At 64.8% G+C, this 56486-nt stretch carries 53 protein-coding genes and 7 pseudogenes (1 of these 60 running past the window's edge); 32 read left to right on the top strand and 28 right to left on the bottom strand.

Annotated features, from left to right (window positions below; all coding sequences use genetic code 11):
* The 3 genes in view from AC1DRP_RS05495 to AC1DRP_RS05485 are tightly spaced (at most 18 nt apart) and all read left to right on the top strand, a layout consistent with a single transcriptional unit that may run on beyond the window.
* Positions 1–246, top strand: partial view of a hydrogenase 4 subunit F gene (locus AC1DRP_RS05495; protein WP_476768006.1) — the final stretch only. The gene continues 1203 nt to the left of window position 1, outside the view; only the last 246 of its 1449 coding nucleotides appear in the window; its start codon lies off the left edge, out of view; the stop codon is at positions 244–246.
* An 18-nt stretch (positions 247–264) separates the two neighbouring features.
* Positions 265–1782 (top strand): hydrogenase large subunit, encoded by a 1518-nt coding sequence (locus AC1DRP_RS05490; RefSeq protein WP_476768005.1) that lies wholly within the window; start codon positions 265–267, stop codon positions 1780–1782.
* Positions 1783–1791: 9 nt separating this feature from the next.
* Complete coding sequence (locus AC1DRP_RS05485) at positions 1792–2322, top strand: NADH-quinone oxidoreductase subunit B family protein (RefSeq protein WP_476768004.1); 531 nt, start codon at positions 1792–1794, stop codon at positions 2320–2322.
* 66 nt (positions 2323–2388) lie between these two features.
* Here AC1DRP_RS05485 and AC1DRP_RS05480 read toward each other — a convergent pair whose 3' ends face one another.
* On the bottom strand, positions 2389–3123 hold the full coding sequence (locus AC1DRP_RS05480; protein WP_476768003.1) for a spermidine synthase: 735 nt from the start codon (positions 3121–3123) through the stop codon (positions 2389–2391).
* 240 nt (positions 3124–3363) lie between these two features.
* Positions 3364–4131 (bottom strand): annotated as a pseudogene (locus AC1DRP_RS05475) (YoaK family protein); the annotation flags it as partial.
* Positions 4132–4343: 212 nt separating this feature from the next.
* Between AC1DRP_RS05475 and AC1DRP_RS05470 the strand changes: the two are divergent.
* The 5 genes and pseudogenes from AC1DRP_RS05470 to AC1DRP_RS05450 all read left to right on the top strand — a co-directional run.
* Entirely contained in the window at positions 4344–4499 is a 156-nt protein-coding gene (locus AC1DRP_RS05470; protein ID WP_476768002.1) for a universal stress protein, read from the top strand.
* A gap of 167 nt (positions 4500–4666) precedes the next feature.
* Positions 4667–4783, top strand: a complete 117-nt coding sequence (locus AC1DRP_RS05465; RefSeq protein WP_476768001.1) for a universal stress protein — start codon at positions 4667–4669, stop codon at positions 4781–4783.
* 104 nt (positions 4784–4887) lie between these two features.
* Positions 4888–5062: pseudogene (locus AC1DRP_RS05460) on the top strand (IS3 family transposase); the annotation flags it as partial.
* Between the two features lie 333 nt (positions 5063–5395).
* Complete coding sequence (locus AC1DRP_RS05455; RefSeq protein WP_476768000.1) at positions 5396–6289, top strand: tyrosine-type recombinase/integrase; 894 nt, start codon at positions 5396–5398, stop codon at positions 6287–6289.
* Positions 6253–6441, top strand: a pseudogene (locus AC1DRP_RS05450) (transposase zinc-binding domain-containing protein); the annotation flags it as partial. The gene AC1DRP_RS05455 and the pseudogene AC1DRP_RS05450, both read left to right, overlap by 37 nt.
* A gap of 325 nt (positions 6442–6766) precedes the next feature.
* Here the strand turns inward: AC1DRP_RS05450 and AC1DRP_RS05445 are convergent.
* A pseudogene (locus AC1DRP_RS05445) lies at positions 6767–7929 on the bottom strand (IS110 family RNA-guided transposase).
* 68 nt (positions 7930–7997) lie between these two features.
* Here AC1DRP_RS05445 and AC1DRP_RS05440 point away from each other — a divergent pair.
* A pseudogene (locus tag AC1DRP_RS05440) lies at positions 7998–9025 on the top strand (IS91 family transposase); the annotation flags it as partial.
* Positions 9026–9695: 670 nt separating this feature from the next.
* On the opposite strand, the gene AC1DRP_RS05435 reads toward AC1DRP_RS05440, so the two are convergent.
* Entirely contained in the window at positions 9696–10205 is a 510-nt protein-coding gene (locus tag AC1DRP_RS05435) for a transposase (protein WP_476768015.1), read from the bottom strand.
* A 21-nt stretch (positions 10206–10226) separates the two neighbouring features.
* Positions 10227–10385 (bottom strand): annotated as a pseudogene (locus AC1DRP_RS05430) (transposase); the annotation flags it as partial.
* Positions 10386–10695: 310 nt separating this feature from the next.
* Between AC1DRP_RS05430 and AC1DRP_RS05425 the strand changes: the two are divergent.
* Positions 10696–10929 carry a hypothetical protein gene (locus AC1DRP_RS05425; RefSeq protein ID WP_476767999.1) on the top strand — a complete coding sequence of 78 codons (234 nt, stop codon included), beginning with the start codon at positions 10696–10698 and terminating at the stop codon, positions 10927–10929.
* A gap of 180 nt (positions 10930–11109) precedes the next feature.
* On the opposite strand, the gene AC1DRP_RS05420 is transcribed toward AC1DRP_RS05425, so the two are convergent.
* From AC1DRP_RS05420 to AC1DRP_RS05405, 4 genes are all read right to left on the bottom strand, one after another.
* A complete protein-coding gene (locus AC1DRP_RS05420) occupies positions 11110–11559 on the bottom strand; it encodes a lipocalin family protein (RefSeq protein WP_476767998.1) in 450 nt (149 codons plus the stop codon).
* Positions 11560–11803: 244 nt separating this feature from the next.
* Entirely contained in the window at positions 11804–13039 is a 1236-nt protein-coding gene (locus AC1DRP_RS05415; RefSeq protein ID WP_476767997.1) for a class I SAM-dependent methyltransferase, read from the bottom strand.
* Entirely contained in the window at positions 13036–13839 is an 804-nt protein-coding gene (locus AC1DRP_RS05410) for a DUF1365 domain-containing protein (protein ID WP_476767996.1), read from the bottom strand. The genes AC1DRP_RS05415 and AC1DRP_RS05410 overlap by 4 nt, the downstream gene beginning before the upstream one ends.
* Entirely contained in the window at positions 13836–15194 is a 1359-nt protein-coding gene (locus AC1DRP_RS05405) for an NAD(P)/FAD-dependent oxidoreductase (RefSeq protein WP_476767995.1), read from the bottom strand. The genes AC1DRP_RS05410 and AC1DRP_RS05405 overlap by 4 nt, the downstream gene beginning before the upstream one ends.
* Before the next feature lie 134 nt (positions 15195–15328).
* Between AC1DRP_RS05405 and AC1DRP_RS05400 the strand changes: the two genes are divergently transcribed.
* The 6 genes from AC1DRP_RS05400 (at position 15329) to AC1DRP_RS05375 (ending at position 19437) form a co-directional block, all read left to right on the top strand.
* Positions 15329–15895, top strand: a complete 567-nt coding sequence (locus AC1DRP_RS05400) for a hypothetical protein (protein WP_476767994.1) — start codon at positions 15329–15331, stop codon at positions 15893–15895.
* A gap of 55 nt (positions 15896–15950) precedes the next feature.
* Positions 15951–16319 carry a DUF2147 domain-containing protein gene (locus AC1DRP_RS05395; RefSeq protein WP_476767993.1) on the top strand — a complete coding sequence of 123 codons (369 nt, stop codon included), beginning with the start codon at positions 15951–15953 and terminating at the stop codon, positions 16317–16319.
* A gap of 88 nt (positions 16320–16407) precedes the next feature.
* The gene (locus tag AC1DRP_RS05390; protein WP_476768014.1) at positions 16408–16995 is read left to right on the top strand and encodes a sigma-70 family RNA polymerase sigma factor; all 588 of its coding nucleotides are present in this window, start codon (positions 16408–16410) and stop codon (positions 16993–16995) included.
* Positions 16992–17618, top strand: coding sequence for a ChrR family anti-sigma-E factor (locus AC1DRP_RS05385; protein WP_476767992.1), 627 nt, complete (start codon positions 16992–16994; stop codon positions 17616–17618). The genes AC1DRP_RS05390 and AC1DRP_RS05385 overlap by 4 nt, the downstream gene beginning before the upstream one ends.
* On the top strand, positions 17579–18415 hold the full coding sequence (locus AC1DRP_RS05380; RefSeq protein WP_476767991.1) for a DUF1295 domain-containing protein: 837 nt from the start codon (positions 17579–17581) through the stop codon (positions 18413–18415). Before AC1DRP_RS05385 ends, AC1DRP_RS05380 begins: the two co-directional genes overlap by 40 nt.
* Positions 18415–19437, top strand: coding sequence for an SAM-dependent methyltransferase (locus AC1DRP_RS05375; RefSeq protein WP_476767990.1), 1023 nt, complete (start codon positions 18415–18417; stop codon positions 19435–19437). Before AC1DRP_RS05380 ends, AC1DRP_RS05375 begins: the two co-directional genes overlap by 1 nt.
* Positions 19438–19456: 19 nt before the next feature.
* Here AC1DRP_RS05375 and AC1DRP_RS05370 read toward each other — a convergent pair whose 3' ends face one another.
* Complete coding sequence (locus AC1DRP_RS05370) at positions 19457–19870, bottom strand: DUF2177 family protein (protein WP_476767989.1); 414 nt, start codon at positions 19868–19870, stop codon at positions 19457–19459.
* A 290-nt stretch (positions 19871–20160) separates the two neighbouring features.
* Here AC1DRP_RS05370 and AC1DRP_RS05365 point away from each other — a divergent pair, with 290 nt between their 5' ends.
* On the top strand, positions 20161–20868 hold the full coding sequence (locus AC1DRP_RS05365) for an alpha/beta hydrolase (RefSeq protein ID WP_476767988.1): 708 nt from the start codon (positions 20161–20163) through the stop codon (positions 20866–20868).
* 734 nt (positions 20869–21602) lie between these two features.
* Here AC1DRP_RS05365 and AC1DRP_RS05360 read toward each other — a convergent pair.
* The gene (locus AC1DRP_RS05360; protein ID WP_476767987.1) at positions 21603–22379 is read right to left on the bottom strand and encodes an IclR family transcriptional regulator; all 777 of its coding nucleotides are present in this window, start codon (positions 22377–22379) and stop codon (positions 21603–21605) included.
* A 189-nt stretch (positions 22380–22568) separates the two neighbouring features.
* On the opposite strand from AC1DRP_RS05360, the gene AC1DRP_RS05355 reads away from it, so the two are divergent.
* The 9 genes from AC1DRP_RS05355 (at position 22569) to AC1DRP_RS05315 (ending at position 33269) form a co-directional block, all read left to right on the top strand.
* Complete coding sequence (locus AC1DRP_RS05355) at positions 22569–23510, top strand: ABC transporter permease (RefSeq protein ID WP_476767986.1); 942 nt, start codon at positions 22569–22571, stop codon at positions 23508–23510.
* The gene (locus tag AC1DRP_RS05350) at positions 23507–24388 is read left to right on the top strand and encodes an ABC transporter permease (RefSeq protein ID WP_476767985.1); all 882 of its coding nucleotides are present in this window, start codon (positions 23507–23509) and stop codon (positions 24386–24388) included. Before AC1DRP_RS05355 ends, AC1DRP_RS05350 begins: the two co-directional genes overlap by 4 nt.
* Positions 24388–26160 carry an ABC transporter ATP-binding protein gene (locus tag AC1DRP_RS05345; RefSeq protein WP_476767984.1) on the top strand — a complete coding sequence of 591 codons (1773 nt, stop codon included), beginning with the start codon at positions 24388–24390 and terminating at the stop codon, positions 26158–26160. The genes AC1DRP_RS05350 and AC1DRP_RS05345 overlap by 1 nt, the downstream gene beginning before the upstream one ends.
* A gap of 19 nt (positions 26161–26179) precedes the next feature.
* Positions 26180–27523, top strand: a complete 1344-nt coding sequence (locus tag AC1DRP_RS05340; RefSeq protein ID WP_476767983.1) for an MmgE/PrpD family protein — start codon at positions 26180–26182, stop codon at positions 27521–27523.
* A 23-nt stretch (positions 27524–27546) separates the two neighbouring features.
* Positions 27547–29100, top strand: coding sequence for an ABC transporter substrate-binding protein (locus AC1DRP_RS05335; protein ID WP_476767982.1), 1554 nt, complete (start codon positions 27547–27549; stop codon positions 29098–29100).
* A 57-nt stretch (positions 29101–29157) separates the two neighbouring features.
* Positions 29158–30453: an NAD(P)/FAD-dependent oxidoreductase gene (locus AC1DRP_RS05330; RefSeq protein WP_476767981.1), complete on the top strand. Its 1296-nt coding sequence runs from the start codon at positions 29158–29160 to the stop codon at positions 30451–30453.
* Between the two features lie 150 nt (positions 30454–30603).
* Positions 30604–30975 (top strand): RidA family protein, encoded by a 372-nt coding sequence (locus AC1DRP_RS05325; RefSeq protein WP_476767980.1) that lies wholly within the window; start codon positions 30604–30606, stop codon positions 30973–30975.
* A gap of 169 nt (positions 30976–31144) precedes the next feature.
* Positions 31145–32932, top strand: a complete 1788-nt coding sequence (locus AC1DRP_RS05320) for an amidohydrolase family protein (RefSeq protein WP_476767979.1) — start codon at positions 31145–31147, stop codon at positions 32930–32932.
* 157 nt (positions 32933–33089) lie between these two features.
* Positions 33090–33269 carry a transposase domain-containing protein gene (locus tag AC1DRP_RS05315; protein WP_476767978.1) on the top strand — a complete coding sequence of 60 codons (180 nt, stop codon included), beginning with the start codon at positions 33090–33092 and terminating at the stop codon, positions 33267–33269.
* Between the two features lie 328 nt (positions 33270–33597).
* Here the strand turns inward: AC1DRP_RS05315 and AC1DRP_RS05310 are convergent, their stop codons facing one another.
* From AC1DRP_RS05310 to AC1DRP_RS05290, 5 genes are all read right to left on the bottom strand, one after another.
* Positions 33598–34602 (bottom strand): dipeptide ABC transporter ATP-binding protein, encoded by a 1005-nt coding sequence (locus AC1DRP_RS05310; protein ID WP_476767977.1) that lies wholly within the window; start codon positions 34600–34602, stop codon positions 33598–33600.
* The gene (locus tag AC1DRP_RS05305) at positions 34599–35570 is read right to left on the bottom strand and encodes an ABC transporter ATP-binding protein (RefSeq protein ID WP_476767976.1); all 972 of its coding nucleotides are present in this window, start codon (positions 35568–35570) and stop codon (positions 34599–34601) included. The genes AC1DRP_RS05310 and AC1DRP_RS05305 overlap by 4 nt, the downstream gene beginning before the upstream one ends.
* A gap of 8 nt (positions 35571–35578) precedes the next feature.
* On the bottom strand, positions 35579–36487 hold the full coding sequence (locus tag AC1DRP_RS05300; RefSeq protein ID WP_476767975.1) for an ABC transporter permease subunit: 909 nt from the start codon (positions 36485–36487) through the stop codon (positions 35579–35581).
* Positions 36488–36489: 2 nt separating this feature from the next.
* Complete coding sequence (locus tag AC1DRP_RS05295) at positions 36490–37500, bottom strand: ABC transporter permease subunit (protein ID WP_476767974.1); 1011 nt, start codon at positions 37498–37500, stop codon at positions 36490–36492.
* A gap of 64 nt (positions 37501–37564) precedes the next feature.
* Positions 37565–39160, bottom strand: coding sequence for an ABC transporter substrate-binding protein (locus tag AC1DRP_RS05290; RefSeq protein ID WP_476767973.1), 1596 nt, complete (start codon positions 39158–39160; stop codon positions 37565–37567).
* Positions 39161–39496: 336 nt separating this feature from the next.
* Between AC1DRP_RS05290 and gcvA the strand changes: the two genes are divergently transcribed.
* Positions 39497–40471, top strand: coding sequence for a transcriptional regulator GcvA (gene gcvA, locus AC1DRP_RS05285; RefSeq protein ID WP_476767972.1), 975 nt, complete (start codon positions 39497–39499; stop codon positions 40469–40471).
* On the opposite strand, the gene AC1DRP_RS05280 is transcribed toward gcvA, so the two are convergent.
* The 6 genes from AC1DRP_RS05280 to AC1DRP_RS05255 all read right to left on the bottom strand — a co-directional run bounded on the left by AC1DRP_RS05280 (position 40472) and on the right by AC1DRP_RS05255 (position 47621).
* Positions 40472–41077 carry a helix-turn-helix domain-containing protein gene (locus AC1DRP_RS05280; RefSeq protein ID WP_476767971.1) on the bottom strand — a complete coding sequence of 202 codons (606 nt, stop codon included), beginning with the start codon at positions 41075–41077 and terminating at the stop codon, positions 40472–40474.
* A gap of 3 nt (positions 41078–41080) precedes the next feature.
* Positions 41081–42745 (bottom strand): ABC transporter ATP-binding protein, encoded by a 1665-nt coding sequence (locus AC1DRP_RS05275; protein WP_476767970.1) that lies wholly within the window; start codon positions 42743–42745, stop codon positions 41081–41083.
* Complete coding sequence (locus AC1DRP_RS05270; protein WP_476767969.1) at positions 42742–43581, bottom strand: ABC transporter permease; 840 nt, start codon at positions 43579–43581, stop codon at positions 42742–42744. The genes AC1DRP_RS05275 and AC1DRP_RS05270 overlap by 4 nt, the downstream gene beginning before the upstream one ends.
* A complete protein-coding gene (locus AC1DRP_RS05265) occupies positions 43578–44555 on the bottom strand; it encodes an ABC transporter permease (RefSeq protein ID WP_476767968.1) in 978 nt (325 codons plus the stop codon). The genes AC1DRP_RS05270 and AC1DRP_RS05265 overlap by 4 nt, the downstream gene beginning before the upstream one ends.
* A 69-nt stretch (positions 44556–44624) precedes the next feature.
* Positions 44625–46229: an ABC transporter substrate-binding protein gene (locus tag AC1DRP_RS05260; protein WP_476767967.1), complete on the bottom strand. Its 1605-nt coding sequence runs from the start codon at positions 46227–46229 to the stop codon at positions 44625–44627.
* A gap of 69 nt (positions 46230–46298) precedes the next feature.
* Positions 46299–47621 (bottom strand): aspartate aminotransferase family protein, encoded by a 1323-nt coding sequence (locus tag AC1DRP_RS05255; RefSeq protein ID WP_476767966.1) that lies wholly within the window; start codon positions 47619–47621, stop codon positions 46299–46301.
* Between the two features lie 146 nt (positions 47622–47767).
* On the opposite strand from AC1DRP_RS05255, the gene AC1DRP_RS05250 reads away from it, so the two are divergent.
* Entirely contained in the window at positions 47768–48784 is a 1017-nt protein-coding gene (locus AC1DRP_RS05250; RefSeq protein ID WP_476767965.1) for a histone deacetylase family protein, read from the top strand.
* 2 nt (positions 48785–48786) lie between these two features.
* Entirely contained in the window at positions 48787–49875 is a 1089-nt protein-coding gene (locus AC1DRP_RS05245) for a hypothetical protein (protein WP_476767964.1), read from the top strand.
* An 83-nt stretch (positions 49876–49958) separates the two neighbouring features.
* On the opposite strand, the gene AC1DRP_RS05240 is transcribed toward AC1DRP_RS05245, so the two are convergent.
* The 3 genes from AC1DRP_RS05240 to AC1DRP_RS05230 all read right to left on the bottom strand — a co-directional run bounded on the left by AC1DRP_RS05240 (position 49959) and on the right by AC1DRP_RS05230 (position 53151).
* Complete coding sequence (locus AC1DRP_RS05240; protein WP_476767963.1) at positions 49959–51365, bottom strand: NAD(P)/FAD-dependent oxidoreductase; 1407 nt, start codon at positions 51363–51365, stop codon at positions 49959–49961.
* A 130-nt stretch (positions 51366–51495) separates the two neighbouring features.
* Positions 51496–51846 carry a cupin domain-containing protein gene (locus AC1DRP_RS05235; RefSeq protein WP_476768013.1) on the bottom strand — a complete coding sequence of 117 codons (351 nt, stop codon included), beginning with the start codon at positions 51844–51846 and terminating at the stop codon, positions 51496–51498.
* Between the two features lie 78 nt (positions 51847–51924).
* Positions 51925–53151 carry a pyridoxal-phosphate-dependent aminotransferase family protein gene (locus tag AC1DRP_RS05230; RefSeq protein ID WP_476767962.1) on the bottom strand — a complete coding sequence of 409 codons (1227 nt, stop codon included), beginning with the start codon at positions 53149–53151 and terminating at the stop codon, positions 51925–51927.
* A gap of 914 nt (positions 53152–54065) precedes the next feature.
* Here AC1DRP_RS05230 and AC1DRP_RS05225 point away from each other — a divergent pair.
* From AC1DRP_RS05225 to AC1DRP_RS05215, 3 genes and pseudogenes are all read left to right on the top strand, one after another.
* Positions 54066–54313, top strand: a pseudogene (locus AC1DRP_RS05225) (IS66 family transposase); the annotation flags it as partial.
* A gap of 409 nt (positions 54314–54722) precedes the next feature.
* Positions 54723–54812, top strand: coding sequence for a DUF4113 domain-containing protein (locus AC1DRP_RS05220; RefSeq protein ID WP_476767961.1), 90 nt, complete (start codon positions 54723–54725; stop codon positions 54810–54812).
* Positions 54812–55105 (top strand): hypothetical protein, encoded by a 294-nt coding sequence (locus AC1DRP_RS05215; RefSeq protein ID WP_476767960.1) that lies wholly within the window; start codon positions 54812–54814, stop codon positions 55103–55105. Before AC1DRP_RS05220 ends, AC1DRP_RS05215 begins: the two co-directional genes overlap by 1 nt.
* A gap of 13 nt (positions 55106–55118) precedes the next feature.
* Here AC1DRP_RS05215 and AC1DRP_RS05210 read toward each other — a convergent pair whose 3' ends face one another.
* The 3 genes from AC1DRP_RS05210 to AC1DRP_RS05200 all read right to left on the bottom strand — a co-directional run.
* Complete coding sequence (locus AC1DRP_RS05210; RefSeq protein WP_476767959.1) at positions 55119–55295, bottom strand: hypothetical protein; 177 nt, start codon at positions 55293–55295, stop codon at positions 55119–55121.
* Positions 55292–56098, bottom strand: coding sequence for a metallophosphoesterase (locus tag AC1DRP_RS05205; protein WP_476767958.1), 807 nt, complete (start codon positions 56096–56098; stop codon positions 55292–55294). Before AC1DRP_RS05205 ends, AC1DRP_RS05210 begins: the two co-directional genes overlap by 4 nt.
* Positions 56083–56486, bottom strand: a 404-nt coding sequence (locus AC1DRP_RS05200) for an HAD family hydrolase (protein WP_476767957.1), incomplete at its 5' end; no start/stop codon positions are given. The genes AC1DRP_RS05200 and AC1DRP_RS05205, both read right to left, overlap by 16 nt.

Here is a 56486-nt window from a genome sequence, read left to right as displayed (position 1 = left end):
AGCTCGACCTTCGCCCGCGAGCCCTTGCTTGCGTTGCCGCTGGTCGTGGGATTGCTCGTCGCTTTCGGCGCCCTTCTGCTGCGGGTGCATGGGCTGGCATTCGGCGAGCCCACTGGCAGCAGCGAGCCGGTGCAGGCATCCTATCTGCCGATGATAGGACATCTCGGCCTCGTCCTGATGGCGGGCATCTACCTGCCGCCACCGCTCGTCGCTTGGTTCCGGCACGTCGCAAGCTTGCTCGGATAGGATGGGAGGACTGAGCGGATGCCGACGCTGCTCGACATGGTCGCGACCGGCCGCCTGATCGAAGCGCATCGACCATGCCCGCGGGTCGTGGTGAGCCAATCCCTCTGGCAGACCGTGATGTTGTGGCTTGCCCAAGGGCATTGCACCTTGCTCGGGCTTTGGGGGGAGGCCGAAGCGGTTCACATGGCCCTCCTCGACGAGGACGGAGGAAGCGTCGTTGTTGTCACGATGCCGCTGACCGAGGGACCGGTCCCCTCGGTCAGCCAGGTCCATCCTCCGGCCCTCCGCCTGGAGCGCACGCTCCGGGATCTGTTCGGGATCGAGCCGGCGGGGCTGCCGGATGCACGGCCCTGGCTCGATCATGGTCGGTGGGAGCTGCGCAAGCCATTGGCTCACCATACCGAAGCAGCCGGAGAGCCGGCAGCCTATCCATTCCTCGGCGCGGAAGGCGAAGGCTTGCATCAGATTCCGGTCGGCCCGGTGCACGCAGGCATCATCGAGCCGGGCCATTTTCGCTTCACCGCCAATGGCGAGACGGTGGTGCGGCTCGAGGAGCGGCTGGGTTACACCCACAAGGGCATCGAGTCGCTGATGGCGGGCGCCTCCATCGAACAGGCCGCGCGCCTCGCCGGCCGCACCTCGGGCGACAGCACGGTCGCCTATGCGTTCGCATTCGCCCGGGCCGTCGAAACGGCGCTTGGCGTCGACGTGCCGCCGCGCGCCGTCTGGCTGCGGGCCCTGATGGCCGAGCTCGAGCGTCTCGCCAATCATTTCGGAGATATCGGCGCGATCTGCAACGACGCCGCCTTCGCGCTCCTGCATGCCCATACCAGCGTCCTGCGCGAGCGCGTGCTGCGGACCGCGGCTGCCTGCTTCGGGCACCGCCTGATGATGGACTGCATCGTGCCCGGCGGCAGCGCTGCAGATCTCACTGCGGAGGGCGCCGGGCAAATCCGCGAATTGGCCGGTATCGCCGGGAAGGCCTTTCCGGCGCTGGTCGAGCTCTATGACAATACCGCCTCGCTTCAGGACAGGACGGTCGGAACCGGGTTTCTCAGCCCGACGCTGGCCCGGCACTATGGTTGCGGAGGCTATGTCGGTCGGGCATCCGGGCGGAACTTCGATGCCCGCCGCGACCTCGCCTATGCGCCCTATGACAGTTTGCGCTTCGATGTTCCCGTGCGCGGCGATGGCGATGTCAATGCACGGGTCTGGATCCGCATCCAGGAGGTCCTGCAGAGCCTCGCACTGATCGAGCAGATTCTCGACGCCTTACCGGCGGGCGGCGAGCTGCGCGCGCCTTTGGGAGCGACGGGCAAGCCTGCCGAGGGTCTGGCGCTGGTCGAAGGGTTCCGTGGCGATGTTCTCGCCTGGCTGCGCCTGCGGGCCGACGGGAGCGTCGACCGCTGCCATTTGCGCGATCCGTCCTGGTTCCAGTGGCCTGTGCTGGAGGCGGCGATCGAGGGCAACATCGTCGCCGATTTCCCCCTCTGCAACAAATCGTTCAACTGCTCCTATTCCGGGCACGACCTCTAGGTAGGCGCCATGCGGAAGATCCTGTTCGAAAGCCTCGTCAAGGCCCCGCTCACCGAACCCATCCGCAGCGAGGCCGACGCCGAGATCGCCGCGCTCGCAGCCCAGCTCGACCACGCCACCCGAACCAGGCTCGGCCACAGCCTGTCCATCCGGCAGGTCGATGCCGGCTCGTGCAATGGCTGCGAACTTGAGATCCATGCCCTCGGCAACGCCTTCTACGATCTGGAGCGTTTTGGATTGAGGTTCGTCGCCTCGCCGCGGCATGCCGACGTCCTGCTCGTGACCGGGCCCGTCACCAGGAACATGAGCGAAGCTCTGCTGAGGACCTACCAAGCGACTCCCGCGCCCAAATGGGTCGTGGCCGCCGGAGCCTGCGCTTGCGATGGCGGCGTCTTCGCCAGCGGCTATGCCTGCCTCGGCGGCGTCTCGGCGGTCGTTCCGGTCGACCTGCGCATTCCCGGCTGCCCGCCGACCCCGGTCGCATTGCTCAAGGGGCTGCTTGCACTCATGGTGTACGGTAAGGCAGGCGCCTCGCTGTGACGCTCGCGGCCCGCCGCCAGAGCATGCTCTAAGCTATGAGAGTCGATCACGCTGCGTTTGGACGATTTAGTCCGAACGCAGCGTGATCGAGCGTAGCCGCGGGCGCCGGATGGACCAGCTCTGGAATTCCGCGGCGATGACCGCGGGAAAGGAGTCCTCATCCAGCTCGAGCCGACGCTCCGGCGCACACATGATGACGGCGTTGCGTTCCGGTTCTCCAACGGCTTCGTCGATGATCCAGCCATTCAGATCCGGTCCTGTCAGGTCGGCCGTGATCTGATCGGGCAGCGGATTCAGGTCGTGATCGACCAGGAGATTCATCGCAATTCGCCCGGAATGCGTCAGAGCACGGCGCAACGCCTGGCAGGTCTGGCGATCGAACGCGTCCCCGAACCGAAAGTCCATGCCGCCGACATCGATCGCGATGCCGTCGAAGCAGCCAGTCGTTCCGCCGAGAAAGTCCTTGAAATCGGCTACGACGCAGCGAACCCCGGGCGGCATCCAGAAATACTCCTGCGCGAGCCTGAAGCTGAGCGGATTATGGTCGACGGTCGTGACCGTCTTTCCCTGCCGGTGCAGCATCGTCGCGAGCGTGCCGCCGGCGCATCCGAGCAACAGCACATTCGTCGCCGGCCGAAGAAAATTGCTCATCAGGTGAACATAGGTGAAACAGCTTTCGCCGCTCGGCAGGGCATGGCTTTGGAATGCGTTGCCTTCGTAGTAGCGGCGGGCCCCGGTCGCCTTGTCCTCTATGATGCAAATCGTACCATGCGCCCCGTCGAAATAGCCCAACGTCCGCATTGCCCAGTCCCGTTGCGAGGGCTCCCATTCGGATGCCCGCGAACTGCACCCGGCATCAATAGTGATGCCTCGAACATCACAAATCACCATCAGGATAGCGATCCTGATGGTGGAATGCCAATCCAGATCATTGCCAACGATGCGGCTCGGACATGTCCAGGGCCAGCGGATCGGAGGCTGCGGCCGAGATCACCMACGAGGATCGTCGGCCTTGGACGTCACGCGTCGCCTGCCGATGAAATCCGCTAGCATCGGCACTCCCGCCAGCAGCAGGAGCAGGATCGCCAACGGAATCGTCGTGACGAAACCAAGGTGATTGAAGCCGAGGGCGCCCACAACGCCACCGACGAAGAACGAACCGAGCAACGAACCGAGCAAGCGTAGCTTCGCGCGATCGGCCAGGACGCGGCCGTCAGCAGGGCCGGATGTCCTGTTCCAATAAAACAGCTTCCCCAACTCGATGCCGATATCCGTGACCACGCCCGTCATGTGCGTCGTACGCATGCGGGCGCGCGAGATCTTGGTGATGATCGCGTTCTGCAGCCCCATGATGAAGCAAAGGAGCGGCACGGCGACAAACAGGAAAAACGGCACATGGTCGCGGACACTGCCGATGAGGCCGAAGCTCAGAAGCAGCCCCGCCTCGAACAGGAGCGGGAAGGCATATTGGCCGCCGGCATGATGCCGCCGGCCCCAGTTGATCAAAACCGCCGAGCAGGCCGCGCCGATGACGAACGACAGGAAGGCGCCGATGCCGCCAAGCACGAGACCGACGCCACCCAGGGCAAGATTATCTGCCATGGACGAGATCATGCCGGACATATGAGAGGTGTACTGGCCCACGGCGAGAAAGCCGCCCGCATTCACGGCGCCAGCGACGAAACACAGCGCCAGTCCAAGCTGGGCGTCTGTTGTGTCATTGCGTTCGGAACCGACCACATCTCGCAAATGCTCGATCAATCGCGATGCCGAAGGGCGTCTTGAATCCGCTTTCAAATGAACATTCATCGACGAGCCGACGGCCCCTGCGCTCATGGAGAAAATTGGAATAAGCATATTGTGGGCCACTTCGCCAAGAAACGCGTGCCACCACTTTGTTGCGGAGCGCCCTTATTTTGGGCCCCTGCCACACCGATATGCTGTTCATTGGGAGCAGCCTCGTGCGGCACGCGTGACGCCCACGCCTCTACTCGCGCTTTGCTGCCGCGGGGGAGGATGCAATGTACCAACACATTCTGGTTCCCACAGACGGTTCGCCCTTGTCGGCCGAAGCTGTCGATCGGGCCATACAACTCGCCAAATCCCTTAAGGCTCGACTGACGTTCCTGACTGTCACGCAGCCCTTTCACGTATTCGCTGCTGCACCCGGCATGTGACCGCAACGCTGGCAGAATATCGGGAGAGCACCAAAGCGCGAGCGCAGCAATATCTCGCAGCGGCCGGCCCAGGACAAGGCCGCGACCGCGGATGTGCCCAGCGATGCTCTCCAGGTGGAGAACGAGCACCCTTATCAGGCGATTATCGACACCGCGGCCAAGCGAGGTTGCGACCTGATCGCCATGCCTCGCACGGCCGTCGCGGCATCGCCGCGATCGTGCTCGGCAGCGAGACGGTGAAGGTCCTGACCCATTCCAAGATCCCGGTGCTCGTCTATCGCTGAGGCCCGGCCTCAGCTCAAGTGTCCGCCGTCCGCGCCCTTGAGACCATTTAGGGGTTTTCGGGCAGGGAGGATTTCTGGATCATCGCAGCCATTTTGGAGCGAAGATGAGACAGAAATCCGGGCCGAAGAAAGCGCCGGCAGAGCAGGGCGTGAAGGACATTCGGCGCGCGACGTGCCGACAGTTCTCGGCCGAAGAGAAGATCGGTATCGTGCTGGAAGGCTGCGCTGGAGAGCATTGCCGAGCCGTGCCGGTGCGAGGGGATCGCCTCGTCGATGTATTGCTGGCAAGCGGCGCCAGGCGGCTTGTCGAGGACGGCCGCCCGGTTGATCGGCGCAACCGGTTGTTCCAGGTGGAAGCGGTGGCAGAGTCAGGTTTCCGGCAGCAATCCAACTTCCGCATATGGCGCACGGCCGACGGGTAGCCGAAGTGCGAGCGCAACGGCCGGGTCGGGTGGATAGCCGAAGTTCGCCAGTGCCGCGCCCCAGGACCGGATGCGCCATAGGACTAACCCGCTCTCGCGGGAGGGCGCTGCAGCGTAGTCCGCGGCGAGATTTCGCATGCGCTGCATCCGAGGATTTCGGGGTCGTTCCCCCTGATCCTTGGAGGCCTCCATGACCGATCCCGTCACCGTCAGCCCGCTGCGCCAGCGGATGATCGAGGACATGACGATCCGCCAGTTCGGCGAGCACACGCAGCGCGACTATGTCCGGCAGGTCCGCGCGTTCACGGCCTTCCTCGGCTGCTCGCCCGACCGGGCCGAGCCAGAAGATCTGCGTCGCTACCAGCTGCACCTGGCGTCGTTGGACGCGAGCTATGCCCGGATGAATCAGGCCTGCATGGCGCTGCGATTCTTTTTCCACGTCACGCTCGGCCGGGCCGGCTTCGGTGACCGCATCGCGCGGATCCCGACGCCGGAGCGGCTGCCGGTGGTGCTGAGCACCGAGGAGGTCGCGCTTCTGCTGGCCCACGCGCGCAGCCTGAAGGACCAGGCGGCGCTCAGCATCGCCTATGGCTGCGGCCTGCGCGCCTCCGAGATCGCCCACCTCAAGGTCGCCGACATCGACAGCGCCCGCATGCTGATCCGGGTCGAGCAGGGCAAGGGCCGCAAGGACCGCTATGTCATGCTGGCGCCCGACCTGCTCGATCTGCTGCGGCAATGGTGGCGGATGAAGCGGCCGCGCGGCTGGCTCTTCCCCGGTCAGCAGCCGGGCCAGCCGGTCACGACGCGCCAGCTCAACCGGGCCTGCCATGCCGCGGCCGAGGCGGCGAAGCTCGACAAGCGCGTGTCCATGCACACGCTGCGGCACAGCTTCGCGACGCATCTGCTGGAACGGAAGACCGATATCCGGGTGATCCAGGTCCTGCTCGGCCCCAGGAAGCTCGACACCACCGCTCAGGACGCTGCGCGAGGTCGAAAGCCCGCTCGCCCTGCTGGCGCCGCCGCCACCGCCGTAACGGTCCGCGCCTCATGGCGCGGCCCCCATTGGAGGTCGCGGATATCCTGAACCGGCATGGCGACGCCTTCCTCGCGCGCCATCGTCTCAGCCGCGGCCAGCTCAAGGTGATCGGGGTGATCCGGGCCTGCCGGACGGCTGCGCTCGGCGGCCATGTCATGCGCTGCGGCGCCTGCGATCACGCGACGATCGCCTACAACTCCTTGTATGGGGATTTTTCTGTCAAGCTTTCCGCATGCCTTTCTAACCTCCAGACTGTCTGGGCCTCGACCGGGCGTACTGCGAACAATTCGAGGGGAGCCTGCCATCAGGCGCAAAGCATTGCGCCGCGACCTTGTATTCGGTTGGATCCGCAACGGGTCCGGACCATGAAGCAGTCAATGGCTTCGGCAGCAAGGCTCCGAGGCGGCGGGCCCATTCTGCCGACGGCATTGGAGCCATGGAGTTGTTCGGGTCACCGCCACCTCGAATCGCTACACCTGGTTCGGCGCGACAGTCGACCTGTCACGCGAGGACCAAGCCGTGTGTTTAGGGCGTTTGTCGCAACACGACGCCCGCTGGGACTTCACCGATGGTGACCATGCGCCACAGTGCAATGAGAAGTTTGCGAGCAAGTGCCACGATCATTGTTGTTTTACGCGCGCCCTTCGGGCCATCGGTCCGCGCCCGGTACCATTGCGCAAGCGCGCTTTCCTTCTGGAATCTCAACAACCGCCACGCGAGTTGGATCAAGCCGCGGCGCACGCGGGCATTGCCCGCTTTGGCCAATCCCTTCTCCCGTCGTCGCTTGCCACTCTCGTCGGGCGAGCCCGTAAGGCCAACGTAACGGGCCACGGCCCGTCGGTCTCGAAGGTTTCGAGACAAGACCTCCTGAACCAACATGTCCGCCGTTTCCAGGCCGACGCCGACGACGCGGGCCAACAGGCGCACCATGGCGTGTGGCCCCGCTGCCGGTGCTTGTTCCAGGCGCACGAGGCGGGCCTGTTCGATCACATCGATTTGTTCTCGCACCACCGCGAGCCGGACCATGTCGCGTCGGATCTCGTCGCGCGTGTTCGGTGGGATCGGCACGCCCTCCGGCGTGCGTAAAGCGTCGAGCCGTTGCGGCGCCTTTCGCAATGTCGGCTTGAATCCGCGGATGCCGAGCCGGGCTAGGGCCGCCTTCATCCGGTTGACGATCCGTGTGCGCTCACCGACCAGGCTTTCCCGTTCGCGGCTAGGACGCTTGGCATCCTCTTGCTCGAGGGTTGGGATCGCTACCATCCGGCAGTGCCCGCGCTCGCCGCGTAGCCATCCCAGGAACACACGCATGAGCATTGCCGTGTCCAGCCGATCGGTCTTCGCTCGGCGATGCTCGCGTGACACGGCGACGCTGGTCGAATGAACAACGTGCACCTCGATGTCGCGAGCCTGCAGCCATCGCGCCAGCCAAAACCCGTCGCGTCCCGCCTCAAAGGCGACGGTAATCTGCCAATCGTCCTGCCTGCCCGCACAGCCTCTACCCGCCAACGCTCCAGCAGCCGCAGGAGTGCGATCGGATCGGGCTCCTGCTTCTTCAGGGGTTCGCGCTCAACACCAGGAATCAAGCCAGCCACGAGCCAGCTGGCCTCGCTCAGCTCAATGACCGCTGTCAGAGTGGTATTCTGATCAAAAGGAGCAAGGGAACGGCTCAGATCACTTATTGGGGTCATGGGCACATCCATTCGTTTCTGGCAACGACGGTGGCACCATTTCACGCCTTCGCCGCTCTCCCCATAGCTTCTGCCGCAACCGCCGCTGCCCGCGCTGCCAGGGCGCGGCGGCGAAGGACTGGCTCGCGCACCGGCAGGCCGATCTGCTGCCCGTGCCCTACTACCATCTCGTCTTCACCCTGCCGGCGCCGATCGCCGCCATCGCCTTCCAGAACAAGGCCACCGTCTATGGCCTGCTGTTCAGGGCCGCGGCCGAGACGCTCACCAGCATCGCCGCTGCCCCGAAGCATCTCGGCGCCCGCATCGGCTTCACCTCAGTGCTGCACACCTGGGGATCGGCGATGACCCACCATCCCCAGCTCCACATCATCGCGCCCGGCGGCGGCCTCAGCGCCGACGGCGCGGGCTGGATCGCTTGCAGGCCCGGCTTCTTTCTGCCGTGCGCGTGCTCTCGCGGCTGTTCCGACGGCTCTTCCTCGAAGGGCTCGTTGACCTGCACGCAGCCGGGCGGCTCGCCTGCCATGGCGAGCTCGTCCCCTTTGCTGAAGCCAATGCCTTCGCCGCTCTGCTGGCGCCGCTGCGCCGCGCCGACTGGGTCGTCTACGCCAAGCGTCCCTTTGGCGGTCCCGATGCCGTCCTGGCCTATCTCGCCCGCTACACCCACCGCGTCGCCATCGCCAACAGCCGCCTCGTCGCCATGGATTGGCGCGGGGTCAGGTTCCGCTGGAAGGACTATCGCGCCCGCTCGTCCGGCAAGGCCTGGATCAGGACCATGACGCTGGCGGCGCACGAGTTCATCCGCCGCTTCCTGCTCCATGTCCTGCCCGACGGCTTCCACCGCATCCGCCACTACGGCCTGCTCGCATCCAGCCGGCGGGCCCCCACGATCGCCCACGTCCGGCAGATCATCGCGGCGCAGGCGCCGATCAGCCCCGTTGAAGCCGACAATGCAGAGGCTCGCGCCGAGCAGAACGATCCCCGCGGTGAAGACCCTCCGCCGTGCCCATGCTGCAGCGGCCGCATGATCCTCGTCGAGCGCTTCGCTCCGGGTTCTGCCCCGCACACCATCCTCGCCGTCAGGATCGACACATCATGACGACGGCTCGGGGGCTCCATCTCGACAGAACAGGGCCGGTCTCGGGCAGAGAGCGGGCGACCCTGCGCGGCCCGACGGCGCAGACAGAGCTCGCGTCCGTCCCGGATCGACCCTGCGCCCAGAAAAAAACCGGCTCCCCGCGCCCCGACCGGCGCGTCCCATGCCAGCCGGCTCCCGCGCGCAAGCCCTCAATCCAGGCCGCGCGGCGAAATCCCCATAGCACCGGCCGACGCGGGCTCCGTCGCCTTTTGCTGGGCAGCCAGACCTCCGAGGCAGTTCGGTACCCGTTCTAGTGGTCATGTAGTGCAGATGCGGCGAAGGCAGCAGGGAGCGATTGATCGTATCGGCTGAATGTCCAAACGCATTTGCACTACGCCGCGCTGCATTTCAGGTCGGGGGCCGGGAAACGTCCGCAGCCCACCCGACAAAGGCATTCGCTGTGACCGATTATCGTTTGCGCAGCGTCATGCCGATATGACGCGAGCCTGGTCCGGTCCGACGATCGCGAGACTGATCGATCCGTCTCGCGATCGGACGAAATTAGTGGATGAACTGTTCGCGCGCTCTGCGCAGCGTCTCGCCACCGACCCAAGAAAGCACGAGCCTACATGGCCGTCGCACTTCTTGCCAAGGCGCCTTGATTTTCCGATGTCGGCGCGGCCTCGGAGGCTTACCAAAGCCTAGCCTCGTCTTGTCGGCAGCATCCGATCTGTTGCTGGAGATCGTCGAACAGGCTCAATTCGAGCTGCTGCTCCACGGTTGACGCGAAGTGTGACGGGACCGTTCGCGAAGAGTGCGACAACAAGCGCCGAAGAGCCTGAAAGAAAACCGCATCGCTGCACGGTGCAGCAAGATTGTCGAGAGCGGCGAGGAAACGCTCGTAGCGTGCCCGATAGATCGCGTGCCCTGGTTTCGGCGGTAACGAGCATTCTGGCAGAGGGACCCGGATTTCGAAATGTGGCAAGGCCGCCGGAGGCGGAGTATCGGGATGGCTTTTCTCCGCCGCGAGCCCTACGGCGATTTTGTCCTTCAGATGACGGACCGTCCGGACGGAGATGCCGAGAATTCGCCCGAGCTTTTGCAAACTCAGGCGTTGGCCGCTCGACATCAGCAGGTAAAGCCCCTGCAACCAGACATGGAGCGGGACGTGGCTGTTGTGAAAGATCGTGCCGTGCTTCACCGAGAAAGGCTTTCGGCAATGATAGCATTTCCACGTGCCAATTGAACTGCTTGGCCCGCTGAGGCGTCCGAGGCGGGACCTTTCCCCACAATGCGGRCAAACCGGTCCATCGCGCCAGTTCAAGACCTCCAGAGCGCGAAAGGCGGCCCGTTCGTCGTGCAAGCGGATAGCGTCCGGCATGGCGAGCCTCTGGAGCGCGGCAGGATGTCCCTGGCTCGCCTGAGYCGAGCGGCGAACGCCGGCTCAGGCAGGCTTCATGACAGGGCCAGGCCGCAGCTTTCTGGGTACCCGTCCAGCCCGACACACACCGGGCGCCGCCCCCGGTGCAGGCATCCATGCTCTTGCAGGCGAGCGTCGACAGGCCGGGGCCGATGAGGGATTCAAACACCCATCGCGGTTGGTCACTTTGAGTTAAATCAAAATGCGCTGACTTTTGGGAGGAAGCTGAGGAGGTTGGCTGGCACCGGCTGCTCCTGATGAAGAAACCATCGTGATCGAACTTTCGAAGCAGCGCGTGGTCGCTAACAACCAGTTCTTGAAGATCCAAACCCGAGCGAGTTCCCACGCCAGGATTGTCTCCGAAACGGAGAGGCTGATCCAGCAGCGTGCAGACAACATGCTCAGGCATCACGGACTGCGGATGGCCAAGCAGGCTTCTGACAGGCAGGGAGCGCTCGCGGCGCAGGTCAGCATGAAAGGACGCCCGAGGCCCGGCTTCAAGTAGCACCGGACTACATTTGCCATCCACAACCGTAACGAGAGCCCAAGGCTGATTTTAGGCACCTTGCACCAGATCGTTTTGCTAGGTCGCGCCGCACCACCCTGCAGGCTGATATACGAAAGCCTGCCGGATCGCACGGACGAACCCGACTGGGCGCGCCGACGGTCAAACTCCGGCACTTGGCTATTGCTGCGTTCGCCTCAGTAACGCGGCGTCGTAACCGAGCATCTTTGCTCTGCCCACGAGAGCAGAATATTGCTGCGGAGTGACAACGGGGCTTCGCGTCAAGATCCAGAGATAGCGCCCAGACGGTTCGCCAACGATCGACCAGGAATAATCTGGCGCCCTGTCGAGAACCCAATAGTCGCCTTCGAATGGCCAGAAGAATGTGACCTTCAGCTTCGCACCGTTGGATCCCTCGACCACGCGGGCGGATGCTTCCGCTGTTTTCAGACCACCAGATGGATTGCCCTGCCGGCAGGAGTTGATGACAGAAACCGCCCCGTCCGCCTTGAGCGCGTATTGGGCTGAAACGGCTTCGCAGCCCTCCTGAAAACTTGCTTCATAGCGCGCCTGTTCATACCACTTGCCTAGATAGCGGGTCAGTTCGACCCGCTTGCTCGGCTGGGGCACGTTTGCGTTCCCAACTGGCCGGTTTTCCAGGGGAAGGCACGCCCCAGAGAGTGTTCCGATTCCAACGGCAAGCAGGAGCGAGAGCGGTTTCATTGCTAGTCCTCATAGGAGGGCGCTGGCCCAACGCCGGACGGATCTGGCTGTTCCGCTCCTTACCTGCTAGCAGAACGGCTTCCGGATACGCACCGTCGCCTTACCACGAAGGCCGAATGTGCCGGTCGGCACAGCACCTTCGGAGCCGCCATCAGGCTCGGCGCAGGGCCACCAAGTTCACGTCGATCCTTTGTGCGCGGAAGCCTGCCTCGCAATAGCAGAGGTAGAATTCCCACAGGCGCCGGAAAGCTTCGTCGAAGCCGAGATGAGCGATCTCGCTCCAGCGCTCCTGAAAGCGCCGGCACCACTCCTTCAGGGTCAAGGCGTAGCTTTCGCCGAAATCGAGCTGCTCGACCACGGCGAGAGCGGCAGCCTCGGCACTATTCTTCAGCACCGGGACCGACGGCAGGCTGCCTCCGGGGAAGATGTAGCGCTGGATGAAATCGGTGCCCTGCTGGTAGCTTTCGAACAACGCATCGTCGATCGTGATCGCCTGCAGGACGACGCGACCGCCGGGTTTCAATGAGCGGTTCAGGGTATCGAAGTAAGACGGCCAATAGGCGCGGCCGACTGCCTCGATCATCTCGATCGAAACGATGCGGTCGAACTGCCCGGCGATGTCGCGATAGTCCCTGAGATCGATGGTAACGCGCTCGGACAGGCCTGCATCGGCCATGCGCTTTCGTGCGGCTTCGAGCTGTGCCGGCGACAGGGTGATGGCCGTCACGCGGCAGCCCTCGCGGGCCAGCCGCTCCGCCAGCGCACCCCAGCCGCAACCGATTTCGAGGACATGCTCGCCGCCCGAGAGGTCGAGCATGGCGACGATCCGATCGAGCCGGCGCTGCTGGGCGGCCTCGAGCGTCTCGGCCGGCGTCTCGTAGAGCGCCGAGGAATACATCATGCTGGCGTCGAGCCAGCGGGCGTAGAAGTCATTGCCGAGATCGTAATGCGCCGTGATGTTGCGGCGGCTGCCGCGGCGGGTATTGGCGTTGAGCACATGCCCCAGGCGGTTGAGCAGCCGCGCCGGCCAGGTGCCCGAGACGAGCCCCCCCAATGTCGCGTCGTTGCGCGCGCCGAGCTCGATCAAGRCCGTGAGGTCCGGCGTGTGAAGGTCGCCGTCGCGATAGGCTTCGGCCAGGCCGATATCGCCGTCGAGCAGAAGGCGGCGTATCGAGCGCCAGTTGTTCAGGATCATCGTCGCCTGCGGCCCGGGCAGACCAGGCGCGCTGCAGAGCCGTTCGCCCTCCGGCGTGAAGACCGTCAGGTGGCCGATGGCGATCCGGGRGAGCACGCGGCGCAGGAACCAGCGCGACAGGCCGATACGACCTGGCAGGGCGAGCGCCTCTTCGGGCATGCGAAAATGCTGTTCCGCGTCGGGCCGGCTCATGGCTTCATCGGTCCTTTCGCATGGGTAGTCACGGCTCTGCCGAGAGTGAAGGAGTGCTCGGGCGCCTCCGGATGGGGCCGCCAGGAAATCCGCTTCGCCAGCAGGCGCAGTGCGTGCCAGTGGATGGCCGCGGTGACCTTCAGCGTGAGCAGCGGATGGGTTGCGAGCAACCGCAGCAGGGCCGCGTCGCTCAGTTCCGTTCGCTTGCCGCTCAACACGGCGGTGATCAGGCGTCCCTCGGCGTCGCTCCCCTCGATGGCGACGGAGACGCGCTCTACCGGCGAGGTGACCGTAAAGGCGTAGCGCATGTCGAGATTCATGAACGGCGAGACGTGGAAGACTTTGTCGGCCTCCTGCCTGAGCGCGCCTTCCGAGATCTCGGCAGGCGCCACATAGCTATGGATCTCGCCGAAGGTGTTGTGCACCTCGTAGACGGTCGCGCAGAGGCTGCCGTCGCGGCGGTAGCAGAAATAGGTGCTGAGCGGATTGAACGCGTAGCCGAGGATGCGCGGCATGGTCAGCAGGCGGATCGGGCCGCCGTCATGCGCGATCCCGGCTTTGGTCAGGGTTTCCTCGATCTGGGGCCGCAGAGGCCGCCCGCTGCGATCCCCGTAATCCGCGTCGCGAAAGGCATAGAGATTGAAGCGGTTGCGCGAGAAGAAGCTGAGCTTCGCCGACAGCCGATCGATCTCGTCGAGATCGAGCAGCATCCAGAACACGCGATTGGCCAGCGCATGCGGGCGCGGCCGGAACCGATGATGCCTGACACGGCCGACATAGAGGGCGGATTGCAAGGTCATGCGGCCTGCTCCAACCGCGGCAGGATCGGAATGCGGCCGGATTCGTTGCGGACGCTCCATGGCCGGCGGACGCCGCCGAGCGCCTCGGCGACGGCAAGCCCCGCCTGCAGACCATCCTCGTGGAAGCCCGATCCGAAATAGGCGCCGCAGAACCAGCTTCGGCGCATGCCTTGCAAAGACCAGAGCCGTTCCTGCGCGTCGAGCGCCGCCGCGTCGAACAGCGGGTGTTCGTAGCTCTCCTCGTGGAGGATGGTCTCTTCGCGCAGCGTATCCGGCGGATTGAGCGTGACGAAGAAGGGCTGAACCTCCGGCAGGCGCTGGAGCCTGTTCATCCAGTAGGTGACCGCGCAGGCAGAATCCGGCTGCGCGCGATGACCGATATGGTTCCAGCTTGCCCAGGCGCGGCGGCGCTTCGGCATCAGTGTTTCATCACCATGCAGCACGGCGCGGTTGCGGCTGTAGCGGAAGGCGCCCAGCGCCTTGGCTTCAGTCGGGCTGGGATCGGCGAGCATGGCGAGCGTCTGATCGGCATGACAGGCAAAGACGACATGGTCGAAGGTTTCTGCCCACCCTTCGCCCGTCAGGACGACATCGTTGGCTTGGCGCAGGACCTGCCTGACCGGCGATCCGGCCCGGACTTCGCCCGAAAAGGCTGCCCGCAGTTTCTGCACATAGACGCTGCTGCCGCCTGTGATGGTGCGCCAGACCGGCCGGTCGCTGAGTTGGAGCAGCCCGTGATTGTGATGGAAGCGCAGGAAGGCGGCGGCCGGATAGGACAGGATCTCCCAGCAGGGAGCCGACCAGATCGCCGCCGCCATCGGCAGGAGATGATCGTCCCGGAAAGCGGCGCTGTACCCACCGGCTGCAAGATAGTCGCCGAGCGAGATATCAGCCGCGCGCCCCGCCAGCGCGTCCCTCGATGCGTTCCGGTAGAAGCGGGTAATGTCCTGCAGCATGGCCCAGAAGCGCGGGCGCACGAGATTGCTGCGCTGGGCGAACAGTCCTGCGACGCTGGTGCCACTATATTCAAGCCGCCCACCATCGAGCGACACGGCGAAGGACATCTCGGTCGGCTGCGTGGCGACGCGCAAATGGTCCATCAGCGCGATGAAGTTCGGATAGGTCGCCTCGTTGTAGACGATGAAACCGGTATCGACCGCCGTCTTGCCGCCGGCACCCGCAACGCGAACCGTGTTGGCGTGGCCGCCAAGGCGAGGCGCGGCCTCGAACAACACCACGTCATGCGCCTGCCCCAGCAGCCAGGCCGCCGAGAGACCGGAGATGCCGGCACCGATCACGGCGATCCGCATCGCCTTGCCCTGTGCCCGTTCCATCGTCGCTGCTTCATTGCTCATGACGGGTATACGCGGCACGGGCCGGACTGGATTTGCCGCCGCGCGCGCAAAAACGCGCCGGCCGAGTGACCCGTCAACGCACCTCCTGCGTAATCGAAGAAAGACCGAGACTTTCCGCGAGGGCGACGATGCTAATGAGCCGAATGAAGCGGGTGGTTACTTCGATCAGCGCCTACGCAGCGCATCCCGATCCGCGGGCCGCGATCGCCAATACCGTCGCGCTCGTGATCGTCTCCAACCAGCCATTCTATCCGCTCTATCTGGATTGGGCTGTCTCACCGGTCATTGCGCCTTCCTATGCCACCTTCCTCTCGACGCCCTTCTTCGTGGCGGTGCCAGCTGCCATGCGGCGCAGTGCCTTGCTCGGGCGATCGCTGCTTCTCGCCGCCGGCATCGGCAATACGTTGCTCTGCCGGGCCGCCTTTGGTCCGGGCTCAGGGGTCGAGGTCATCCTGTTTCCTTGCCTCATGCTGTCGCTGATGCTGTTTCGCCGCGCGGAGCGCCTCTTCGCTCTCGGCTTCGCGGGGCTGGCCTTCGTCGCCTATTTGCTGCCGGCCGCCTTCCTGGGGGCGCCGACACATCTGTACGGGCCCGACGAATACGCAGCCTTGCAGCGCCTGAATTTTCTGAGCGCTGCATCCCTGACCGCCCTGATCGGATGGCTGTTCGTCGGGCGTCTCGACAAATTCGCGCGCCGATGAAACCAGCGACACCCACGGAGCGTAGACGAGACGCATTCGCCGAAAGAACCTCATCATGACGCGCCTTCCGCTTGTCCTCGCCCTCGTCGCTTTTTCTGCCCACAGCGTTGCCGCAAGCGATCTCGACGGGACATGGTTGCGCGACGACGGCAATGCACGCGTGCGGATCGCGCCCTGCGGCGACAAGATCTGCGCCACCAATCTCTGGATCGGCGACCCCAGCAAGGGCGAGGCGGCCGGCGACAAGCTCGTCATGACGCTGGCCCGCCAGCCCGACGGGACCTTCTCCGGCAACGCCTACGACCCCAAGCGCGACTGGACCTACTCGATGACAATCACGGCGACACCGAGTGCGCTGACCACGCGCGGCTGCATCGTCGGGCGCCTGATCTGCCGTGACGTGAACTGGAAGGCCGTGGAGTGATGACGCCCGATCTCGTCCCGGTGATCCAGTGCGGAGCCGGCCGCGTATCTCGTATATGGTTCCCGCACTCGCCCTGACCGTCGACGGCATGCGCAACGCGGGAGCTGTCGCGCAAGGAGGTCGGTTTATCGTCTTGTTCGACCCCAACAGTCTGATTGCCGCCATTGCTCGCTCGGGCGACCGGGCGGCCTTTTCTGCGCTGTTCGACCATTTCGCGCCACGCGTGAAGGGATTGCTGATGCGCGGCGGCGCCCCTGCCGAGCTAGCAGAGGAGGTCGCGCAGGAAACGCTCTTGGCCGTCTGGCGCAAGGCAGCCCTGTTCGATCCGGCGAAGGCCAGCGCCTCGACCTGGATCGCAACGATCGCGCGCAACCTGCGCATCGACATCGCCCGCCGTGAGACCCGTTCGCGGCTGTCGCAAGTTTACGAGATCTTGGATGAAGAAGCCCCAGAACAACCCGATGCGATGCTCTCCGGCGCCGAACGCGATGCGCGCGTGCGGGCCGCGATGACCCAGCTTTCACCCGACCAGTACCGCGTCGTCGAACTCGCCTTCATAGAAGGCTTCAGTCATCAGGATGTCGCCAATCGCCTCGCCATCCCGCTGGGCACGGTGAAATCCCGCTTGCGCCTGGCACTGTCGCACCTGCGCGGCCGGCTGGAGGATCTGCGATGAGCATCTTGCATCGCCCGTCCGACGAGACGCTTGCCGCCTTCGCAGCGGGACAGCTCGACGAAGGCCTGGCGGTCGTCGTCGCCTGCCATATCGAGGCAAACCAGGAGAGCCGGCGGCGCCTGCGCGAGATCCAGGCCGTACAAGGCGCGCTGCTGGATGCAGTCGAGCCAGTCGCAATGGGTTCCGGCCCAAGTCCTGCGGCCATTGCGGCACGACCCGAGGCAGCGTCGGTTGCGGCCGCCCCGATGTCCGAAGCCGGGATGCCCAAGGTGCTGCGTCCCTATGGCCTCGGTCCCTGGCGCCCGATCGGCATCCGCATCGCCATGCGACGCGTCKAGGTTCCCGGAGCAGAAGCGCGCGTCTTCATGCTGCGCGCCGGGCCCGGAATCTCCCTGCCGCACCACAAGCATACCGGGTTCGAATGGACCACGATTCTCGCTGGCGCCTATGAGCATGAATATGGGCGCTACGCAGCCGGCGATTTCGACKAGGCCGATGCCGAGCATGACCATACGCCGCGGGTCGATCCCGTCGAGGGCTGCACCTGCATCGTCGCGATGACCGGGAGCGTGCAGTTGCAGGGATGGCTCGGCCAGCTGCTGCAACCGCTGGTGCGGTTTTGACGATCGCGTCCTTCGCAGCAGCTCTGGTCTTCGTGGCCGTGGCCATGTCGGCCTTCATGGCCTTGGCTACACTGGTCGAGCGCCGCACCGGCAATTCCGGCTGGATTGACGTGGTCTGGACTTTCGGGCTGGGCCTGACGGGTATCGCCGGCGCTTTGCTGCCTTTCGGGGCGGGGCCAATGTCACGACGCTGCGCCGTGGGGGGGCTCGCATTGGCCTGGGCGCTTCGGCTCGGCCTGCACATCGCGCGACGGACGGCCGGCATCACCGAAGATCCCCGCTATGCCAAGCTGAAGCGGGACTGGGGCAGCGCCGCACCACAACAACTGGCCCGGCTGCTGCAGATGCAGGCGCTGGTCAGCATTCCCCTGGGATTGGGGATCCTCCTCGCGGCACATAGCCCCGCGCCAGCGCTGGGCTGGCGAGATTTTGCTGGTGTCGCCGTGTTCGCCGCCGGCCTTGTAGGAGGCGCCATTGCCGATGCGCAATTGCGGGCCTTCGCGCGCTCGGGAGCGGGCGGCGTCTGCGACTCTGGCCTGTGGCGCTGGTCGCGGCATCCCAACTACTTCTTCGAGTGCCTGCTCTGGTGCTCCTATCCCGTGATCGCGCTCGCGACCGGCTACCCCTGGGGCTGGCTCGCCTTGCTGGCGCCGGCCTGCATCACGCTCCTGCTCACCCGCATCTCCGGCATACCGCCCCTGGAAGAGCACATGCTCGCCAAGCACGGCGAGGCCTATCGCGCATACCAGCATCGAACCAGAGCCCTGATCCCGCTGCCGCCGAAAGGAGCGACGTGATGACGATCATGCAGAAGCTTTCGACCTGGGGCGAAGGGCTGCCCGTTCCCGATGCCGTCAGCCGCATGGTGATCGGGTCGCTGGTCGGGCGCACGGCGCGCGCGCTGGCGGCGCAGTCGGCCGATGCCGCAGCCTTCGCCCGTGGCATGGCGGACTTTCCGATCGCCGTTCATACCGATGCCGCCAACGCGCAGCACTACGAGGTGCCGGCCGCCTTCTTCGATCAGGTGCTCGGTCCGCGGCGCAAGTATTCCTGCTGCTACTATGCCGATCCCGGCGATACGTTGGCCGCAGCAGAAGAGAAAGCGCTGGAACTGACCGCGGAACATGCCAGCCTGGCCGATGGCCAGGATATCCTCGAACTCGGCTGCGGCTGGGGCTCGCTGTCGCTGGGGATGGCGGAGCGCTATCCGCAGGCGCGGATCGTATCGGTCTCCAACTCGGCTTCGCAACGCGCCTATATCGAAGAGCAGGCGCAGCGCCGCCATCTCGGCAATCTCCGCGTCGTCACCGCCGACATGAACGAGTTCGAGACGGAGAAGCGTTTCGATCGCGTCGTCTCCGTCGAAATGTTCGAGCACATGGCGAACTGGCGCGAACTGCTCGGGCGCGTTCGTGGCTGGCTGAAGCCTGACGGTCGGCTCTTCATCCACGTCTTTGCCCACCGGCAGGGCTGCTACCGTTTCGACACCGCCGATACGGGCGACTGGATCGCGCAGCATTTTTTCACCGGCGGCCTAATGCCGAGCGCGACGCTCGCGCACCAATTCCCCGATCTCTTTACCGTGGAGGCCGAGTGGCGCTGGAGCGGCGAGCACTACCGCGCCACAGCCGAGGACTGGCTGGCGAATTTCGATCGCAATCTCGCGAAGATCGATCCGATCCTGCGCCAGACCTATGGCGAGGATGCGCCGCTCTGGCGCCGGCGCTGGCGGCTGTTCTTCCTGGCGACGAGCGGACTGTTCGGCCATGCCGGCGGCGACGCCTGGGGCGTCCATCACTACAGGTTGAGGGCGGCCTGACCGATTGGCCGGGCGGGGACTAGACCCAGCCCCAGCCAACAAGGCGCCGGACCACGATAAAGGCGACCCATGTGCACAGGCCGACGACGACCGTGCCATAGACKAGGTCGACGAGCGTGATCGTCAGCGTCCAGGGCCGCAGCGTAGCGTAGTTCGTCAGGTCGTAGGTCGCATAGGCCAGCAGGCCGATGAGCGCGCCATTGAGCAAGGCGGCGCTCGCGCTGCCGTCACGCAGCGCGGGCATCAGCGCGAAATCCACGACCCCTAGCGGAAAACCGAAATAGAACAGCGCCGCCGGCCAATAGCGCACCTGCTCGACGATCAGATCGCCGAGCGCAGGCCGGTAGAGCCTCGTTGTCATCGTGCCCAGCCAGATGGCGTCGCATATGCCGAAGGCGATGAGGAAGGCGACGTAACCGGCAACGAAGCGCATGGCAATCTCCCTGGTCTTGCGGGAGATACGCCGAGCGGGATGGCTTGGTTCAGTTCCGCTTGCGATCCTCGCCTATCGCCATGGAAATCCGTTCCGGGGGCGGAGCGTATAATAGGCGTTATCTCCTCGGCCCCAGGCGACCATGACGATCCGGATTATCCGACGCACCATCTTGCCGCTGCTTGCCGGACTTGCCTTGCCTGCCTGCGCAGCCCTGCGCAGCCCTGCGCCCCGGCGCCCTGACCGAAGGCGCGCGTGATGTGGCCTATGGCCCGCATCCCCGGCAGCGCATGGATATCTACGTGCCTTCCGGTGGCGGGAGAGCGCCGAAGCCGGTGGTGTTCTTCATCTATGGCGGGTCCTGGGCCAACGGGGCCAAGGAAACCTACTCCTTCGTGGGGGACGCGCTTTCGGCTCGCGGCTTTGTCACGGTGATCGCGGATTACCGCTTGGTCCCGGAGGTCCGCTTTCCGGTCTTCATCGAAGACGGCGCGCAGGCGCTGCGTTTCGTGCGAGACAACATCGCACACTTCGGCGGCGCCCCGGGGGCGATCCACCTGATGGGGCATTCGGCAGGCGCCTACAACGCGATGATGCTGACGCTGGACAAGCGTTATCTTGCCGCCGTGGGACTACGCGCCGGCGATATGCGGTCCATTGTCGGCCTCTCCGGGCCCTACGACTTTCTCCCGTTCGATATCGACGTGACGAAGGAAGCGTTTGGGAACGCGCGCGACCCCGCCCAGACTCAGCCTATCAACTTTACTAGGCGCGACGCACCGCCGGTCTTTCTCGCCACGGGATCGGAGGACACGACGGTGCTTCCGCGCAACAGCGAGCGCCTTGCGCTAGCGCTCCGAAAAGCGGGCGCGCGATCGGTGTCGCTTAAGATTTATCAGGGCCTCGGCCATGCCGGCGCAGCCATAGCGCTGTCTCGGATTCTGCAATGGCAAGCGCCGGTTCTCGACGACGTCGTCGCATTTCTTCAGGCCACTTGAGGTGGGGGGCTGGCGAGTTTTGCACCAGCAACGGTTCCACCCCGCGTTCCGCCCTGGAGCGCCGGGAAACGGACGTTCCAGATGTCGGCTAAGGGCCATCCTTCACCGTTTGGCGGTTTGCCGCGAACGTCTTACTTGGGTCGAGAGCGGGCCTTGAGCAGATCAATCGGGTATGTCCGCTTCCGGGCGATGGGCCAGAGTCGGCTATTGGCGCGTTCCGCCCCGAGGCGGGAGGGCGGTTCTGGCCAATTCCGGACTTTGACAGCGTCCGCTGTCGGGCGTCTTGGTTCATGAACCATCCGGTGTTAGCCAGTGGCCGTTAGCTATCCTTTAGGCCTTCGCCATTGGCGGCATTGTCCTCGCGGTAAATGTCGCACGTTCTCGTGAGAAGACGCGCGCTCTCCGTTGCGTGTCCGATGGTTCTGCAGCTTTCTCTCGGTGGGTCTGGAGCGCACCATTGGACTAAACCGCTCTCGCGGTAGGGCGCTGCGTCATCGTCGGTGCTGAGATTTCTCGGTTTGAAGCGCTGCATCCGAGGATTTGGCGGTCGTTCCCCCTGGTACTTGGAGGCTTCCATGACCGAGCCTGCTGTCAGCCCGCTGCGCCAGCGGAAGATCGAGAACATGACCATCCGCCGATTCGGTGAGCACACGCAGCGCGACTAAACTTCGCTCCCTGTTCCTTGATGTCACCGCATATGAAGGACTGCCCGGCGCGACCGATGACGTTGACCGCTACACCGGGCGCAGGGGTTTGATCGTCGTGCCCATGCAGCTGGCGAGCTCGTTGATATGCTCCTTCATCCACTGCTCGGTCATCAGCTCCAGCGGTACGCTGAAGGACACTGCCATGTTGGCTTCATGCGGATAGCGCCCGGCGAAGGGTAGGCCCAGCCCGCCCTGGCCCAAGAAATAATACCCCATATTGATGGCATAGCCGCGCTGCCGAGCCGCGGTCACCTGCGAGCGAACGACGGACGCATCCACCGGACGCTCCGAAGGATGCTTGATGTAGCGCTCCTCGTTCCAGGCGATGATCTGGTCGGAAGCCGCATCGTCCAGCAGCGCAAGCACCGCCAAGCTACCCGCACCCACACCCATGGGTACGCGCGCGCCGACCCCCATCGAAAACTGGTGCCGCTCGAAGCGGCTGATCATCTCGGCACAGACTGCATCCACGCCGGATTGCATCATCAGATAGACGGTGAAACCGGTGCGGCGCACAAATTCGGTCATCCCGGGCCGCATATTGTCGATCTGCGGCTCCAGCCGCGTCTGCCGGCGCGCCAGTGTCTCGACCGCTGGTCCGGAGCGGTAATGACCATAGCGGCTCCCGGGTTCAGCAAAGCCTTTTCGCAGGAGCGCGGTGAGCGTGCGATGCGTCGCCGATTTCGCGCTGCCTGCGTGCTCGGAGATTTCGGCAAGGCTCAGGCCTTCAGGCCCTGCTTGGGCGAGAATGAGGATGATGTCGAGCGCTCGCTCGGCATTGAGGGACGACTCGGATTGCTTCATAGCCAAAATGTAATTCCTAATATCGGAATTTCAATAAGTTCTTTGTGCCAAATAACGGAATACATTGACAGCGATTGAGGCGGTGGCCTAGCTTTCCGTTGGCTGGGCTCGGCGCCGCGCGAACCTGGAGAGTTCTACGCGCCGGCTCAACCGCTTCAGGGCCTTGCAGCAGGCCGTCCGGGGGGCTGGATGCTTTCATTTGCGCTAAAGCGCCTTGGCTTTGCCTTCGTAACGGTCTTCAACGTTCTGACCGTCGTCTTCCTGATCGTGCGCGTGCTTCCCGGAGATCCCGTCATGGTGATCCTCGGCGATCAGGCGAGCCCCGCCAGCGCGCAGGCGCTGCGCGAGAAGCTCGGCCTCGACAAGCCGCTTCTCGCGCAATACGGCGATTTTCTCCTTCAGGCGGCGCAGGGCAATCTCGGCAATTCGATGTCCTCCGGCCGGCCGGTCATGGAGGAAATCCTGGCCGTGCTGCCCTATACGATCGAGCTCACCATCGCCTCGCTCATGCTGGGCTGCCTGCTCGGCGTGCCCGCGGGTGTCTGGGCCGCCGTCCGACGCGGCCGGCTGCCCGACTACGCCTTGCGCCTCCTGTCGCTGCTGGGCCTGTCGATCCCGGCATTCGTGGGGGCAATTGTTCTCCTGATTGTCTTTGCCATCCAGCTAGGCTGGTTCCCCGTCATCAGCTCGGGCGGCGGCGATACCATAGGTGCACGCATCTGGCAGATGACGCTGCCGACCGTCGTGCTGGCGCTGATCATGATGGCGTACATCACGCGCGTAACCCGCTCGGCCATGCTCGAGGTACTGAACCAGGACTTCATCCGCACCGCCCGCGCCAAGGGCGCCAAGTCCGCCGCCGTGGTGTGGAGCCATGCGCTGGGCAACTGCATGATCCCGATCACCACCGTGGTGGGTCTATATCTCGGCGTGCTGATCGGCCACTCGGCGCTGACCGAGATCGTGTTCTCGCGGCCCGGGCTCGGCAAGCTGATCCTCACCGCGCTCTCCCAGCGTGACTACACGCTGCTGCAGGGCCTCATCGTCATCTACACGATGATCGTCGTGATCGTGAATCTGATCACTGACCTGACCTATGGCTTCTTCGATCCGAGGGTGCAGTACAAATGAGCAATCCTGCATCGGGGTCGACCACCGAAAGGCCGCGCTCGAGCGAAGTGCGTGCCTTCCTGTCGCGCCTGAGCTTCTCCACTTGGGTCGGCGTCGCAATCCTCGCGGCCCTCGTCCTCGCCTCCATTTTCGCGCCGTATCTCACCGGGCACTCGCCGGCCCGCCAGAGCATGATGGCTCAATTCGCCGAACCAGGCGGCCGCTATCCGCTCGGTGCCGATCAGCTTGGTCGCGATATCTGGTCCCGTCTGGTCTATGGCGCGCGCTACTCGCTCTATATCGCTGTGTTCTCAATCCTGACCGCGCTCGTGGTCGGCTCGCTGATCGGCATGATCGCGGGCTTTCGCGGCGGCAAGATTGATATCGTGCTGATGCAGGCCATGGATGTCATCATCGCCTTCCCGTCGCTGATCCTCGGCTTGGCCTTGGTGGCGTTGATGGGGGCGACGATGACCAACATCATCGTCGCCATTGCCTTCGGTGCGACGCCCTCCTTCGCCCGCATCGCGCGGGGCGCGGTCATCGCCCAGCGCGACCGGGAATATGTGCAGGCCAGCCGCGCCATGGGCTTTTCGGGCCCGCGCATCCTCCTGCGGCACATCCTGCCTGCGATCGTCCCCGAGATCATGGTCATGGCCTCGATGTGGATGGCGACGGCGGTGCGCACCGAGGCCTCTCTCGCCTTCGTCGGCCTCGGCCTGYCGCCTCCGACGCCAACCTGGGGTGGCATGGTACGCGACGGGCTCGACTCGATCCTGATCTCTTACCACCTCGCCCTCTTCCCAAGCCTCGCCATCCTCGTGCTGGTGCTCGCCTTTAACCTGATCGGCGACGGGCTGCGCGATGCCATCGATCCCCGCCTGAAGGATGCATCGTGATGCAGGGCGAACCTGTCCTCTCGGTCCGCGGCCTCAACGTCGCTTTCGGTAGCGCGGCGGTCGTCAAGGACCTGAGCTTCGAGATCGCACCGGGCAGCACTCTGGCCGTGGTTGGTGAATCGGGCTCCGGCAAGAGCGTGACCTCGCTCGCCATCATGGGCCTGCTGCCGGAACGCACGGGTCGCGCGAGCGGCTCGATCAAGCTCGCCGGCCGCGAACTGCTCACCCTCAGCGAGGCTGAAAAGCAGAAGATCCGCGGTGGGCAGGTCGGCATGATCTTCCAAGAGCCGATGACATCGCTCAACCCGGTGCAGCGCATAGGCGACCAAATCGGCGAGGCCATCCGCATTCATCGCGGCCTCAAGGGGGCGGCGCTGCGCGAGGCCGTGATGGACATGCTGCGCAAGGTCAGGATCCCGGATCCCGAGCGCCGCATCGACAACTATCCTCACACCTTCTCCGGCGGCATGCGTCAGCGCGTGATGATCGCCATGGCGCTGGCGACCAATCCCGGTCTCATCATCGCCGACGAGCCGACGACGGCGCTCGACGTGACGGTGCAGGCGCAGACGCTCGACCTGCTCAAGGACCTGCAGCGCGAGACGGGCACCTCAGTGCTCTTCATCACGCATGACATGGGCGTTGTGGCAGAAATGGCCGACCATGTGCTGGTCATGCGCCATGGCCGCTGCATAGAGTACGGCACGGTCGAGGAAGTCTTCTCGAATCCGAAGGACGCCTATACCCGCCGGCTCATCGAGGCCGCGCCGAGCCTCGTCGGCAAACTGTCCGCAAGCACCAGCGCACCAGCCCCCGTCGCAAGCCTACCGGCGGCTGCCACCGGGTTGGACCAGGTCATCGAGGTCAAGAACCTTTCTGTGCGTTTTCCCTCCCGTTCCGGGCTGTTCATGCGCCGAAAGGGAGAGGTCCGTGCGGTCGAGAATGTCTCCTTCTCGATTGGCAAGGGCGAGACGTTGGGCCTCGTCGGCGAATCCGGCTCGGGCAAGTCAACGATCGGCAAGGCGATCATCGATCTCGCGCCGCGCCATTCCGGTGAGATCACGGTCGCAGGCACCCGGATCGACTACAGCGACTCTCGCAGCCTCGGCGTGCTCAGGCGCAATGTGCAAATGATCTTCCAGGACCCGTTTGGCTCGCTGGACAGCCGCCAGACCATCGGCTCGGCGATCATCGAGCCGATGAAGGTGCATGGCATCGCCACGGGCAAGGCAGCCCTGTCGCGGATGGAGTGGCTGCTGGAGCGTGTCGGGCTCGATCCGCATCGCGCCAACCGCCTGCCTCACGAATTCTCGGGCGGCCAGCGCCAGCGCATCTGCATCGCCCGCGCTTTGGCGATGTCGCCGAAGCTCATCATCGCAGACGAGGCCGTGTCGGCGCTCGACGTGGCGATTAAGGCGCAAATCATCGACCTGATGATCGACCTGCAGGAAGAGTTCGGGCTGTCCTATCTCTTCATCAGCCATGACATGGCGGCGATCGAGCGGATCTGCAGCCGCGTCGCCGTGCTCTATTATGGCGAGGTCGTCGAGATCGGCGGCCGCGACGATGTCATCGGCCGTCCGGCGCATGACTATACGCAACGCCTGCTCGCGGCGATCCCGATCACCCATCCCGACCAGCGCGTCCAGCGCCCGCCGCAGGCGCTCAGCGACGGTCCGGCGCGCAGCCCGATCAAGCCCCTCGACTACCAGCCCCCGCCGGAGCGCTGGGGCATGATGGCCGCAGGCCATTTCGTCCGTCTCGCCGTATAACCGCTCAGGCCGTCCAAGAATGTACGCTACCGAGGAACTCGGCGCCTTCGTTGCCCATCACATCGAAGGCAACTTGCCGGATCGCACCCGCGAGATGATGACACTGCTCGTCATCGATCTCCTTGCCGCCAGCGCAGCCGGCTTCGATGGAGCGCTGGCGACCGCGGCGCGCTCGGCAGCAAAGGGCATCTTCGGAGCGGGGCCTGCCGGCGTTTGGCTGACTGATGACAAGCTCAGCATAGCCGGCGCTGCCATGGCGAACGCCGCAGCTGCCAGCGCACTCGACATTGATGACGGCCATCGCGGCGCGGCCGGCCATCCCGGGGCGGGTATCATCCCCGCAGCCTTCGCCGTCGGCCAGGCGCTGGGTTCGTCGGGTACGGCCATCCTCGATGCGATCGCTCTCGGCTATGATGCCGCGCTGCGCGTCGCGACGGCGCGGCCGGTACCGACAATCATCACATATGCCAGCGGACGCTGGCTCAGCTTCGGGGTTGCGGCAGCTGCCGGCCGCCTGCTGGGACTAAGCGGCCATGAGATCGCTCATGCCATGGCGATCGCTTCCGTGGAGGGGCCGCTCGGCCTGGTCTTTGGTGGTAGCAAATATCAGGGCAGCACGGTCAAGGAGTCGATTCCGGCCGCTGTGGTGTCCGGCCTCACGGGAGCCTTCCGCGCGCGCGCCGGCGCAACCGGTCCGATCGATCTGCTCGACAATGGAGACTTTTACACCCGCTCCATTCTGACGGACCGGCTCGGCGCGCATTGGTGGCTCGAGGATTGCTATCTCAAGCCCTATGCCTGCTGCCGCTACATGCATGCGGCGGTGGATGCCATCCTGGCCATGCGCGAACCCGGCAAGCCGATCAAGAGCCTGCGCATCGAGACCTTTGCGCGCGGCCTGCGCCTGTCGAACTCGCGTGCGCCGACCACGCTCGAGGGCGGGCAGTACAGCTACTATTTCAGCTGTGCGCTCGCGGCTGTCCATGGCGCGGCGGCCCTACAGCCTGTCGATCCCGCAAGCCTGCGCGATCCCGCCGTTCTGGAACTCGCTGGCCGCATCGAACTGGCCTCGCATGAGGATTTCGACAGCCTGTTTCCCCGTTCGACACCCTGCCGCGTCAGCTTGGACCAAGGCAACGGGCCGCGCGTCATGACGGTGTCCGCTCCGCTCGGCGACGTCGCCAACCCGATAAGCCACCCACAGGTCACGGAGAAATTCCGCCGGATCAGTGCATCCGCGCTGCTGCCGGACGCGCAGGACCGAATCCTGGCCGCGGCGACCGGCCTGCACAGTACTGGCTTCGCCGCACTGTTCGATGCGCTCGTAGCGCCGTCTCCGAGTAAACCCACAGACACGAACTGATAACCATAAGGGAGGACGGATAAATGCTCGGGAAGATAGGATTGGCCACCAGCGCGCTAGCGCTGGTCGTCGCTGCACCACTGCCAGCTTTTGCGGCAAAAACCGAACTGATCTTTGGCGCTACCGCCGAGAACGTCGGCAACCTCGACCCGCATTACGCGACCTCGACCTCCGACCGCTCGCTGGTAGCCTGGGTGTTCGGCGGTCTCGTGCGCTTCGCCCCGGGCTCGACCAGCCCCACCAGCATCGAGGGCGATCTGGCGGAAAGCTGGGAGGCCAGCGACGACCGCCTCGTCTGGACCTTCAAGCTGCGCAAGGGCGCGCAGTGGCAGGGCAATTACGGCGAAGTGACCGCCGAGGACGTCGTGTTCAGCCTTGAGAAGGCGCGCGACCCCAAGCGCTCGGCATTCGCCGGCGACTTCAAGGCCTTCAAGTCGATCGAGGCCGTCGATCCCTACACCGTGCGCATTTCTCTGTCGGAGCGTATCCCCAGCCTGCTCGGTGCTGTGACCAGCTATTCAGGTGGCTTCATCATCTCGCAGAAGGCCTATGAGGAGCGCGGTGATAACTTCCGCCGCAGCCCGATCGGCTTCGGCCCGTTCCGGGTGGAGTCGATCACCCCCGGCCAGAACGCGACCTTCCTGGCGCATGAGGCTTATTTCCGCGGCAAGCCGAAGCTCACCAAGGTCGTCTACCGCTTCCTCAGCAATGCGGCGGCGCGCGATCTCGCCTTCGCGGCCAAGGAGATCGACACCGGCGGCGGCCACACTGATCAGCGCTGGCTCGACCGGGCGCTCAAGACGCCGGGTATCGCGGTCGACGTGTTCGATCCGGCAGAGCTCACCATGCTCCATGTCAATGTCACCAAGCCGCCCTTCGACAATCCGAAGGTGCGCCAGGCGCTGGCCCATGCGGTCGACGCCGCCAAGGTCGTGCAGTTCCGCGGCCCGACCGTGACCCGTCCGGGCAAGTCGGCTGTCCCGAGCGCAGACCTCGGCTTCACCACGGATAACGGCCTCTACGCCACCGAGCCCGCGAAGGCCAAGAAGCTGCTCGCCGAGGCCGGCTATCCTAATGGGCTCGACGTCACGATGCTGGCGAGTCAGCTCCCGAACCTCGAGCGCTCGGCGCAGATCATTCAGGAGCAGCTCGGCGAAGGCGGCTTCAACCTGAAGCTCCAGCCCGTCGAGCACGCGACCTGGCACCAGATGATCCGCAAGGATCTCAGCCCGCTCGTGCTCTACGGCGCGGCGCGCTTCCCTGTGGCCGACAACTACCTGACGCAGTTCTTCCATTCGTCGAGCATCATCGGCAAGCCGACGGCGATTGTGAATTTCAGTCACTGCGAGGTTGCCGACAAGCAGATCGAGCAGGCCCGCAGCGAGCCCGACCAGAAGAAGCAGATCGCGCTTTGGGAGGAGGCTCAAAAGCTGATCATCACGAACGTCTGCGCCGTCCCGGTTATCGAGACCGGCAGCGTGATGGTGCGGACCGAGAAGCTGAAATGGGGTTACGACTTCAAGGGTTCGATGTCGCTCGGGCCGCTGATCACCGAGCAGACCCACTTCGTCGACTGAGTGTCACAAGGCTGCGCCGGAACACGGCGCAGCCCCTTCTCCCCAAGCGGTAACACCATGCCTCGACCGACCTTTCCGGACTACTCGAACCTGTGCGGCTGGAATGCGATGCTGCCGCCGCGCCAGGCCAATGCGCCGCTCAATGGCGATCTCGCCGTCGACTATGTCGTGGTTGGCGCTGGCTATACCGGGCTTGCAGCGGCGCGGCGTCTCCATGAGCTCGATTCACAGGCCCGGATCGCGGTGCTGGAGGCAACCACTGTCGGCGAAGGGTCTTCGGCCCGCAACTCCGGCTTCACCAATTCCCGGGTCATGCCAGGGGCAATCTCGCCCGAGCGTTCCGAGCGGGCGCGCAAGCTGAGCGCGATCTACACCGACGCCTTCGATTGGCTGACTGGAATCGTCAAGTCGCAAGGCGACGATTGCGACCTGCAGCAGGTCGGCGCGATCCGCGCGGCTGCAACAGAGGCCGGCGAGGCCGCGCTGCGCAAAAGCGTCGAAATCGCGAAGGCCAACGACTTTCCCCATACCGTGCTCGACCGCAAGGCGATCCGCGACTGCATCGGCGCCGATTATTATAGATTTGGCTTCCTGATGCACGACACTTGGCTGATGCAGCCGGCCAAGCTCATCCGCGCGCTCGCCCAAGCGCTGCCGGAGACCGTCAGGCTCTATGAGAAGAGCCCGGTCCGCGAGATGCGCCGCGACGGAAACGACTGGCGCCTCATCACCGATGGCGGCACGGTGCGCAGCCCCGTCGTTGTCCTCGCCACGAATGGCTACATCCCGAAATTCGGTTATCTCGGCACGCGCATGGCGTCGATCTTCACCTATGCCGCCGTCACCGAGCCGGTGAAGGACGCCGATCTAAGCCATCTCGGCGAATCGGACGCCTGGGGGCTTCTACCCGCCCACCGGCTCGGAACGACGCTGCGGCGCATTGGCCGCGATCGGCTGATGGTCCGATCGCTCTACGCTCACAAGGCCGAGATTGCGCAACTCTTGGCTGAAAAACAGCTGCGTGACCGCTTCACCCGGCGCTGGCCGGGCCTGAGCCATGTCGCCTTCCAGTATATCTGGGGCGGCACCACGGCCTTCACCATGAATGGCTCACCGGCCTGGGGCCAGGTCGACCAGGGAGTCTACGCTTCCGGCGGCTGCAACGGTGCGGGTATCACCAAGGGCACTGTGCTCGGCCGCCACCTCGCCGAAGCGATCCGCGGCGTTTCCAAGCCGGCTGAGCTGGCTGAGCTGATGGGCGAAGCAAGCTTCATTGCCCCGGAACCTTTCCGCTCGGTGGGCTTCCACGTCATCTCGACGATCGAGCGACGCAAGGCGGGCTTGGAAAGCTGAGAGCTTCTTAACCGGTGTTCTCGTCCTCCGGACGTTTCCCAAGCCGGGAGAACCGTCATTCCGGGGGCAAGTCGTCGGCGATATCCCGCGCGGAATACAGCATCAAGAATAGGCGCAGTTCAGGTACCCGTTTCCAATAGGAGAATTCGCATGGAAATTCAGCGCAAGTTCGTCGAGAAGCGCTACAGCAAGATTTCGATCTATAACGGCGTCGCCTATTTTGCGACGACCCCTGACCGCCCATTCGACACATCCGACGACGTCGCCCTCCAGAGCCGCCAGATCCTCGCGCGCGTTGAGGAACGCCTCGCCGAGGTCGGATCGACCAAGGCGGACCTGCTGTTCGTGACCATCATCCTGTCGAACAAGCACTATCTCGCCACATTTAACCAGATTTGGGACGAGTGGGTGAACGAAATTACTCCACCATCGCGCGCCTGCTTCTTCGCTGAACTGACCAATCCGGACATGAAGGTCGAATTCATCATACAGGCCCGGGCCGGAGTTCTTACGACAGGCTGATCCTCGGCCTCTACGGGCCAGGCCGCGGTCGACGAAAATGGCGGCCGTGACATGCAACTGCGCGTGGGCCTGCGCAACCTGACCAACAAGCAGCAGCCGGTCGCATCCGGCTGCTGCTCGGCCAGCATCTGCACACCAACACCCGGGTAACCCACGCAAGGAGTTTTCAATGACGAAGTACGCGAAGGTACTCCTCTTGTCCGCGACCGCTGTCTTCGGTGCGCAGTCCTGGCATGTGCAAGGCGCGCCCGATCCGAAGGTCGTCGCAATCGTCGGTGCGACCATGTTCGATGGCACTGGCGCGGCTCCGCACATCGCCGACGTCATCATCGAGGACGGCCGGATCGTCGCGGTCGGCAATGATCTGGCCGTGCCCAAGGGCGCACAGGTCATCAAGGCGCGGGGCAAGGCGCTGCTTCCCGGCTTCTTCGACCTCCACACGCACTGGGCGACCAGCCGCGGCTTCCCGACCACTACACCGCAGATCGCGACTGCCTATGTTCAAAGCGGCGTAACGACAGTGAATGATTACAATCAACAGCCTGAATCCTTCGCGCCGCGTCGCGAATGGCTCAGCCAGCTTGTCGCGCCGCACGTCAATTTCGCTGCTCGCCTCAGCACGCCGGGCGGCCATGGCGCCGACTGGGCGGATGAGGCCACGACGATCACCGTCAACACGCCGAACGCCGCGCGGTATTCGGTCGATCAGGTCTTGAAGTACAAGCCCGACCTCATAAAGGTATTCGCCGATGGCTGGCGCTATGGCACGGCGCCCGACAACACCAGCATGGACGAAGGGACACTGCGCGCGCTGGCCGAGGAAGCGCACAAACATAATCTGAAGGTCGTGACCCACACGGTCACGGTCGACAAGGGTGAGGTCGAATCGCGCGCCGGGGTGGATTCGCTCGCCCACGCCATACAGGACCGCAAGGTCTCGGCCGATACGATAGCATTGTTCCAGAAGAACGGCACTGGCATGGTGCCAACCATGGCCGTCTATTCTCCCTACAAGCCTGGCAACACCATGACGCCCGAACGTTTGGCTCGATCGAAGGCCAAGTTTGACGTCCTGATGTACAATGTGAAGGTCATGCATGACGCCGGCGTGCAGATCGGTGTCGGCACCGACGCGGGTGAGACCGGGACGCCGCATGGATCCTCCACGCTGCTGGAAATGCAGTTGCTGGTGAAAGCAGGCCTGACGCCGGCGCAGGCGCTGGTAGCAGGCACGAAGACGAGCGCGCAGATGATGGGCCTCGACAAGGATCGCGGCACGATCGAGGTCGGCAAGCGCGCCGACCTGGTACTGATCGACGGCAAGCCTTGGATCACTATCGACGATGTGACCAGAACAGACAGCGTGCTGATCGACGGCAAGCTGGTCTTTGGTCCGGACGCGCACACACTGCCTGCCACCAACATCGCCAACCGCCTGCCTTCGGTGAAGGTGGCGGCGCTGGTCGACGACTTCGAACGCAAGGACGGCCGTTCCTCGCTCGACACGCTGCGCCTGGATGCGCCCGACGGCGGCGTGGACCGTACGCTGATGGTGACGCAGATCGAGCCGCGCCAGGGTGGCGGGCAGGCGCTGCTCATCACCGGCCGTATGGCGACGAAGGATAACGCCTATGCCGGTGTCGCCATCCCGCTGACGCGTGGGTCTGTCGTGCCAGTTGATGTGCGTGGCTACACGGGCGTGCGCTTCGACGTGCGCGGCGCGGGCACTTATGTATTCACGCTCAACGGCCTGGACGGTAGATGGCGGGTACCGTTCGAGACCGCCACCGACTGGACGAGCGTAAGCATCGACTTCGCAAAGCTCGCCCCGCTACCGACCTCAGGCAAAGCTGGCAATGCCTGGACCGGCGACGGCATCACCCAGATCGAGTTTGGTGGATCGCGCCCGCCGAAKAGCAAATTCTGGCTCTCGATCGACAACGTCACCTTCTATTGAAGGCCAGTGGGCGGCCGGGCGAAGAGCCGGGCCGCCGGGGCCCCTGCCATCGCCTTATCACCTCGAAGCACATCGGCATCCCTCCGGCGGCGCGGGGCCGTCATGTGCGCCGTCTATCGAAGGCGTTATGACTTGAGACCCTAATCCTTTTCCAGATTTGGGGCTCAGGTCACGGGTCATAAGGTCGAGGCGGAGAAAAGGGCCCTGCCCATCCATCGCCGCCACCTGGAGGCTCAACGACGTCAATCCCGTCGCCTATATCGCCGAAACTCTGGACGGACTCATAAACGGCCACCCACAAAGCCCTATCGATGAGCTCGTGCCATGGCGCTTCTGAAAACCTCAAGCCCAAATCTGTGGAGCTGCCGCGGAGTGCTTATGGCGAGGCTGCACTAACGAGGCATGGAGCGACGGCGATCCAGAAAAATGGGGCGATGCCGACCAAAAATTAAATCGATATTTCAATAACATAGATGTTCGCAGTTTTATCCGGAACGGCGCGCCAAAACTCAACCATTCCGGTACAGAACCGCGAACACTCGGGTCCGCCGAACGATGGGACGCGCGCGAGGGGAGCGCTGTCCATAGTACGGTTCTGCAGCTTTCTCTCGTCAGGGCCAGCGCCAGGACCTTGTGACGTCAATCGCGATGGCAAGTGTCCCAAGCTAAGCGCCGTCAGGCAGAGACATCGTGCCACCGGGGTGATGGCAAGCCACCAACCGTTCATCGACGCTTCGCAATGTCGGTCTCTCGCTCCGGCACCGGTTCGTCGCGGCGGGGCAGCGACGAGCGAACGCGCATCCCTCGAACCGGTCGAACGGCGACGGCAACTCGCCGGCGATCTTTACATGCCGCGAGCGTGCCGCACCGTCGATGGAGGGCGTCGCGGCGAGCAACGCCTGCGAATAAGGGTGCAGCGGGCGTGCGAAGAAGCGCTCCTTCTCGCAATGCTCGACCACCGCGCCGAGATACATGACCATCACGCGATCGGCGATGTGACGGACGACGCCGAGATCATGCGAGATGAACAGATAGGACGGCGCCAACTCCTCCTGCAGATCCATCATCAGGTTCAGGACCTGGGCGCGGACCGAGACGTCGAGCGCGGAGACCGGCTCGTCGGCGACAACGATCTTCGGGTTGAGGATCAGTGCGCGTGCGATCGCGACGCGCTGGCGCTGGCCGCCCGAGAACATGTGCGGATAGCGCGAGGCGTGCTCGGGGCGAAGTCCAACGCGCTCCAGCATGGCGGTGACCGCATCGTGCCGGGCGTCCCAGTCGAGATCGGTATTCACGGCGAGCGGCTCGTCCAGGATGTCGCCGATGCGCTTGCGCGGATTCAGCGAGCCGAACGGGTCCTGGAAGATCAGTTGAACCGAGGCGCGCATGGCTCGCAGTGCGGCCGGCGTCGCCGTCGCGACCTCGACGCCGCCAATCTGCAATTGCCCCGCCGTCGGCCGCTCGATCATCGTGACCAGGCGCGCCAGCGTCGATTTCCCGCAGCCGGATTCGCCGACGACCGCGAGCGTGCGCCCGGCTTCCATCCGGAAGCTCACCCCGTTCACCGCCCGGAGTTCCCCCGGCTTCGACAGGAAACCCGAGGACACGAGATAGCTGCGATGCAGCTCGCGTGCTTCCAGCACGACCTTCGGCGCATCCGTCGTCGTCATCGCGCCTGCCCATCCAGGGGATAGAAGCACCGGACCTGACCGTGGCTCCATTCGGTGAGAGGCGGCGGCCTGTCGCGGCAGCGCTCGCCGGTGATCCCGCAGCGCGGCGAGAAGATGCAGCCCTCGGGCCGGTCCGCCAGACCGGGAACGGTRCCGGGGATGACGTTGAGCCGTCGCTTGCCGAGATTGCGCTCGGGCAGAGCCTCCAGCAGCGCCGCGGTATAAGGATGGCGCGGATTGCCGAAGAGGCTGCGTGTCTTCTGCAATTCGAGCTGCTGGCTGGCATACATCACCATGACGCGGTCGACCGTCTCGGCGACCACGCCCATGTCATGGGTGATCAGCACCATCGCCATCCCCTGCTCGCGCTGGAGCTCCGCGAGCAGGCCGAGGATCTCGGCCTGGATGGTAACGTCGAGCGCGGTGGTCGGCTCGTCGGCGATCAGGAGTCGCGGCCAGCAGGCGATCGCCATCGCGATCATCACCCGCTGGCACATGCCGCCCGACAATTGATGCGGGAACGCCTTGATCCGGCGCTCCGGATCGGGGACGCCGACCTTCTCCAACAGCTCGACCGCCCGGCGCCGCAAGGCCGCGCGATCGCCGCCTTCATGGGTCTTCAAGGCCTCGACCAATTGGAAGCCCACGCTGAAGCAGGGATTGAGCGAGGTCATCGGCTCCTGGAAGACCATGGCGATATCCTTGCCCATGATCCGCTGGCGCCGGGAGGCACGCAGGTTCCTGAGGTCGGTTCCGTCGAAGGACATCCTGTCGGCGCGCACCCTCGTCGGCCAGGGCAGGAGCCCCATCAGCGCGAGCATGGTCACGCTTTTCCCGGAGCCGGATTCGCCGACGATGCCCAGCACCTCGCCCCGGTCGAGATCGAGGTCGAGCCCGTCGACCGCCCGGAAGGCGCCGTCATCCGTGGGGAACTCGACAGTGAGATTGCGGATTTCGAGCAGGGGCATCGTCTCTCTCACCGCTTCAGTTTCGGGTCCAGCGCATCGCGCAGGCCGTCGCCGAGAAGATTGAAGGCGAGCACGGTGATCAGGATGGCGCAGCCGGGCAGCGTCACGACCCAGGGCGCGGCCTGAAGGAAGCTCAGCGCCGAGGCGAGCATGGTACCCCATTCCGGCGTGGGCGGCTGGGCGCCGAGGCCGAGGAAGCCGAGAGCGGCGGCATCAAGGATTGCGGCCGAGAAGCTCAGCGTGGTCTGGACGATCAGCGGCGCCACGCAATTGGGCAGGATCGTATCGGTCATCAGGCGCCAGCGGCTGGCCCCGGCGACCCGCGAGGCGACGACATAGTCCCGCGCCGCTTCGCTGAGCACCGAGGCGCGCATGAGCCGGGCGAAATGCGGCAGGAAGACCACCGCCACGGCGATCATCGCATTGGTGAGGCCGGGACCGAGGATCGCGACGATCACCAGCGCCAGCAGCAGGCTCGGCAGCGCCAGCAGGATGTCCATCGCCCGCATGATCAGGAGATCGGCGGTGCCGCCGAAGAAGCCGGCKACCAGCCCGAGCAGGCCGCCGCAGGTCAGCGAGAAGCTCACCACCAGGAAGCCGATCAGCAGCGACAGGCGCGAGCCGTGGATGAGGCGGGACAGCACGCAGCGCCCGAGATCGTCCGTCCCGAACGGGAAGCGCCATGCCCCGCCCTCCGACCAGACCGGTGGCTGCAGCAGGTGGTCGCGGAACTGCTCCGCTGGCCCGTGCGGCGCCACGATATCGGCGAAAACCGCGGTCAGCAGCAGGAGCACGACAATCGCCAATCCGATCATCGCGCCGGGGTTGCGACGCAGCGAGCGCCAGGTTTCGGCGGTCAGGCTTTCGCGCCGGGCGCGTCGCTGCGGCTTCGTCGTGCTGGTTTCGAGCGAGGCCATGATCAGCGCCCGTGCCGGATGCGCGGGTTGAGCAACCCGTAGGCGACATCGACGATCAGGTTCACCAGCATCACCAGCGAAGAGATGATGAGCACGCCGCCTTGCAGGACCGGGTAGTCGCGCCGCGCGATCGCCTCGACCAGCCATTTCCCGATGCCCGGCCAGGAGAAGATCGTCTCGGTGATGATTGCCCCGCCGAGCAGCACGCCGATCTGCAGGCCGATGACGGTGACGATCGGGATCAGGGCATTGCGCAGCGCATGGAGATTGACGACGCGCAGGGCCGAAAGCCCCTTGGCGCGGGCGGTGCGGATATAGTTCTCGCCGAGGACCTCGAGCATCGCCGAACGGGTCATGCGCGCGATCACCGCCAGTGGCAGGGTCGCCAGCACGATCGTCGGTAACAGCAGATGCGAGACCGCCGAGCGGAAGGCGCCGCGCTCGTCCGAGAGCAGGGCGTCGATGGTCATGAAGCCGGTGACGCTGTCGACGAAATAGGCGAGGTCTATGCGCCCGGAGACCGGGGTCCAGTGCAGATTGACCGAGAAGGTCAGGATCAAAAGCAGGCCCCACCAGAAGATCGGCATGGAATAGCCGGTGAGCGAAGCCATCATCATCAGGTGGTCGTAGAGCGATCCCCGCTTCAGCCCCGCCAGCACGCCGGCGGGGATCCCGATCAGCACGCCGAGCAGCACGGCGCAGAATGTCAGCTCGATCGTCGCCGGAAACAGGCTCAGGAACTCCCGCAGGACCGGCTGCTGCGTCGAGAACGAGACCCCGAGATCACCACGCAGGACCCCGGCGACATAGCCGAGGAACTGTTCGAAGAGCGGCCTGTCCAGCCCCATCTGCCTGAGCAGCGCGGCATGTCGCTCCGGCTCGATGCCGCGCTCGCCGAGGCGCACTTCCACCGGATCCCCCGGCACGAGGCGGATCAGGATGAAGGTCAGGAAGATGATGCCGAAGAAGGTCGGGACGATCAGGCCGATCCGGGCCGCAAGATAACGGAGCATGAGCCTCGCCTGCGTGAAAAGGGCGGCGGAAGCGGATGCGCTTCCGCCGCGGCGATGGCGGCTCTTACTCGTCGATGTCGACGCCCTCGAAGATCGGCGTGCCCAGCGGGTGAATCTTGTAGTTCTTCACCTTCTTGCTGGCGACGTGATAGACGATGCCGTGCGCGATAGGCAGCCACGGCGCCTCGGCGTGGAAGACCTCCTGCGCCTTCCGGTAAAGCGCCGTCCGCTTCGGCATGTCGGTGATGAACTTGGCCTGTTCGACCAGGTCCGAATACTCCTTGCTGCACCAGCGGGCGATGTTCTGGCCGCCCTGGCGAGCTGTCGAGCAGGACAGCAGCACGTTCATGAAATTGTCGGGGTCACCGTTGTCGCCGATCCAGCCATATTGCCCGAGCGTGTGCTCGCCGGCMTGCAGGCGCTTGCGATACTCGCCCCACTCGTAGCTCTTGATCTCGGCCTTGATGCCGACCTTGGCGAGGTCGGCCTGCATCATCTCGGCCATCTTCCGGGCGTCCGGATTGTAGGGCCGCTGCACCGGCATGGCCCAGAGATCGATCGAGAGCTCGCCGACCCCAGCCTCCTTCAAGAGCGCCTTGGCCTTCTCGACATCGTAGGGATAGGGCTTCAGCGTCTCGTTATAGGCCCAGATCGTCGGCGGGATCGGGTTGGCCGCGACGATGCCGGTGCCGCGGAAGACCGCCTTGACGATAGCGTCCCGGTCGATCGCCATGCTGACGGCGTGGCGGACACGCTTGTCGTCGAACGGCTTCTTGCTAGTGTTGAAGGCGAGATAGCCGACATTGAGCCCCTCCCGCTCCATGACGTTCAGCTTGGCGTCGCCCTTCAGGCGCGGCAGGTCGGCCGGGCTCGGATAGGGCGCCAGCAGGCATTCGCCCGCCTGGACGCGGGCCATGCGCACGGCGGCGTCCGGCGTGATCGCGTAGACGAGGCGGTCTATCGGCTGCTTGCCGTTGAAATAGTCGGGATTGACCGTGTAGCGGATCGTCGCGTCCTTCTTGTATTCGACGAACATGAAGGGGCCGGTGCCGACCGGAACCTGATCGACCTTCTCGGGCGTCTTCGCCTTCAGCATCGCATCCATGTATTCCTTCGAATGGATGGACGCGAAGGTCATCGCCAGGCTGGCGAGGAAGGTCGCATCGGGCTTGGTCAGTTCGACGCGCAGCGTGTGATCGTCGACCTTGGCGATAGCTTTCAGYAGCGTCTGAAAGCCCATGTCGTTGAAGTAGTCGTAAGCGCCGCCCGAGACCTGATGATAGGGGTGGTCCTTGCGCCACATCCGGTCGAAGGTCGCGATCACGTCGTCGGCGGTGAAGCCGCGCGTCGGCTTGAAGTGGTTGCGCGCATGGAACTTCGCGTTCTTGCGCAGGCGGAAGGTGTAGATCAGGCCGTCGGGAGAGATCTCCCAGGATTCCGCCAGGCCGGGCTTGAGCTTGGTCGAGTCGCGCTCGAATTCGACGAGCCGGTTGAAGACCGGATGGGCGGCGCTGAGGCTCGGGCCCGTCGTGTTGATCTGCGGGTTGAAGTTCTCCGGGCTGCCCTCGGAGCAATAGGTCATCGTCTTTGCCAATGCACCGGACGTCATCGCAGCCGCCAGCGCGACAGCCGCGGCTGTCCTGAAGAATATCGCCTTCATGTATTCCTCCCGAGATCGTTGTCCTGCGCAGCCTGCGGCTTGTGCCGACTTGTGCTGCTGCTTCGCTGTTGTCGGCTCATGTCGTCGCGCTCGCAGGCGACCGGCCATTGCCCGGTGTCCATCGCAATTTGGCCGGCAAATAGCGCCGGCAACGCAGCCCTCCGTCCGCATTCTTCTGCTGCGAGGCGGAAGATCGGTCGAAGGTTAGGAAAGCCGGCGGGAGGCTGACAAATGATATGACTTCATCTCATGCATTAAAAAAAATAACTCGTGCGCATCGAGATTATCCGCTCTGATCATGCGATCCCGCGCCCCTCCGGCGCTCACGGCAGACCGATGCACGTCTCTCTCAGTCATCTGAAAGCGCTCAAGGTCTTCGAGGCTGCGGCGCGCCTGGCGAGCTTCACCCGCGCCGCCGACGAACTCTGCGTGACGCAGGCCGCCGTCAGTCACCAGATCAAGGGGCTGGAGCAGAAGCTGGGCTTCTCCCTGTTCCACCGGCAGATCCGCAAGGTCGCGCTGACCACGGCGGGCGAGAACCTGTTCCGCATCCTCACCAGCGCGTTTCAGGATATCGAGGCGACGATCCGCAACCTGCGCGCCCATGCCGCCCAGAGCGCCAGCCTGAACATCTCGCTGACCCCGTCGCTCAGCTCGAAATGGCTCCTGCCGCGACTGGCCTCGTTCACGGCGGAATTCCCGAATATCGAGCTGCACCTCTATCACTCGATCTCGAGCCGCGACCTGATCAAGACCGAGATCGACCTCGTGATCCGCTGGGGCGACGGGAAATGGTCGGGCTTCCATGCGGAACAGCTCTGCCGCAGCCATCTGATCCCGGTCTGCGCGCCCGACTATCTGCGCGACGAGCAGCCTCTGAACAAGCCGGACGATCTGCGGCACTACACGCTGCTGCACGAGGACAACCATGCCGAGTGGGGGCAGTGGCTGCGCGCCGCCGGTGCGCGCCGGGTCAATTCTAATCGCGGCCTGATCATCGACGACAGCAACACCCTGCTGCTCGCCGCGATGAACGGCCAGGGGATCGCGCTCGGCCGCACGCCGCTGATCTTCGAGGATATCAAGGCCGGCCGGCTGGTCTGCCCGTTCGATTTCTCGATCGCTTGCGAGCAATCCTATTACGTTCTCTATGCGCCGGCGAAGGAAGGCCACCCGGCCATCCGCTCGTTCCGGGCCTTTCTCGCCAAACAAGTGATGGATGAGGCCTCGATGATGCCTGCCTCCCGGCCATCGGCCTCACGCACGGCCAAGGGGCGAGCAGCTCCGGCCGCAGCCACTGCGGACGGGTGATCAACCGGTCTCGCACCAGACCCAGAGCAGGGTCGCATCGACATCGCCCGTCGTATAGCAGAGATGGGTCAGCCGGCTGTCGAAATAGAGGCTGTCTCCGGGTTTAAGCCTGATCTCGTCATAGGTGCCGCTGACGAAGGCGACCTCGCCGGCCAGCACGTAGAGGAATTCCTCGCCCTTGTGCGAGGCCGGCTTCTCGAATTGATGTGCAGCCCGCGCCTTGACCGTGGTCACGAACGGCACCATCCGCCGGTCCTTCAGCCCGGTGCAGAGATACTCGTGGATGTAGTTCGCCTCCTCGCTGCGCCGGCCCTGCCCGGCCGGCGTCGTCGTCAGGCGGCCGGGCTGGCCGGCGCCCTGTTCCGAGAGCAGGCTGACCAGCGTGACGCCGAGGCCGGCGGCGGCCTGCTCCAGCACCTCGAAAGTCGGCGAGGCCCGGCCGTTCTCGATCTTCGACAGCGCCGATTTCGAGACGCCGCCCCGCCGGCTGACCTCGTCGAGCGTCAATCCCTGTTCGGTGCGCGACGCTCGAATTCGCTCTCCGATCCTCATCTGGGGGCGCGCCGATCCGGTATCCGGCACGAGAGGCGTGGCGATATCCGGCATGCGTCAACGACCTTTCGCTTCATCGGCGCCGATGGCGCCTTCCCGCTGCGACGCCCCGCGAGGCGCGCCCGGCACGGCTGCGAGCAGCTCCCGTGTGTAGGCATGTTCAGGACTAGCAAATATCGCGCCCGTCGCGCCGATTTCAACGATCCTGCCGCGCTGCATGATCGCGACCCGGTCGCAGATCTGGGCAGCAACCCGCAGATCATGGGTGATGAAGACGAGCGACAGCGCCATTTTCCGCTTCAGTTCGGCAAGGAGCGCGAGCACCTGCGCCTGCACGGAGACGTCAAGCGCAGACACCGCTTCGTCGGCGACGATGACCTCGGGTTCGAGCGCGAGCGCACGGGCGATGCCGATGCGCTGGCGCTGACCGCCCGAGAATTCATGCGGATAGCGCTTCAGGCTGTCGGCATTGAGACCGACGAGTTCCATCAATTCGCCGGCCCGGCGCTCGGCCTGCTCCCGCGCGACGCCATGCGCGATCGGCCCGTCGGTGATGATCCGGCCGACGGTCTTGCGCGGATTGAGCGAGGCATAGGGGTCCTGGAAGATCATCTGCACCTTGCGGCGCGCAGCGCGCAGCGGCTCGCCGCGCAAGGCAAGGAAATCGGCATCGCCCAGCCGGATCGCACCGCCATCCGGCGCCAACAAGCGTACCAGGCATTTGCCGACCGTCGACTTGCCGGAACCCGATTCACCGATCAGGCCGAGCGTCTCGCCACGGCGCAGGGTGAAACTGACATCGTCGGCGGCAGCGACCTTCCGCGGCGCCCTGAACAGGCTCGCCCGGCTGACATAGGTCTTGCGCAGACGCTCGACGCTGAGTGCAATCGGCTGCCCACTGAGCGAGGTAGGAGGCGGTGGCGTCAGCGAGGGCACCGCGGCAAGCAGCGCCTGGGTATAGGCATGCTGCGGGCGCTGGAGGACCTCAACGGCCGCGCCGCTCTCGACGACGCGGCCCTGGTGCATGACCACGACCCGGTCGGCAATCTCGGCGACGACGCCGAAATCATGCGTGATCAGCAGCACGCTCATCCCGCGCTCGCGCTGGAGGCGGGCGATCAGCTTCAGGATCTGGCCCTGCGTGGTCACGTCGAGCGCCGTGGTCGGCTCGTCGGCAATCAGCAGATGGGGCTCCAGCGCCACCGCCATCGCGATCATCACGCGCTGGCGCTGGCCGCCGGAAAGCTGATGCGGAAAGGCGCGGAGCAATGTCTCGGGCTCGGGCAGGCCGACCTCGGTCAGCAGCGCCAGCGCCTTCGCCCGGCGCTCAGCCGGGGTCAGGGCACCATGGGCCTTGAAGACCTCGACGATCTGGTCGCCGATCCGCCGCACCGGGTTGAGCGAGGTCATCGGCTCCTGGAAGATCATGCCGATGGAGCGGCCGCGGATGGCGCGCCATTCGCGATCGGTGCAGGCGGTCAGCACCTGCCCGGCCAGTTTGATCTCGCCGGCCCCGACGGTGAGCCCCTGTGGCAGCAGCCCCATCACGGCATGGGCCGTCATCGACTTGCCGGAGCCGGATTCTCCGACGATGCAGAGCGTCTCGCCGCGCCGGACCTCGAAGCCGACATCGCGGATGGCATGGGCACGATCACCGCCGCCCGGCAGGGCGACCGCGAGATCGCGGATGGAGAGGACCGGCTCCGCCGCCCGCGCGTTCATGCCCGCCTCCCGCGCAAGGTCGGGTTGAAGGCGTCGTTGAGCCCCTCCCCGATCAGGTTGAGCGCCAGCACGGTAACGAAGATCGCCGAGCCCGGAATGAAGCTGATCCACCACTGGTCAAGCACGCGGCTGCGGCCCGAGCCGACCATGTAGCCCCAGCTCATCACATTCGGATCGCCGAGCCCGAGGAAGGACAGCGAGCTTTCCAGCAGGATCGCCGTCGCGGTCATCAGCGAGGCCAGCACGATCACCGGCGAGATCACGTTCGGCAGCACCTCGCCGAGGATGATCTTGCGGACCGGCAGGCCGGTAACCACGGCCGCCTGGACATAGTCGCGGGTGCGGATGCTCAGCACCTCGCCGCGTACCAGCCGCGCCACCGGCGGCCAGCTCACGATCGCGATGGCGAGCACGATCGAGGCGACCGAGGGCTGCAGGATCGAGACGATGACGATGGCGAGCGCGAAGGAGGGAATGGTCTGGAAGAACTCGGTCACCCGCATCAGCGCGGCATCGACCCAGCCGCCGAAATAGCCTGAGATCGCGCCGAGCGGCACGCCGACCAGCAAGGCGACCAGCGTCGAGACCAGACCGATCAGCAACGAGACGCGCGCGCCATGGACCAGCCCGGCCAGGATGTCGCGCCCGACCGTATCCGAGCCGAGCGGCGCCCGGTCCAGCACGAAGGGCGCGAGGAAGGGCCGGTGCACCATCCGCCAGGGCGAGCCGGGATACAGGAGCGGGGCGAGGAGCGCGACGATGACGACGATCGCGAGGATGCACAGCCCGATCACCGCGCCACGATTGCGCGCGAAGGTTCGCAGGAAGGAGTTCACGAGACCGCCTCGATGCGCGGATCGACGAACCGGTACATCAGGTCCGTCAGAATGTTGAACAGGATGACCATGGCCGAGCAGGTGAAGAACACCCCGAGCAGCACCTGATAGTCGCGCTGGAGCAGGGCATCGAAGAGCAGTCGCCCGATTCCCGGCCAGGCGAAGACGGTCTCGACCAGGAGCGAGCCGCCGACGAGCTGGCCGGCCTGCAAACCGGCCAGCGTCACCACCGGCAGGATCGCGTTCGGAACCATGTGGTGGCGGACGACCGCGCCGGGCGTCAGCCCCTTGGCATAGGCGGTCTTGACATAGTCGAAGCGCGAGACCTCCAGCATCGAGGAGCGCATCATCCGGGCATAGACGGCCGTGAAGAACAGACCCAGCGTCATCGCCGGCATGATCAGGTGCCGACCGATATCGAGCGCGCGCCGGGTGCCGGTGAAGCCCGAACCCATGCTCTCGTAGCCGACATTCGGCAGCCACCMCAGATACTTGGAGAAGACGATCTGGGCGATGATCGCCAGCCAGAACAGCGGCATGGCATAGAACACCAGCGAGCCCGTCATGATCGCGCTGTCGGAGGCCCTGCCGACCCGGCGCGCCGCGACAACGCCGAACAGCACGCCGGCGATCAGCGAGATCGCCAGCGCCGAGCCGGTCAGAAGCAGCGTCGCCGGCAGGCGCTCAGTGATCAGGTCTAGCACCGGGCGTTGCTGGCGATAGCTGAAGCCGAGATCGAGGCTGAGGATGCCCTTGAGATGGATCCAGAATTGCTCCGCCAGCGACCGGTCGAGACCGAAGCGCTCGCGCAATTGCTGGAGGAAGATGGCATCGCCCGCGCCGGCTTCCCCAGCCATGACCTGGGCCGGATCGCCCGGCGCGAGTCGCAGCAGGAAGAAGTTCAGCGTGGCGATGGCGACCAGGATCACGACCGCGCCCAGCGCCTTTCGAAGCAGAAACAATGCGAACGTCACACGCGCCCTCCACGCTCCCGAGGCAGCAGGAGAGAAAGCGCTCTCCCTTGCTGCCGTCGGCGGCCTGCCTCAGGCCTTCCAGGCGTCCTGGAAGGCGTCGTTCATGCCGGTCGCGGTCTTGATCAGGTTATTGAAATTGCTCCGGTAGATCGTCGGGAACTCGAGCTCGAGCATCCACGCGACCGGCAGGTCATCGACCAGGATCTGCTGCACCTTGGTGTAGAGTTCCTGCCGGGCGGCATCGCCATTGGCGGTCGCGGCCTCCGCAAAGAGCCGGTCGACCTCCGGGTTGGAATAGCCGGCGACATTGTTCCAGGGCGAACCCTTGGCGATGTTGCTGGAGACATAGGTGCGGGCCACGCCGAGCGCCGGATCGCCGAATTGCGAGAGCCAGGTGAAGGCGAGATCGAAATCCCAGTCGGCGAGACGCTGGCCGTAGCCGGCGACGTCGGTGGTCACGAGCTGGATGTTCATGCCGATATCAGTGAGGTTCTGCTTCACGGCTTCGGCCCAGCGTGTCCACGCCTCGCCATAGGGCAGTGCCAGCAAGCGGATCGGCTCGCCCTTGTAGCCGGTTTCCTTGAGCAGCGCCTTGGCCTTGGCCGGATCGAAGCCATAGCGCGTGACCTTGTCGCTGTAGAAGCGGGTCTTCGAGTTGACCGGGCCGGTGGCCAGCCGCGCCAGCCCGTTCCAGATCACGTCCTTGGCGAATTCCCGATCCATCCCGTACATCACCGCCTGGCGGAAGGACTTCTTCGCCATCAGCCCCTGGCGGTGGTTGAACCAGAGCCAGGACTGCGGCGCGATCATCTCCCAGCCCTTGCCGGTGACGGCGGTGTTCGGCAGCTTCGAGAGCTTGGCGACGTCGAAATTCTCAACCGTGCCGCCGGTCAGGATATCGACCGCGCCGGTCTCGTAGGCGACGACGCGCGCCGCCGAGTCCGGGATGATCTGCCAGTAGATCTCGTCGAGATAGGGCAGGCCCTGGACATGATAGTCGGGGTTGCGGACGAGCTTGATATGCGAGCCGCGCGTCCATTCCGCCAGCTTGAACGGGCCGGTGCCGATCGGCGTGTTGTTGTTGGGGTTGGTCTTGTAGTCGGTGCCGGCATAGAGGTGCTTCGGCACGATCGGCGTGGTGCYCAATTCAAACATCAGGATGAACGGCCCGAAGGGGTTCTTCAGCTGATAGCGCACCGTGAAATCATCGAGCTTCTCGATGCGCTCGACATGGGTGGTCGCGACCGGCCGCCAGCGCGGGTGCAGTTCGCGTAGGAAGACGTCGGTGGAGAAGACGACATCGTCGGCGGTGAAGGGCTTGCCGTCATGCCATTTGACATTGCGCTTGAGATGGAAGGTGTAGGCCTTGCCGTCTTCCGAGACCTCCCAGCGCTCGGCGAGCGAGGGGATCGGCTTCAGGTCGGAGCCGTATTTCAGCAGGCTCTCATAGATGCTGCCAGCGACCATCTGCGTCGGCGTGTTCTGGACGAGGCCGAGCATCAGGCTCGACGGCTCGGGATGAACCACCGCCCGCACCACGCCGCCGCGCTTGGCAGTTTGCGCCAGCGCCGTGATCGAGCCGCTCGCCAGCGGGCTCAGCCCGAAGAACAGCTCGCCCGCCGCAAGGCCGGCAGCGCCGGCCTTGAGCAGTTCCCGCTTGTTGAAGCCCGTCATGATCGTTTCCCCTTGTTTTGATCTTGATTGTTGTTGCGAGGTCGGGCGGTCTTGGCGCCGCCCGTTCCCTCACAGCGTGGCGAGCGTGCGCGCCACCGCTTCCGCCGTCGCCTTGATCTCGGCCTCGCCATGGGCGAGCGAGCTCAGGCTGTGCAGCGTGTTGGCCGGCGACATGTAGACGCCCTCCTGCATCAGGGCGTTGGCGAAGGTCTTGAACTTGGCGCGGTCCACATGGGTGCAGAAGTCGCGGTAGTCGGTGATCGCGTCGCGGTCGGTGAAGTAGATCTGGAAGACCGAGCCGACATTCTGGACGATCGCCCGGTGGCGCTTCTGGGCGCCGATGACCTCGCGCAGCGCGCTGGCCATCGCCGTGCCGCAGGCCTGCAATTGGGCGAAGCCGGCCGACTTGTCGGCCGTCAGCACCTCTAGCATGGTCTTGGTGGCGTAGAGCCCGAGCCGAGGCGCGTTATGGCTGCCGTAATGCAGGATCTTGCCCCATTCGAGCCCTTCCATGATGTGATCGGGACCGCAGATCGCCGCGATCGGGAAGCCCTGGCCGAGCGCCTTGCCGTAGGTGACTATGTCCGGCGAGAGCCCGTAGCGCTCGGCGCAGCCGCCGGCGCCCAGGCGGAAGCCGGTCACGGTCTCGTCGAGATAGAACAGCGCGCCATGCGCCTTGCAGATCGACTGGATGAACTGGAGATAGCCGTCCTTCGGCGGAATCACGCCCATATTGGTCATGACGCCTTCGGTCACGACGCAAGCGATGTCCCGGCCATGCGCTTCCATGACCCGCGTCAGCGCCGCCTCGTCGTTCCACGGCACGACGAGCGTGTCGGCCCAGGAGCCGGCCGTCAGGCCCGACGAGTCGGGGATGCGGATCGGATCGTTGGGGTGGCCCAGAGAGGTCGGCAATTGCGGATTGCTGTTCAGCAGCACCGCATCGTACCAGCCATGGTAATGGCCCTCGAACTTGAGGATTTTCGAGCGCCCGGTCAGGCCGCGCGCCAGGCGGAAGGCCGCCATGCAGGCCTCGGTGCCGGTATTGGCGAAGCGGATCTTTTGGGCATGCGGCAGCAGGTCGACCAGCATCTCGGCGACCTCGACCTCGACCTCCAGCGCGGTCGCGAAATGGGTGCCGTGCACGACCTCGCGCTGCACCGCCTCGACGATGGCCGGATGGGCATGGCCGAGCGGCAAGGCGCCGAAAGACATCATCCAGTCGATATACTCGTTGCCGTCGACGTCGCGGAGGCGGGCGCCCGAGCCGCTGCGCATATAGGGCGGGTAAGGGGCATAATTGGTCGGCCCGCGCGAGGCCGAGCTCACCCCCTCCACCAGTACCTTCAGCCCCCGTTCGAAGAGCTGACCCGAAGCCGTGTTCCGCAGCATGTTTCGTCTTCCTCGCCTTGCAGCCGGCGTGCCGTTGTCGTGCGGTCCGCCTTGACCCGTGTTTTCTATTATGCTCACTTGTTGACTATTGGAAACAAGCTGATTTGCATTGTCAAGGCGTCGACCGGCCGAAAGAGAGAAACGGAATGCAGGTTGTTTGGTCGGCTCAGCAGTTGGCGCATAACGGCACGCGCTTCATTCGTTCAGGCCAGGTCGTGCCCAGCCCGGAGACCGCGGAGCGGGCAATCTTCATCCACGACGCGCTGGTCCGGCGCGGCCATGCCTTGATCGAACCACGCGATCTCGGGCTCGCCCCGATCCTGGCCGTGCATGACGCGGATTTCGTCTCGTTCCTTCAGATGGCGCGGGCCGACTGGACCGCATTCGCGGGGGCGGAGGCTGCGGCCATGCCGAACGTGCACCCGCGCGGTACCACGGCGCGCTGCCCGGCCGGCCCTGTCGGCCGGCTCGGCTGGTATACCGGTGACATGGCCTGCGAGATCACGGACGGCACCTGGCAGGCCGCCTATGCCGCCGCACGGGGCGCGGCGACGGCGGCACAGCTCGTTGCCGAGGGCAGCGCCTGCAGCTACGCGCTGTGCCGGCCACCCGGCCACCACGCCGGCAGCGATCGCGCCATGGGTTTCTGCTACCTCAACAATGCGGCGGTTGCCGCCGAGGAACTGCGCAAGCGCTTCGACCGCGTCGCCATCCTCGATGTCGACGTCCATCACGGCAACGGCACGCAGGAGATCTTCTACGAACGCGGCGACGTCTATTTCGCCTCGATCCATGGCGATCCCGACCAGTATTACCCGTTTTACTGGGGCTATGCCGATCAGCGCGGCGAAGGCGCGGGTGAAGGCGCGACCCTCAACGTCCCCTTCCCGGTCGGCTCGGGCGATGGCCCCTTCCTCGACGCGCTCGCGGCGGCGCTGGATGGCATCCGAGGCTTTGCTCCGCAGGCGCTCGTGCTGTCGCTCGGCGTCGACGCCTCGGTCCATGATCCGCATGGGCGACACACGGTCAGCGATGCCGGCTTCCGGCGCATGGCCGAACGGATCGCGCAGTTGAACCTGCCCATGGTGATCGTGCAGGAAGGCGGTTACGCCTCGGCTGCGCTCGGCGAGACGGTCGCTGATATTCTCGACATCCTGGGGTGACCATGTCTGCCACGCTTCTCATCGTCTCGCTCGGCGAGCTTGGCACCAACGTGCTCGAAGCGGCGGGGCGCAGCGGCCTGTTCGAACGGATCGTGGTGGCGAGCCGCTCGATCGACAAGGCACGCGCCCGCATCAATAACGCCCTGCTCGGCTGCGGCATCGACGGCTTTTTCCCCAGATTCGAAGCGGTGGGCTTCGATTTCAACGAGCCGGCCAGTGTCGCCGCCCTGCGCCGCATCGCGCCGGACATCGTGTTCTGCGCGCCGACGCTCTTACCCTGGTGGAAGGTAGGAGGGCTCGACGGCGCAGCGGAAACCCCGGCCGAGAAGGTGCCGTTCGGCGGCTATGTCAGCCTCCAGCTCGCGCCGATGGCGATGTTCCGCGACCGCCTGGCGGAGGCCGCCATCGACACGCACTGGATCGCCGCGTCCTTCCCGGACGTCGTCAATCCGAGCCTGGCGCGCAGCGGCCTCAGGCCGAGTTGCGGCATCGGCAATGTCCGCGAGCCCGTCGCCAAGATCCAGGCACTGCTGGGCGAGAGGCTCGGCGTCCCACCGGCGCGGGTCGAGGTCAGGCTGGTGGCTCAGCACGCCTTCGAATACGCGGTGTTCCAGGCTGAGCCCGCGGCCGAGCTGCCGCCCTATCTCCTGCAGGTGACCGTCGACGGCAAGGACTACAGCGAGCTGGGCCACGAAGCTCTGAGCGCTCCGTTCCCCTTCCCGTTCGATCTGCATTTCAACCGGATCACGGCCTCTGCTGCCATCGATGCCATGCGCGCATTGCTGCACCCGTCGCCGGTGCGCACGCATCTGCCCGGCGTGCTCGGGTTGGTCGGCGGCTATCCCGTGCGTGTCGAGAACGGAGAGATCAGCCTCGATCTCGCCGAGCACTGGAGCGAGGCGCAAGCCGTCGCCATCAACGAGCGCTCGCTCCGCTGGGACGGCGTCGAGCGCATCGAATCCGACGGAACGATCGTCTTCACCGCCGAGGCGACACGGGCGCTGCATGTCCTGACCGGCTCGACCATCGAGCAGATCCATCCCCGCAACGCAGCGGATCAGGCGCGGCTCATCATGCCATTTCTCGGCTGAGCCTCGCCCGGAGCGACAAAAACGAAGAAGCGGCCCCTCGGGGCCGCTTCGCCATTTCCGCAAAGACGATCCGAAAAGCGGGCCTATGCCGCCCGGTCGGTCATCCGGTTCCAGCCGTCGCGGAGCTTGTAGGCATTGCCGACCACCGGCAGGAACCAGGGGCGGCCGTCATAGGTCGGCAGGGTCCGGAACGGCACGCGGTCGAGGCCCTTGATCACGCCGGGGTGGCCCATCGCCCTGAGCGCCGCCGCATGGCCGAGATAGCTCAGCATCATCACGCCACTGCCATTGCAGCCGCAGGCATAGTGCACGCCCTCGTGCACGCCGATATGCGGCAGCCAATCGAATGCCAGCGCGAAATTGCCGTACCAGGCATGGGTCAGCTTCGTCTGGGCGAGTTCGGGGAAGACATTCGTCATGAAGCCGTGCAGCCGCGTCGCGGCCGTGCGGGCTCCGTCATCGCTAAAGCTGGCGCGGCCGCCGAACAGGATCCGCCGTCGATCCGGCGAGGTGCGAAAATAGTAGAGGATGCGCTTAGTGTCGGCGACCGGCCTTCCGCCGGGAATCAGCGCTTCAGCAAGGCCCGGCGCCAGCGGCTCGGTGGCGATCATGTAGCTGCGGGCCGGGATCAGGCGACGCCGGACCCAGGTCGCGGCCTGATCGGTATAGCCGTTGGTGGCGAGGATCACCTGCCGGGCGCGGATTTCCTTGCCCGGAAAGCGGACCAGGAAGCCGGCGCCGTCCCGGACGATCTCCTGCACGGGCAGGCGCGAGAACAGCGACGCGCCAGCAGCGACAKCCGCCCGGCGCAGGCCAGCGTGATAGCGCGCCGGATGCAATTGCCCGCCGTCGAAATAGAGATAGCCGCCATGGTACAGCGAGGTCTTCACTTCGCTCTTGAGTTTGGATGGCTGAACCACCGCCCCGATCACCCGGCCGGCGGCCTTCGCCTTCTCGTGCCGGAGCTGTTGGGCGAGATGGTCGCGCCGGGTATGGGCACCGAAGAAGAAGCCGGTCCATTGATAGTCGCAGTCGATCCCCAGCGCAGCGATGCGCTCGCCGAGGAAGGCCCGGCCCGCGGTGAAATCGGCAAGGACCCCGCGCGCCACGTCTTCGCCGAAGCGCCTGCTGAGTTCACCGGTTGCGACCTTGCTCTCCGCCCGGATCTGCCCGCCATTGCGCGTGCTCGCGGCCTCGCCGATCAATTGCGCATCGACGACGGCGACGTCGCAACCGGCGCTGGCCAGAGTGATCGCGGCATTCAGGCCCGTCAGCCCGGCGCCGATGACCAGGAAGTCGACATCCCGCAGCTCGGATTGCGGCCGACCTTCCTCTGGCGGCGCCGCTTCCCACCAATAGGGCGTCTCGACAAATCCGTCGCTGAAGAGCGTCATCTTTCGCCAGCCTCTCGCGAGGCCCTCCTGAAAACGGTGCGCCTTCGCGACGCCGACGAAAGCGGCATCCGGCCGAAGCACGAGCCGGTGGGACATGGGGAAAGCCGGGCGCTGCATCGTGACGCCGGCATGAGAGAAGCTATCGAGCGCCCACGATCAGCGGCAAATGATTTAGTCTCATTCGATGGATGAGCGGCGGCGACGGCATGTTGTGCTCACCCAAGCATCAGGCCCGGTGGATCACGAAGGTCTTGCGGGTCGTCTCGACCACCTGCCAGAGCCCGGTGAAGCCGGGACGGATGACGAAAGTGTCGCCCGCCTTTACGGTGCGCGGCACGCCGCCATCCTCGGTGAGGATCGACACCCCCGAGAGGATGGAGCAGAACTCCCACTTGTCATAGGCGACGCGCCAGGTGCCCGGCGTCGCCTCCCAGATGCCGGAGGTGACGCTGCCACCGGCATGTCGCTCCATCATCCAGGCCCTCGCCTCGGGCGCGCCCTCGACGACGCGTTCCCTGGCGATCGCGATGGCGACCGGCTCCACGCCAGCAACGTCGATCGGCAAAAACAAGGGCATCATATCGGTCATCTCCCGGTGTCGGCGCCGGTGAACCGGCGGCGCCTCGTGTGGTGATCTGTCGAGCCCGATGCAGGATCAGGCCGGCACGGCCGCAGACCTCGGAAACTCCGGCGCCTCCGCGGCGCGCCCCGAAGAAGCCAGGCTTTCGATCGCGGCAGGCAGGCCATCCCGGCCGCAACGCAGGCCGAGATCGCGCAGGGTCAATTCGACGGCTGCGAGGCAGCCCAGGATCATCGGCTCGTTGAGATCGCCGAGATGGCCGATCCGGAACGCACGGCCGGCGAGCGCACCGAGCCCGCCACCGAGCGCGACGCCGCGATATGCCCGGGCGTGCTCTCGGACCCGCCCGCTGTCGAAACCCGCCGGCGTCAGGATCGTGGTGACGGAGGTCGAGCGCTCGTCCGGCCGGAGGGCATTCAGGCAGAGGTCGCCGGCCACCCCCCAGGCCTCGACCGCATGCCAGACGGCTCGCGCGAGCCTGGCATGGCGGAGCTGCGCCCCGGCGAGCCCCTCTTCGCGCAGTATCTGGAGGGCGGCCTGGAGTGCGAACAGGCCATGCTCCGGCGCCGTGCCGCAAAAGCGGCGATATCCTTCCGCTCCGAGCCGATACGCCCAATCCCAATAATGACGCGGCCTGCGCGCATCTGCGGCGACGGCTCGCGCACGCGGATTGGCCGCGACGAAGGCCAGGCCGGGCGGCCCCATCAAGGCCTTCTGCGACGCGCCGATCGCGACGTCGACGCCCCATTCGTCCATGCGGAACGGCGCGGCGCCCAGCGAGGCCACGACATCGACCACGAGCAGAGCCGGGTGCCGGGCCGCATCGATCGCGGCGCGCAAGGCGGGAACATCGCTGGCGACCCCGGTCGCCGTGTCAGCATGAACCGCGAGAACGGCCTTGATCCTGCCGGCGCGATCATCCCGCAGCGTGGCTTCGAGCCGCTCCGGATCGATGGCGCGCCTGATGTCGCCGGGCATGATCTGCGCGTCGATGCCGAGCATGCGGGCGTGGGCTGCCCAGCTTTCGGAGAAATATCCCGTCTCCGGAATGAGTGCTGCCTCTCCGGGTGCGAAGAGGTTGCTGAGCACAGCTTCCCAGCCGCCATGTCCGTTGGCCGCATAGATGAACATGTCGCCGGCCGTAGCGAAGACCCCCTTGAGATCGACGAGGCAGGACTGCACGATCTCCGCCAGCTGCGGATCACTGAGATCCAGCGGTTGCCGGTGCATGGCATTCAGGACGCGGTCCGGAATCGCACTCGGCCCTGGTGTATGCAAGAACTGCCGGCCTGGCTGATACATGACGAACTCGCGGTCGAATGAATGCGGTTCGCGAGTTAGAAATCAGCTTGCACAGCGCAACAAATTATATTTTTTCAGGCCATGGATTAAATTAGAGAATTCGCCAAATCAATCTTATTGTTTCGAATATATATTATATGTATATACATTATCAACATCGATCTACTGAATCATTTATAGTATAATTATTATATTAATTTAGATTTTCGGGCGCTCTCATCGTTAGCTGGAAAGGCCGAGGGTCACCTCGGAGCTCGTCCCGAAAGGACCGGGCGGCTCGGGGCTCGTAATTCCATCCTGCACAACACGGTTGACGACAGCCCAACTCGCCCTCCCCTGCGGGCTGGCGAAGCGGCCGCTCACCAGAAGCTCGGCGGCTCGATTGGGACCGAGCTTGCGGGCGAGGCGTTGCGTGCCACCGCAGCCGCTTCGAGCCTTCCCSGCGCTCCTCCTCGCTCAACGAGACCTACAGGGATTGGCGCGTCGCCTGCATCCAGCAGGGGAGTACGAAGCGCTGTATGTTGAGTCGGGTCCAGTCGAGCAAACAATTTCGCTTAGGTGTTTGATCCCGGGCTTTGATGGTGCAATCTCAACGCATGAATCGAGGGATGCGCTAGGGGCCAGGTTCACCACGGGAGCGCCACGACGACAGCGGCGGTCCGTCAAGCGATACAGCATAGTCATCTTTGGACGGCCCCTGCTCTGCAAGGGTTCATTTGGGATGACCTGACGATCGGTCGGGTGCGGTCATCTTTCCGGCCTGTTGGCGCGGCGCTAATGGCCGCTGGCCCTGATGGGGTCCGCTGACCAGGTCCGTTCAAGCGAGCGAGCGCGAAGCTCGGACTGTGCTGCGGTGTGCCTGGTTCGCGGCCGCGTTCCGATCACCATCAACCCTCGTGCACCCTTCCAGTCCTGGCGAGGATGTCGCCGAGCGTCTGGACATAGTGCCGGCCCAGTTCCGCGTGCTAGTTAGTGCTGCGCCGACCGAAATACGCCTGCCGGTCCTGCGAGGACGTCGTGGTGCAGGCGCCTGCAGGGCGGCATCCCGACCGAGGCGACGGTCGCCCAAGTTCTGGTCTCGAAATATGCCGATCATCTGCCGCTGTATCGTCAGGCCCAGATCTATGCGCGCCAGGGCGTCGCGCTCGATCGTGATGAACTCGACCGGCATACGCGCGGTCATGGCTGAAAAGGCCGCCGACGGCGGGTTTCGGAGCTGGTCTATGGGGACCTATCTGATGGATCGCTTCAGAGATGAGAACAGAGCTCTGCTGCCCCCATTCCCAGGCGGCTTCGCGGCAGCCTTCCCGGGCGCGGCCGGGTTTTAAGCCGCCCTACTCCGGTGGACGTTCTTCGGCCTCCCCGGCGATCTGGGTGCTCCTGTTACTTGATTCACATTGACTCGCGCCTTCTGATGTTCTTGTTATGTTCTGCAAATGGGAGCGCATCGCGATGCACATGTCCCCCGCCGTCCTCGGACCTCCAATCTTTCTCCCGGTCTACCTGAAGGCCGTGCGMGCGGGCTTTCCTTCGCCGGCCGATGACTACCTCGACACACCGATCGACCTGTCGTGGGCGCTGATCAAGAACGCCCCCGCGATATGCGTTCGCCGCGTTACACGACGCGGCTCGAAGAGGTGCCGGTCGTAGGGAGAGCGTGATGTCGGGATTCATCCATCAAGTCGAAATGATATTGGACCCCGTCGCCGCGCCGGAGCGCCTGCGCAGGATCGAGAGCTGGTGTGGGGACTGGCAAATCGGCTTCCGGGTTCTCGATCGCTTTCCAGGGTCCGATACGGTCCGAAGCGCATTCGAAGACCGAGGCTTGGCTCGCGCCTTCGTCGGCCATTTCGGCGGGGTGCTCGTCGACGAGAATGAAATCGAAAATGCCATGGTGGGCGACGCCGCAGCCGAGGACGCTTATGATCGGCTCGCCCGCGAGTATCCAGATTGAACGACCGGCGCGATCATCCGACAACACCGGACGGCAGATACTTCATGGCCGCCGGGAGGCTTTGGCGAGCAACAATCCCGCCCTTCTCCCCGAAGACGGCGATGAATGCTCGCGTGTGAAACATCGTGCCACACCCCGGATCGGTGGCAGGCAGCGTCCTCTCGCATTGTACTTCGTTGTAGCCACTCATTTCAGCGCTCCATCGACCTTAATGACGCAGCGCGGATCGAACCCGCTGTTCTCGCGATCCCGGTGGAGGTTTGGATAGCCGGCCTGATTTGCAAAAATGCGCGTCTTGCCTACCCGATAATCGTGCGATCCATGGTCGTGTCCATGGATCCAGAGCTCAGGCTGAAACTGTTCGATCATAGCGCTGAGATCTGACACGAATGCCGGCGACAGCGCGCTGCCCTGGTGCCTTGGCTGAACGGATTGCGGGTGTGGCGCGTGATGGGTCACCACGACGGTCGGCCCGTCATGCGAAGTTGCCAGTTCGCCGCGAATAAAAGCAAGATCGAGCCGATGCTCTGCCGCGGCGTGCCATGGCATGAAGCGACTGAAGTGTCCGCTCTCCTCGCGGTACCGGATCAGGCGATGGTCATTCAGTTCCTGGCCAGCCGTGATCATCGAGGGTTTGGGAGTTCCGAGCAGTCGATAGTCGGTCCAAAGCGTGCACCCAATGAAGCGGACGCCATTGATGCTGACCACCCGTCGATGCAAAAAGTGAATGTCGGCGTTGTCAGCGACCCTTCTGGCCTCGGCTAGATTCGACTTCATCTCGCTGCGGTAAAACTCGTGGTTTCCTGCGACATAGACGACGGGGCATCCCATTAGGGGACCGGACTCCCTTTGGCGGGCCATCCACTCGATCGCGCCGACAATAGGCTGACCAATGTCGCCAGCAAAAACGGCCACGTTGAATTCTGGCATGGGCGTCGGGAACTCAAATGGCCCGAACTCCAGATGAAGGTCCGAAATCACGAGCAGACGCATTCGCGCACCCGCTCGAGTAGCTGATGGATCTCAGGCGACTGCACTTCGTCAGCGGATATCCGGCGCTCTTCACGACCGTTCACAGCTGCTTCGAAGGCGTCGATAGTCATGGCGTGCATGCCGACGGCCCTCGGCCCCACGATATCTGCCTCTAGGGTGTCACCGATGAACAAGATCCGCTCGGCGCGAAGGCCGAGTTCCTCGCAAACGCAATGAAAGATTTCTGGCTGTGGCTTGATGAAGCCGACTTCAAACGAAAGGACGAGCGCGTCAGGAATACCTGGGAGGATAGCTAGCAGCGGTTCAGCATAAGGCTGGGCCAGATTCGAGCAGACTCCGATGCGCAAGTCAGCCCGTCGGAGCGCTGCCCAAAGCACCGCCATTCCGG

The sequence above is a fragment of the Allobosea sp. 01N443 genome, assembly GCF_056399325.1.
Note: the sequence above shows the minus strand (reverse complement) of the source record. Positions and strands in the feature narration are given on the sequence as shown.

Bases quoted from the DNA above. Each gene is read 5' to 3' on its own strand.
- AC1DRP_RS05375 (WP_476767990.1), top strand. From the start codon at position 18,415: ATGACGATCATGCAGAAGCTTTCGACCTGGGGCGAAGGGCTGCCCGTT.
- AC1DRP_RS05490 (WP_476768005.1), top strand. From the start codon at position 265: ATGCCGACGCTGCTCGACATGGTCGCGACCGGCCGCCTGATCGAAGCG.
- AC1DRP_RS05470 (WP_476768002.1), top strand. From the start codon at position 4,344: ATGTACCAACACATTCTGGTTCCCACAGACGGTTCGCCCTTGTCGGCC.
- gcvA (WP_476767972.1), top strand. From the start codon at position 39,497: ATGCACGTCTCTCTCAGTCATCTGAAAGCGCTCAAGGTCTTCGAGGCT.
- AC1DRP_RS05295 (WP_476767974.1), bottom strand. From the start codon at position 37,500: ATGCTCCGTTATCTTGCGGCCCGGATCGGCCTGATCGTCCCGACCTTC.
- AC1DRP_RS05215 (WP_476767960.1), top strand. From the start codon at position 54,812: ATGTCGGGATTCATCCATCAAGTCGAAATGATATTGGACCCCGTCGCC.
- AC1DRP_RS05230 (WP_476767962.1), bottom strand. From the start codon at position 53,151: ATGTATCAGCCAGGCCGGCAGTTCTTGCATACACCAGGGCCGAGTGCG.
- AC1DRP_RS05480 (WP_476768003.1), bottom strand. From the start codon at position 3,123: ATGCGGACGTTGGGCTATTTCGACGGGGCGCATGGTACGATTTGCATC.
- AC1DRP_RS05235 (WP_476768013.1), bottom strand. From the start codon at position 51,846: ATGCCCTTGTTTTTGCCGATCGACGTTGCTGGCGTGGAGCCGGTCGCC.
- AC1DRP_RS05390 (WP_476768014.1), top strand. From the start codon at position 16,408: ATGCGCAACGCGGGAGCTGTCGCGCAAGGAGGTCGGTTTATCGTCTTG.
- AC1DRP_RS05255 (WP_476767966.1), bottom strand. From the start codon at position 47,621: ATGCTGCGGAACACGGCTTCGGGTCAGCTCTTCGAACGGGGGCTGAAG.
- AC1DRP_RS05400 (WP_476767994.1), top strand. From the start codon at position 15,329: ATGAGCCGAATGAAGCGGGTGGTTACTTCGATCAGCGCCTACGCAGCG.
- AC1DRP_RS05345 (WP_476767984.1), top strand. From the start codon at position 24,388: ATGCAGGGCGAACCTGTCCTCTCGGTCCGCGGCCTCAACGTCGCTTTC.
- AC1DRP_RS05410 (WP_476767996.1), bottom strand. From the start codon at position 13,839: ATGACCTTGCAATCCGCCCTCTATGTCGGCCGTGTCAGGCATCATCGG.
- AC1DRP_RS05205 (WP_476767958.1), bottom strand. From the start codon at position 56,098: ATGCGTCTGCTCGTGATTTCGGACCTTCATCTGGAGTTCGGGCCATTT.
- AC1DRP_RS05380 (WP_476767991.1), top strand. From the start codon at position 17,579: ATGGCTCGGCCAGCTGCTGCAACCGCTGGTGCGGTTTTGACGATCGCG.
- AC1DRP_RS05365 (WP_476767988.1), top strand. From the start codon at position 20,161: ATGGATATCTACGTGCCTTCCGGTGGCGGGAGAGCGCCGAAGCCGGTG.
- AC1DRP_RS05355 (WP_476767986.1), top strand. From the start codon at position 22,569: ATGCTTTCATTTGCGCTAAAGCGCCTTGGCTTTGCCTTCGTAACGGTC.
- AC1DRP_RS05275 (WP_476767970.1), bottom strand. From the start codon at position 42,745: ATGAACGCGCGGGCGGCGGAGCCGGTCCTCTCCATCCGCGATCTCGCG.
- AC1DRP_RS05245 (WP_476767964.1), top strand. From the start codon at position 48,787: ATGTCTGCCACGCTTCTCATCGTCTCGCTCGGCGAGCTTGGCACCAAC.
- AC1DRP_RS05360 (WP_476767987.1), bottom strand. From the start codon at position 22,379: ATGAAGCAATCCGAGTCGTCCCTCAATGCCGAGCGAGCGCTCGACATC.
- AC1DRP_RS05340 (WP_476767983.1), top strand. From the start codon at position 26,180: ATGTACGCTACCGAGGAACTCGGCGCCTTCGTTGCCCATCACATCGAA.
- AC1DRP_RS05250 (WP_476767965.1), top strand. From the start codon at position 47,768: ATGCAGGTTGTTTGGTCGGCTCAGCAGTTGGCGCATAACGGCACGCGC.
- AC1DRP_RS05280 (WP_476767971.1), bottom strand. From the start codon at position 41,077: ATGCCGGATATCGCCACGCCTCTCGTGCCGGATACCGGATCGGCGCGC.
- AC1DRP_RS05310 (WP_476767977.1), bottom strand. From the start codon at position 34,602: ATGACGACGACGGATGCGCCGAAGGTCGTGCTGGAAGCACGCGAGCTG.
- AC1DRP_RS05395 (WP_476767993.1), top strand. From the start codon at position 15,951: ATGACGCGCCTTCCGCTTGTCCTCGCCCTCGTCGCTTTTTCTGCCCAC.
- AC1DRP_RS05455 (WP_476768000.1), top strand. From the start codon at position 5,396: ATGACCGATCCCGTCACCGTCAGCCCGCTGCGCCAGCGGATGATCGAG.
- AC1DRP_RS05210 (WP_476767959.1), bottom strand. From the start codon at position 55,295: ATGAGTGGCTACAACGAAGTACAATGCGAGAGGACGCTGCCTGCCACC.
- AC1DRP_RS05335 (WP_476767982.1), top strand. From the start codon at position 27,547: ATGCTCGGGAAGATAGGATTGGCCACCAGCGCGCTAGCGCTGGTCGTC.
- AC1DRP_RS05330 (WP_476767981.1), top strand. From the start codon at position 29,158: ATGCCTCGACCGACCTTTCCGGACTACTCGAACCTGTGCGGCTGGAAT.
- AC1DRP_RS05485 (WP_476768004.1), top strand. From the start codon at position 1,792: ATGCGGAAGATCCTGTTCGAAAGCCTCGTCAAGGCCCCGCTCACCGAA.
- AC1DRP_RS05325 (WP_476767980.1), top strand. From the start codon at position 30,604: ATGGAAATTCAGCGCAAGTTCGTCGAGAAGCGCTACAGCAAGATTTCG.
- AC1DRP_RS05405 (WP_476767995.1), bottom strand. From the start codon at position 15,194: ATGAGCAATGAAGCAGCGACGATGGAACGGGCACAGGGCAAGGCGATG.